The sequence below is a fragment of the Bradyrhizobium sp. WSM1417 genome, from assembly GCF_000515415.1.
In the GTDB taxonomy this organism is placed as follows: domain Bacteria; phylum Pseudomonadota; class Alphaproteobacteria; order Rhizobiales; family Xanthobacteraceae; genus Bradyrhizobium.
Window position 1 is genome coordinate 5,696,116 of record NZ_KI911783.1, and the last position, 53,598, is coordinate 5,749,713.

Genomic DNA, 53,598 nt, shown 5'->3' on the forward strand with positions numbered 1-53,598 from the left:
GCCGCTGGTCGCCGCCGGCGGCAATATCGAGGACGTCGCCTTCATCGGCAACGCGGCCGGCGCGATCAAGGTCGGGATCGTCGGCCACCGCAGCTCGGTCGAAAAAGTGCCGCTGGTCAAGTTCGTCACCGCGTTGCTGAAGTAGCGCGACCGGCAGATACTGGAGAACGACAGTGATTGGTCAAAAATGGAACGTGATGGTCACCGGTGGTGCCGGCTATGTCGGCAGCGTGCTGGTTCCCCAGTTGCTCGCTGCGGGCCACAAGGTCACCGTGCTCGACCTGTTCATGTATGGCGAGGACGTGTTTGATGGCGTCCGCAACAATCCCGATTTGCGCCTGGTCAAGGGCGACATCCGTGACGAAGCCGCGATCAACGAGGCCCTGCGCGGCAACAACGCCGTGATCCATCTCGCCTGCATCTCCAACGACCCGTCGTTCGAGCTGGACCCGGGGCTCGGCAAGTCCATCAATTACGACTGCTTCCGGCCGATGGTGCGCGCCGCCAAGAAGGCAGGCATCAAGCGCTTCATCTATGCCTCCTCGTCCAGCGTCTACGGCATCAAGGACGAAGTCGAGGTGACCGAGGACCTGTGCTGCGAGCCGCTCACGGACTACTCGAAGTTCAAGGCGATGTGCGAGACCGACCTTGCCGACGAGGCCGCGTCCGGTTTCGTCACCTGCACGGTTCGTCCCGCCACCGTCTGCGGCTACGCACCGCGGCAGCGGCTCGACGTCGTCGTCAACATCCTGACAAATCTCGCGGTCAACACCGGCCGCATCCGCGTGTTCGGCGGAACGCAGCGCCGGCCCAATTTGCACATCGAGGACATGTCCGCGGCCTATCTGTTCCTGCTCCAGCAGGATGACGCAAAGATCGACGGCAAGACTTACAATATCGGCTACGAGAACCACTCGCTGATGAAGATCGCCGACATCGTCAAGTCGGTGGTCGGCAGCAATGTCGACGTCGTCGTTGAGCCGACCGACGATCTCCGCTCCTACCACGTCTCTTCGGAGAAGATCCGGCGCGAGCTCGGCTTTGCGCCGTCCCACACGATCGAGCAGGCCGTGTCCGGTCTCGTTGACGCTTTCAAGGCCGGCCACCTGCCGAACTCGCTCAACGACCCCCGGTACTTCAACATCAAGATGATGCAGAACATCAGCCTGAAGTGAGCGGCGTGCGGATCGGCATCGATTTCGACAACACGATCATCTGCTACGACAAGGTCTTTGCGGCCGTCGCACGTGAGCGTGGGCTGATGCCGGAAGGGTGGGAGGGGCTGAAGACCGACCTACGGGATCATCTCCGGTCCCGCGCGGGCGGCGAGCTCGCCTGGCAAGGACTGCAAGGCTTCGTCTACGGCAAGGGAATTGGCAGCGCCGAAATCTATTCGGGGGTGCGGGAATTCCTGGCGGCGTGCAAGCAGGCCGGCTCTAAAGTCTCCATCATCAGCCACAAGACCCGATTCGGTCATCAGGACCCCGATCGCACGGACCTGCGTGACGCCGCGCGCAGCTGGCTGCGGGGAGCCGGCCTGGTCGACGCTGCGGATGCGACGCTGGCCATCGGCGACGTCTATTTCGAGGACACACTGGCCGCCAAGGTCGAGAGGCTCGTGAGCCTGAAGCTCGACGTCTTCATCGACGACCTCGTCGACGTCTTCGAGCAACCACATTTTCCGAAGGCCACGCGATCGATCCTGTTCACGACGTCGCAGCCTCTCCACCCCGAACACTGCAAGCCGATCGCGACATGGGCCGATATCCGCCGCGAGGTGTTTGCGGCATGAGCGAGACCGACATCACCGCGCCGGATGCGATGGCGATCGGCAGCCGCCTGGCCGGTGCGCGTGTCGCATCCGCCCAGCCGGCACGGTCCGGCGGCAACAACAGGGTGTTTCGGCTGGAGATGGCAGAGGGACCGCCCCTCGCCCTCAAACATTATCCGTCCGACGGACGCGATCGCCTAGGACAGGAGTATGATGCACTCTCGTTCCTGGCGCGCCACGGCATCACGTCGACACCGCGGCCAGTCGCGAAGGACGCAGATGCGTTCTGCGCGCTGTACCAGTGGTTCGACGGCGAGGCCGCGGTGCTGCGCCCCCAAGGCGACGATGCCGATCAGCTCGCCGATTTCCTCATCGATCTGCAGAAGCTGCGCGAGGCCGAAGGCGCGCAGACTTTGCGCAACGCCTCAGCGAGCATCTTTTCGCCCGAGGCGGCCATCGCCCAGTACGAGCGGCGCCTGGACGCACTGAGGCGGGCCTCGGATGATCATCCCGACCTGCGCGCGTTCATGGAAGGCAGCTTGGTCCCCAGCATTGACGTCGCGATTCGGCAGCTCCGCCGGCACTACGCGGAACTGGGTCGGCATCCCGCAGCGGACCTTGCACCCACCCATCGCGCGCTGAGTCCGTCCGATTTCGGACTGCACAACGCACTGCGCGCCGAAGACGGGCGCTTGCGATTCATCGACTTCGAATATTTCGGCTGGGACGATCCGGTCAAGCTCGTGTCCGACACTGCCATTCACCCCGGTAGCGATCTGCCCGAGGCGAGCGCGAATCACTTGATTGAACGGTTGTCGCGCGCCTTCGAGGCGAACGATGACGCGTTTGCGATCCGACGTGACGTACTTTATCCTGTGTTAAAGGGAATCTGGTGCCTGATTGTCCTGAACGCCTATTTGCCGGACAGCCGCTCCCGGCGCGCAATGGCTGCGCAAGGTGGCGATGTTAGGATCCGCCTCGCCGGTCAGCTCGACAAAGCCCGCCGGCTTCACCAGACGATTCGCCCAACCGATTTACCGAAGTGACCCAGATCTCACCGCACGCTGAAGCCGCTCTCACCTGCACGCTTGACGAGCGCAGCCTTTATCTGCGCCGCCTGGTGCTCGGTTCTGTCCGCTCCGCGGGACGCGGACATGTCGGTCCGGCATTGTCGCTGATCGAGATGGTCCGCGTGCTCTACGATGACGTGCTGCGGATCGATCCGAACAACCCGCGCGATCCGGCCCGCGACCGCGCGATCCTCAGCAAGGGACACGGGTGTCTTGCACTCTATGCGCTGTTGGCCGATCGCGGCTTCTTTCCGCTGTCGGAGCTGGACGGTTTCTGCGGCCCCGACAGCATTTTGGGCGGACATCCCGAATACGGAATGGTGCCGGGGGTCGAGGCCTCGACCGGCGCGCTCGGACACGGCCTGTCGATCGGTGTCGGCCTCGCGCTCGCCGCGCGCATGCGCGGGCGCAGCTACCGCACCTTCGTCCTGCTCGGCGACGGCGAGATCAACGAGGGATCGGTGTGGGAAGCCGCCATGGGCGCGGCCAAGCACGGGCTCGACAATCTGGTCGCGCTGATCGACTACAACAAGCTGCAGAGCTACGGCCCCACCGATTACGTCCTGCCGCTAGAGCCGCTCGCGGACAAATGGCGCAGCTTCGGCTTTGCCGTCCAGGAGCTCAACGGCCACGACATCGCCGCCCTGCGCAGCGTCCTGAAGCAGGTCCCAGCCGTTCCGGGAAGACCCACCGCGATCATTTGCCATACCGTCAAGGGCAAGGGTCTGCCGGCCGCGGAATCCAACGCCGATTGGCATCACAAGAACAAGCTCACCGACAGTGAGCTCGACGCCGTCCGCGTCGCCGTCGGGGATTTTTGATCGGGTCCTCATGCGCAACACCGCGATGAACATGGTCCACAAGCTCGCCGCGCGCGACGAGCGTGTGCTCTACATCGGCTCCGATCCCGGCGCAGGTACCTTGCGCGCGATGAGCAAGGATTTTCCGAAGCGCCATCTGATCGAAGGCATTTCGGAAGCACACATCATCGGCATGTCGGCCGGTCTCGCGATGGAAGGCTTCGTACCCTATGTCAACACCATCGCCACATTCCTCACCCGCCGCTGCTACGAGCAGGTCGCCGTCGATCTGTGCCTGCACAATCTGCCGGTGCGGCTGATCGCCAATGGCGGCGGGCTGGTCTACGCGCCGCTCGGCCCCACCCACCAGGCGATCGAGGACATCGCCATCATGCGGGCGCTGCCGAACATGACGGTGGTCTGCCCGTGCGACGCCGACGAGGCGGCGCGGCTGATGGAGCAAACGCTCGACTGGACCGGGCCGATCTACATCCGGCTCGGCAAAGGTGGCGACGCCGTGGTCTCGAAGGCCGAGCACGGCTTTGAGATCGGCAAGGCCATCCTGATGCGGCCGCCCGGCGACGTCGTCATGGTCACGACAGGCATCATGCTCCAGCGCGCACTCGCTGCGGCCGACCTGCTGGCAGCGCAAGGCATTCGCGCCGGCATCCTGCACATGCACACCGTCAAGCCGCTCGACACCGAGGCGCTGCTGCAAGCGATCCGGGGCACCAGGCTGGTAGCGACGCTGGAGGAGCACGTGCCCTCCGGCGGCCTTGGCAGCGCGGTCGCGGAGGCGCTGATCGACAAGCTCGGCTCTGGCCTGCCCGCGATGCTGCGGTTGTCGCTGCCGGACCGGTTCATGCACAATTACGGATCGCAGGATTCGCTGCTCAAGAAGCACGGACTTTCCGCCGACGCCATTGCGACCTCGATCGCGCGCGCGCTCCCCGCCTCGCACACCTCCTCTCCGCAACTTCATTCCACCTGACGGCCCCCATGCACGACGTTCGATATTCCTATCTGCTCGAGCAATTCTCCGACCCGGCACCGATCCTGGCCGAGATCGGCCGACTGGTGGCGACCGGTGACTTCACCCTGGGCAAGCCGGTCGCCGAATTCGAACGGCGCTTTGCCGAGCTGATTGGCGTGCGTCACGCCATCGGCGTCGGATCGGGCACCGATGCGCTCAAGCTGCCGCTCAAGGCGCTCGGCATCGGCCATGGCGACGAGGTCATCACGGCCGCCAACACCTTCATCGCCACGGTCGGCGCCATCGCCGAGACCGGCGCGATGCCGGTGCTGGTCGACTGCGACGACTCCTTCTGCATGAACGTCGACTACGTCGAAGCCGCGATCACCGAGAAGACCAAGGCGATCATGCCGGTTCAGTTGACCGGCGAGGTCACCGACATGGGCAAGCTGATGGCGATCGCCCAGCGTCACAACATCCCCGTCGTCGAGGATTCCTGCCAGGGCATCCTGTCGGAGTTCGCGGGAAAACGGTCCGGCACCCACGGTATCGCTGCCGGCTTCTCCCTGCATCCGCTCAAGAACCTCAACGTCTGGGGCGATGCCGGTGTCGTCGTCACCAATGACGACGGGATGAACGAGCGGCTTCGCCTGATCCGCAACCACGGCATGAAGAACCGCGACGAGATCGCGATCCTCGGCTGCAATTCGCGGCTCGATTCCCTCCAGGCGGTCGTCGGCAACTGGCTGATCGGCCAGACCAGCGAGATCACGCGCCGTCGGATCGAAAACGCGGCCTTTTACGATTCGGGCCTTGCCGGCCTGCCCGGCCTGCGCATTCCGCCGCGCCGGCCCAACGTGAAGCACGTCTATCACCTCTACATGGTGTTCGCCGAGCGTCGGGACGAGCTCTACAAATACTGCCTGGACAACGGCATTGAAGCGAAGATCCACTATCCCATCCCGCTGTACCAGCAGGAAGGCCTCAGGCACCTCGGCTACGCGCCGGGCACCTTCCCGGTCACCGACCGCCATGCCCGGGAAGTCATCAGCTTCCCGGTCGACCAGCATCTGACGCGCGCTCAGCAGGACCGCGTCATCGAGATCGTTCGGACGTTCTGCCATGGACGCTGACACCGGCCGCCGGCGCATCGGTTACGTCAATCTTCCCGCGCAATTTGATGAAGAGCGCGTTGAGATCATGCAGGCGGTCGAGGGCGTGTTCCGGCGCGGCGATTTCATCGGCGGCGCGGCCGTTGCGAAGCTCGAAGAGGAGCTCACCACCTATCTCGGCTCGCCGCATGTGGTGACGCTGAATTCCGGCACCGATGCGCTGATCCTGTCCTTGCGGGCACTCAACATCGGTCCGGGGGACGAGGTGATCACCCCGCCGAATTCGTTCGTGGCATCGAGCGCCGCCATCATCGCCGTCGGCGCCGCGCCAGTATTTGCGGACGTGCTGCCGGACCAGAATATCGATCCCGCCGCGGTCGAGGCCGCCGTCACCTCGCGGACCAGGGCGATCATGCCGGTGCACCTGACCGGGCGCATGGCCGACATGAACCCGCTGATGGCGATCGCGGCCAAGCACGCTCTCGCCGTGATCGAGGACAGCGCGCAGGCGGTCGGCTCGACCTATGACGGGCGGATGAGCGGGACCATCGGAACGTTCGGCTGCTTCTCCGCCCACCCGCTGAAGAACCTCAATGCCGCGGGCGACGCCGGCTTCGTCGTCACCGCCGACGCCGAGCTTGCCGCGAGAATTCGCCGCCTGCGCAATCACGGTCTGATCAATCGCAGTGACGTTCAGGAATGGGGCATCGTGTCACGCCTCGACACGGTCCAGGCCGAGGTGCTCCGGATTCGCTTGCGTCACCTGCCCTCTGTCATCGAACGTCGGCGCCGCAACGCCGCGCAATACCGCGCCGAGCTCGCCGGCCTTCCCCTGTTCATCCCGGTTTGCCGCAACATCGAGTTCAACACCTTCCACACCTTCGTCGTGCAGACGGACCGTCGCGACGACTTCCAGAAATATCTTGCCGACAAGGGCATCGAGACCGCGATCCACTATCCGGTACCGATCCACCTCCAGGAGGCGGCGGCGCATCTGGGTCACGGTCGCGGCGCCTTCCCGGTGACCGAGCGGCAGGCGGATCAGATCCTCACGCTCCCCATCAACCAGTTCCTCTCGACCTCGGACATCAGCTATGTTTGCGCCACCGCCCGGGAGTATTTTGCATGACGGACACGGCTTTCCTCGAGGCCGATGAGCAGGCATTGGCGCAACGCTTCATCGACGACGGCTTCGTCACCACGCCGGCCGACGATCGCGCCGGGCTCGACCGGATCCAGCGGCGCGCCGCCGAGCTCGCGGCGAACTATCTGAAGCTGCCACACGGCAACGACCCCTACGCGATGCTCGACACCATCCACACGCGGGTGAGCGTGGATGATCTCAACGGCCTGCGGCTGCACGTCTTCAACGGCCTCAATGACGAGCCCTGGTTCCGTCCGACCTATTTCCGTCTGGCGCGCTCGACGATCGAGACCATCGTCGGCAACGAGCTCTGCATGCAGCGCCGCGTCAATCTCAGCATCCAGCTGCCGGGCGACGATTCGTCACTGCTCGCCACCCATTCCGACGTCTGGTCGGGCGACTCGCCGTTCGAGGTCGTTGTGTGGGTACCGCTGGTCGACGTCCACCGCACCAAATCGATGTATCTGCTGCCGCCGTCCCTGAACGGCGAGATGCAGGACCGGATGGCCAGCCTGCGCAGCGCCGAAGAACTCTACCAGACCATCAAGCCGCACGCGACGTTCATCGAGATTCCCTACGGTCACGTGATGCTGTTCAACCAGACCCTGATGCACGGCAATCGCATCAACGAGGAAGCCGGCTCGCGCTGGAGCATGAACTGCCGCTTCAAGAGCATCATGTCGCCCTATGCGGACAAGCGATTCGGCGAATTCTTCGAACCGATCCTGCTGCGTCCGGCGACACGCGTCGGCATGCAATACAAGCTCCCGGGAGGCTTCCATGGCTGAGCGAGCCGGCCATCGCGGCTATATCGGCGCCCGGCCGCTAAACGGCAGCCGTACCCCGCAGCACGTCCAGAACATCGTGATCCGCGACTACGCGCGACGGAAGAATCTGCATTATCTGCTCAGCGCCGCCGAGCACACCATGCCCGGCAGCTACATGGTGCTCGAGGACATCCTGGACGAGCTGCCGCGATTGCGCGGCCTGATTCTCTACAGCATATTCATGCTGCCGCCCGACGAGCCACGGCGACGGGAGATCTATGACCGCGTGCTGAGCGAGGGCTGCGATCTGCATGCGGCCGTCGAGGAGATCACGCTGTCCTCACGCGACGACATCCAGGCCGTCGAGGACATCCTGCTCGTCAACAAATTCGCGACCATCCTGTGACGATGCCGCGGACCGATTGAGGACAATGACCGAGATCAACCTGCTCCAGCCGATGCACGCATCGACCAAGCGGAACTACGTTCAGCGGGTCGTCGAGCACGACAAGGCGGAAACTGCCACCGTCGCGCGGCAATGGGGCCACGACTACTGGGACGGCGATCGCCGTTATGGCTATGGCGGCTACCGCTACGACGGACGGTGGCGGCCGCTCGCCCAGACCTTGATCGACCGCTATGGCATCAAGCCCGGGATGAGCGTGCTCGATGTCGGCTGCGGCAAGGGCTATCTGCTCTACGAATTCGCGCAGCTCGTCCCCGGCCTCACCATCGCCGGCATCGACATCTCCGACTATGGCATCGCCAACGCCAAGGAGGAGGTGCGGCCGCAATTGAAGGTCGGCAGCGCCGTCGAGCTCCCCTACCCCGACCACAGCTTCGATCTCGTGGTGTCGCTCGGCGTGCTCCACAATCTTCCCCTCGAGGACGTCTTCCGAGCAGTGTCGGAGATCGAGCGCGTGGGGCGCGGCGCCTCGAAATATCTGATGGTGGAATCGTTCCGCGACGAGCGCGAGAAGGCGAACCTGCTCTACTGGCAGCTCACCTGCCTGAGTTTCCATGGTCCGGAGACGTGGGCCTGGATTTACGACAAATGCGGCTACCGGGGCGACCATGGGTTCATCTTCTTCGAATGAAGCAACGGGCCTGCGCCGGCCGTCCTCGCTACGTGCGCAAAATCCCGAAGTGTATTATTCGGACGACGCCATCGTCACGGCGGACGATGCCACGATCGCGGAGCTGAAGCGCATCGCCGCAGGCAATCCGCGTCTGCGCAGCCGGCTGTGCACCCATCCCGATCCCTCGTCCGGCCTGCACGAGATGCTGATCGTGCATCATCGCGAGGCCTATGTGCGGCCTCACAAGCACTTTGGCAAACCTGAATCGTTTCACCTGATCGAGGGCACAGCGCAAGTCGTGATCTTCGAGGACGACGGCCGCATTCGCGACGTGCTCGAGATGGCGCCGTACGGGCAGGGCAAGCGCTGCTATTACCGGATGCCCGAGCAGGTGTTTCACTCGATCCTGATCACCTCGGAGTGGCTGGTGTTTCACGAAACTACCGCCGGTCCGTTCGATCCCTCCCGCACGGTGTTTCCCGACTGGGCGCCGGATGGCGGCGATGCCGCGGAAGTGCAGGTCTATGTCACTAGGACCGGTGCGCTCGCCGCGGAGCATCTGGCCCATCGCCATGCTTCACGAGCCATTCCAGCAGAGGTTCCTATTCGATGACTGATCATTGCCGCCTCTGCCACTCGACCCATTTGCGCACGGTCATCGACCTCGGACAGATGCCGATTGCGCATCGGCTTCGGCACAGCCGCGACGAACAGGAGGAACGGTATCCGTTCGAGGTGCTGGCTTGTGGCGAGTGCGGCCTGCCCCAGATCGTCAAGCCGATCGATCCTGACATTCTGTACCGGCAGTTCAACTACAATTTCAGCAGCTGGAAGCCGGAGCCGCACCAGGTCGACGAACTCGATACCATCGCCAAATTCTCGGCCCACCAATCCGTGTTCGAGATCGGATGCAACGATGGCCTGTTCATGGACAGGCTTCGCGAGCGCGGTGCGAAGGTTTTGGTGGGCGTCGAGCCCAACCCGGTGTCGGGCAAGATCGCCCGCGAACGCGGCATCAAGGTCTATGCCGACATGATCAGCCCGGCGCTGTGTCACGACGCGGTCGCGGAGGCCGGCAAGTTCGACCTCGTCGTCTCGCGACAGGTGCTGGAGCACATCGTCGATTTCGAGAACTTTTTCGACTGCGTGAAAATCGCGCTGCGCGACGACGGTCTGCTGTTCATCGACGTGCCTGATTTCGCACCCGGCTCGACGGCGGGCGACCTCTCGGTCCTGTGGGAGGAGCACGTCAGCTACTTCACTGAGCCGACGCTGCTCGCGTTGCTGGCGCGCCACGGCTTCGAGGCGGTCTCGGTGAAGAAATACAATTTCAGCGGCGGCAGCCTCGCGATCGCAGCGCGACGCGCCGCGAACGACGTGACGGCCCCACCCGCGCCGTCCGGCGTCGGCGAGAGATTCGGCCAGCGCGCAAGGGAGTATGGCGCGCGTCTTCGCCCGATCCTCGCCAAGGCCCGCGCCAACGGCGCCGAGATCGCCATCTACGGCGCGGGCTGCCGCGCCTGCACCTTCACCAATGCCCATGAACTCGCGGATCTCGTCGACCTCTCGGTCGACGACCAGCAGGAGCGCCAGGGCTTGTTCCTGCCCGGCACCGGCATTCCGATCCGTTCCCCGAAGGACCTCGCCGGCAAGTCGGGTCCGCTCGTCTGTCTTCTGGCCGTAAACCAGGAGAACGAAGACAAGGTCAGCAGCCGGCTGCGCCAAAACGTGAAGCGTCCGCTCCACATCGTTTCGATCTTCGCGCCCTCCGACATCTGGAGCGAGCTCGATCGCCTCGAGGCCGCCGCAGGGTCGCGGCATGGCTGAGGACAAGCTCTTCAACTATTACGAACGTCAGGACGTCCTGCCGACGTTCGGTAATTTCAAATCCGCAGCCGAACTCGAAAGCTATGCCGGCCTGCGGCGCGAGTTGTTTTCGGACAAGCTGGTGCTGCCGCCGCGGTTGTTCCGCGACGCAGACGTGCTCGAATTCGGCCCTGATTCCGGCGAGAACGCGCTGGTGTTCGCCGGCTGGGGCGCGAACATGACGCTCGCCGAGCCGAACCGGCATGCGCACGCGAAAATCCAGGCTTACTTCGCGCATTTCAGCCAGGCCCAACGTCTCCGCGAACTCGTATCGTTCGATGTCGAAGGATTTCACAGCGATCGTCGTTTCGACATCATCGATGCAGAAGGATTCATCTACACGGTGCAGCCGACCGAAAATTGGCTCGGCATCTTTCACCGGCTGCTCAATCCGGACAGTTACGCCGTCGTTTCCTACTACGAGCGCTACGGCGGCTTTTTCGAGCTCGCGCTCAAGGCGATTCATGCGGCCGGCAAGGCACTGACGGGCCGTCCCGGACTCGAAACGGCGAAGATGCTGTTCGATGCGAAATGGAACAGCATTCCGCACACGCGCAGCTTCGAATCCTGGCTGATGGACGTGCTCGAAAATCCTTTCGTCCGGCACCGCTACTTCCTCGACGCGGGCGCCTTGTGCACGGCGGCGCACGAGCAGGGATTCGATATCCATTCGGCTTGGCCCGCTTATCGCGACAGCCTGGACGTCTACTGGCACAAGAAGGTCCTGTCCGGCGACGAGAAGCTGCGGCGCGCGACGCGCCACCTCGGCCGCAGCCGTCTGAGCTTTCTCGGCGGACGGAAGCTCTATCTGGCCGGCAAGACCGAAGCGGTCGACGCGATTTCGGCTTCGATCGAGAAACTGGTTCTCGATGTCGATGCGATGATCGACGATCCCTTCGGCGACAGCCTGCCCCGTGCGATCGCGAGCCTCGCGTCACTGCGCGAGACGATTCCGGCGACAGAAATTCTCGCCGACGATGCGTCCGACATCGACGCCATCATGGCGACCCTCGATAGTTTCCATCGCATCTTTGGCGCGATCGGGCGACGGGATGCGTCCACAGTCACCACCCTCACCCAGTCAGACCAGGCGTTCATCAACACCTGGGGACAGCCGGCGCATTTCCTCGTTCTCCGGAAACGCTTCGAGGGGTGCTAGCAAGTGAGGCCAGGCATTGGCATCATCGGGACGGGCATGGTCGGTCAGATGTGCCACCTCGCCAATTTCGTCGCTAACCCCGGCTGCCGCGTTGTCGCGATCGCCGATCTGCGGCTTGATCTCGCCGCCGCAGCGGCGCAAAAATTTGACATCGCGCGGGTCTACCGCACGCACCGGGAACTGCTGGCGGACAGCGAGGTGTCGGCCGTCGTCGTCGTGACGAAGCGTCGCGCCACCGGTCCGATCGTGCTGGATGCGTTGAACAGCGGCCGCCATGTGCTGTCGGAAAAGCCGATGGCCTACACCACGGCTCAGGCCGTTTCACTGGCCGAGGCGGCGCGACGGCAAGACCTCGTCTACAGCATCGGCTACATGAAGCGTCACGACGCCGGAGTGGCGCGCGCGATTGCCGAGTTGGCGTGCCTGCGAGCGGATCAGTCGCTTGGACGCATTGTCGGCGCGCGAGGCTGGTGCTTCGGTGGCAGCACTGGCCGGTCGCAGGACAATTTCGTCATGACCGGCGAAGTGCGACCGGACGGGCTCGAGCTCTGGCAGGACGGCCCCGACTGGATGCCGGGCGCGATGCGACCCGGCTACGACAATTTTCTGAACGTGTTCAGCCATATCATCAATCTCGCGCGCTACGTGCTCGGATCGTCACCGACAGTTGCGGAAAGCGCCGTCGAGACCTCGGGCACGGCGACCGTGACACTCGACTTCGACGGCGTCGCCTGCGCGCTGCAACTCGCGAATGGATCCGAAGGCGTCTGGCGCGAGGGGCTGAGCATCGAATTCGAGCGGGGCACGCTGACCATCGAATTGCCCCCGCCTTTTGCCGAGCAGGAGGCGGAGGTCATCCTCGATCAGCAAGGACAACGCACGCAATTGCGGCGCGACACGAGCTGGGCGTTTCGGCGTCAAGCCGATGCATTCGTCGCCGATATCGTGGAACAGAGAACGCCGCTGGCTTCCGGCGCAGATTCCGTGGCCGATATCGCCCTTGCGGAGGCGATCTGGAAGCGCGGGTCAGTTGCTAGGTTTCACGCCATCCGGCGGCAATATCCGGGCGAGTACTGATCGGCCGCGTCCTGGGTTAAGTGTTTGATTTCGCTGGCAGGAGTGGCAGGGCTCGAACCTGCGACCCCCGGTTTTGGAGACCGGTGCTCTACCAATTGAGCTACACTCCTACGGACCCTGCGTTGCCGCGCGGATCAGGCCGCTTTGAAGCACAGGGGGTGGCCAGATTGCAAGGCCGGATTGCAAGGGTGAAGCGCGCTGGCTTCGCTTGTTTGTGCCGCGCCTTCTGGGCCACAGTCCGCTCCGAACAATAATAAGCACCGGGAGTACCCATGACTGCGTCCGCGACAGCCCCTCGCCCCTCGACCTCGCCGAAAACCCCGCCTCTGCCGGAATCCCGCCCGGAGACGCTGGGGCTGTCGCGCCCTCGCCTCCAGGCCATGTCGGACGCCTTTAAGCGCGAGATCGACAAGGGAACCGTGCCCGGCGTCACCGTGCTGGTGGCACGGCACGGTCAAGTCGGCTGGTTCGAGGCGCTCGGCAGGCAGAGCCCGATGGGCGCAGCGCCGATGGCGCATGATTCGATCTTTCGCATCTTCTCGATGACCAAGCCGATCGTGTCGGTCGGCATCATGACGCTGGTCGAGGACGGCCAACTGATTCTTGCCGACCCCGTCGCGAAATTCATCCCGGAGTTCGCCAACCAAAAGGTCGGCGTGGTCAGCGGCGGCAAGCTGGAACTGGTTCCGCCAAAACGCCCGATGACGGTGCAGGACCTGCTCCGCCACACCTCTGGCCTGACCTACGAGCACCAGGGCGACGGCCCCGTGCACAAGATCTACCAGGACTCCCGGGTGCGCAGCCGCAAGATCACCAATGCCGAGCACGCCGCCTTGGTGGCGAGCTTCCCCCTGGTCTGCCATCCCGGCGACGAGTTCAACTACAGCCGCTCCACCGACATCCTTGGTCGCATCATCGAGGTTGTCAGCGGCAAGTCGCTCGGCGCGTACCTCGCTGAGCGCATTCTTACGCCATTGCAGATGGCCGAGACCGGCTTTGCGACAGCCGAGGCCAATGCCGGCCGGCTCGCCGAGCCGTTCGCGGCCGATCCCTGGACCGGCGACAAGGTCGCGCTGTTCAACATGCTCGAGCAGCCAATCATGGAGTCCGGCGGCGGCGGCCTCGTCTCGACCACCATGGACTATGCCCGTTTCGCGCTGATGCTGCGCAACGGCGGCACGCTCGACGGCAACAGGATCATCGGCCGCAAGACGCTGGAGCTGATGGCCTCCGATCATCTCGGGCCTCACGTCGTGACCAACGGCACGCTGCTGTCGCCCGGCCACGGCTTCGGCCTCGGCTTCGCGGTGCGCCGCGAGGCCGGCATCGCGCCTTTCCCCGGCAGCGTCGGCCAGTATTTCTGGAGCGGCATTGCGGGGACGTTCTTCTGGATCGATCCCAAGGAGGATCTGTTCGTCGTGTTCATGAGCCAGGGCCCGGGACAGCGCGATTTTACGCGAACGCTGGTGCGGGATCTGGTGTACGCGGCGGTGGATTGAGGGCTTCGCCTGGTCGCAGCGTCGCACCTCCACACTTGCTGTCATGCCCCGCGAAGGCGGGGCATCCAGTACTCCGCAGCGGCAATTGGTTTACACGACTACGGCCGCGGAGTACTGGATCGTCCGCCTTCGCGGACGATGACACCGAGTATGGAGAGGCAAACCCCTTCCCGCCTCCGCGTCAACTGATCGTGGCGCCGCCGTCGATCACCATGGTCTGGCCGGTCATGAAGTCGCCGGCCTTCGAGCCCAGGAACACCGCGGCGCCCGCGATCTCGTCGGGGACGCCGATGCGCAGCAGCGGCGAACGCGCGGTCGAGGCTTTCAAATTCTCCGGATTGTCCCACAGCGCTTTCGCGAAGTCGGTCTTGATCAGGCCGGGCGCGATGCAGTTCACGCGGATGTTGTGTGGGCCGTATTCGCAGGCCAAATTGCGCGCGAGCTGCATGTCCGCGGCCTTCGAGATCGCGTAGGCGCCGAGGATGGTCGAGCCTTTCAGGCCGCCGATCGAGGAGACGATGATGATCGAGCCGTCCTTGCGCTCGATCATCTGCGGCACCACCATCGAGATCAGCCAGTTGTTGGCGACGATGTTGTTGTCCAGGATCTTCCTGAACTGATCGTCCGAGATGCCGGCGAGCGGACCGTAATACGGGTTCGACGCGGCGTTGCAGACCAGCACGTCGATCTTGCCGAAGGCGCGGTTGCTCTCGTCGATGAGATTTTGCAGGTTTTCCTTCGACGAGATGTTGGCGGCGATCGCCACCGCCGTGCCCTTGCCAAACTTGTCGTTGATGCCCTTCGCGACCTGGTCGCAAACGTCGGCCTTGCGCGAGGAGATCACCACCTTGGCGCCGTGCTCGGCCATGCGCTCGGCGATCGCAAGCCCGATGCCGCGCGTCGAGCCGGTGATGACGGCGACTTTCCCCTTCATGTCGAACAAGGTCATGTTTCTCTCCCAGAGTACGTTTTGATTGCTTGAAGCTTACGCCGCGTCCGCGCGACCGGGCAATTGCTCAGGCGAGCTTCTTGACTTCCGGTCCCGCGGGTTGATGCATCGCCGCATGCGCGTCATCCGCGATCCACGGCTGCTGATTCACCATCGGCAGCCGCCAGACATTGCGCTCGGGACTTGTGAAATAGTCGAGCCGCGTCACCGAGCAATTGTCGATATCGAACGCGAGCCCCCGCTCCGGCTGACCCTCGAGCGCCAGCCCCAGCGCCGCCTTGATGGTGCCGCCATGTGCGACCGCGATCACGTCCTGCCCGGCGACCTCATTGTTGATCCGCTCGATGGTGCGGCGGGTGCGGTTGTAGAGGTCCATGAAGCTCTCGCCGCCGGGCGCGGGCTCGTTGATGTCGGCAAACCAGCTCGAGCCGACAGGACGGCTGGCGATGAACTCGGCGCGGTTCATGCCCTGCCAGCGGCCAAGGTTTTGTTCGGCGAGGTCCGCCTCCCATTTCATCGATGCAGGCCTCGGGAAGCCCGCCGCCCAGATCGCTTCGGCGGTCTGATGCGTGCGCATCAGATTGCTCGAATACCAGACCGCCTTGCGTGGCAGCACCTTGGCAACAGCATTGAAGACGTAGGTATCGCTGGTGTCGCAAGCGAGATCGGACTGACCGTAGATGTTGCCGCCGTCATTGCGCACGGGGGCGTGACGGACCCACCACCAGCGTGTCGTCACCACTTTGGGCTTGTCTGCACCTGCCATCGAAACCCTTCCATCCCGTTTGATGTCGCTGTACGTCAGTAGCGAACGTGTCTCAAGACACTTTACCGTTTGAAATCTTGTTTGAAATTCCGTCGCGCGGCAAGCGTCGCGTGCGAACCAAAGGGAGAAACCGCATGGGCCGTCTGCAAGGCAAATCCGTCATCATCACCGGTGCCGGCAGCGGCATCGGCCGCGCGGCCGCGCTGCTGTTCACCAGGGAAGGCGCCAAGCTGATCGCGGTCGATCGCACCGAGGCGGTGAAGGAGACCGTCGACGAGGTGAAGAAGGCCGGCGGTGTCGCGGAAGCCATGATGGCGGACGCGGGCTCCGAACAGGACGTCATGGCCGTGATCGACAAGGCGGTGAAGACGCACGGCCGGCTCGACGTGATCTGGGCCAATGCCGGCGTCTCCGGCGGACTCGTTCCGCTCGGCGAGCAGACCGTCGAGCACTGGCAGGAGGTTTTGCGCATCAATCTGATCGGGCCGTTTCTCGCGGTGAAGCATGCGATGCCGCACATGGTGAAGCAGCAGTCCGGTGCGATCGTGCTGACCGCGTCCGTCGCCGGCCTCAAGGCCGGCGCCAGCGGTCACCCCTATGCCGCGAGCAAGGCCGGCGTCATCTCCCTGGTGCAGACCACGGCGTATTCGCTCACCGGCACCGGTGTGCGCATCAACGCAGTGTGCCCGGGCCTGATCGAGACCGGCATGACCAAGCCGATCTTCGACCGTGCCAAGGAGCGCGGCACCGCCGACAAGATCGGCCAGCTCAATCCGCTCAAGCGTCCCGGCCAGCCGCACGAACTCGCCGCGATGGGATTGTTCTTGGCCAGCGACGAGGCCTCGTATGTCAACGGCCAGGCCTTCCCGGTGGACGGCGGACTGACGGCGTCGATGCCGTATACGGGCAAGCCGGTTTAGCGCAACTGCTTCAGCACCGTCATTGCGAGCGCAGCGAAGCAATCCAGAATCCTTCCGCGGCGGCAGACTGAGCCTCCCCTAAATCGGTGGACACCTATAGCTTAGGCAGCGAGAGGTGTCAGATGGCGAAACGGCAGCGACGGTCCTATTCGGACGAGTACAAGCGGCAGGCAGTCGATCTGGTCTTGTCGAGCGGCCGCTCGGCGAAGTCGGTATCGAAGGAGCTCGGGCTTGACGGCTCCGTGCTGAGCCGATGGGTGAAGGATCGGAGCACGGTGGCAGCCGGCGGCAGCGCCGTGGCGCCCACATCGCAAGCGGCGGTGCCGTCGGCGGACCAAGCTGACCTGGTCGCACGGTTGCAGCGGGAAAACGAACAGCTGCGCATGGAGCGCGACATTTTAAAAAAGTCGATAGCGATCTTTGCTGGACCCCGGACATGAGGTTCCGTTTCATCGAAGATCGCCGGGCGGACTATCCGGTTAAGATCATGTGCCGTGTGCTCGGCGTCTCGCCCGCGGGCTACTATGCTTGGAGGTCGCGCCCGGAAAGCCCTCGGGCCGTGGCCAATCGAGATCTGCTGGAAGGCATCAAGCGGGTTCATCGCGAGAGCCATGGCCGCTATGGCAGCCCGCGCATCCATGTCGAGCTCAAAGCCCAGGGACATCATGCAAGCCGTGGCCGGATCGAGCGGCAGATGCGCCGTCATGGCGTTCGAGCCATCTCCGCCGGGCCGCGACGATGCCGCACCACCGATAGCGGGCATGGCTTCCCGATCGCGCCGAACCTGCTCGGCCGGAACTTCTCGGCCGCCATGCGCAATCAGGTTTGGCTCGCCGACATCACCTATGTCTGGACCGGCCAGGGATGGTTGTACCTGGCCGCCGTTATGGATCTGTACAGTCGCCGCATCGTGGGCTGGGCAATGGACGACCATCTACGCGCCGAATTGCCGCTCGCCGCATTACGAATGGCGATCAAGGGACAAAAGCCCGGCGCCGGCCTGATCCATCATTCCGATCGCGGCATCCAATATGCTTCAACCGAGTACCGCCAAGCGCTGCAAGCCGCCGGCTTTCGGCCTTCGATGAGCCGCAGAGCCGACTGCTACGACAACGCCCCGATGGAAAGCTTCTTCCACACGCTCAAGACCGAACTGATCCATCACAGTCAATATGAGACCCGCAATGAAGCCGAGCGCGACATCTTCGCTTACGTCGAAGGCTTCTACAATCAGACCCGAAGGCACTCGGCTATCGGCTATATCAGCCCGGTCGAGATGGAGCTAAAATCGGCTTGAACCCTGTCCACTTTTTTGGGGGAAGATCAAGACTGGATTGCTTCGCTGCGCTCGCAATGACGAAGTCTGTGGGTGGCAGGGTCGCGCTTCCATTCGCATTCCGGATCGCAGATGCACCTTCGCATCCTCGCGGCTTGTTCGCCCTAGCTTTGCTTTGGTCGTCTGACCCTCAAATGAAAGACGGCATACACCGTTTCCGAATTTCGGCAAAGTTTCGCCGCCGCGCGTTGGGCCACGGCTCGCGTGTTTTGCTCGACGGCAACGCAAGGCGTTGCAGGTTCGGATTTGTGCTGGTTTGCCCTACCACCCGCAACGTTGGTATGGTTCGTGCAAGCACTTCAGCTTCCATCCCCTGACAAGAACGTAATAATGCCAAGCTCAAGACCCGACCGTATTCGCAAGCTGCTCGCCGACCTCGTCGGCTTCGACACGATCAGCGATCGCTCCAACCTGCCCCTGATCGTGCATATCGAGAGCTATCTCGCCACGCTCGGTGTCAAGGGTGAGCGCATCGTCGACGAAACCGGACAGAAAGCCTCGCTATGGGTCACCATTGGACCCGAGGACCGCCCCGGCCTGGTGCTGTCGGGCCACACCGACGTGGTCCCCGTGGTCGGCCAGGACTGGAGCCACGATCCGTTCAAGCTGATCGAGCGCGACCGCAAGCTCTATGGCCGCGGCACCACCGACATGAAGGGCTTTGTCGCGGTGTGCCTTGCGATGGTGCCGGAGATGCTGGACGCAAAGCTGACAACGCCGATTCATCTGGCGATCTCCTATGACGAAGAGATCGGCTGCGTCGGCGTGCGGCCGATGCTGCGCGAGGTCGCGAAGAAACAGATCAAACCGCTCGGCGCCTTTATCGGCGAGCCGACCGAGATGAAGGTCATCATCGGCCACAAGGGCAAGCACGGCGTGCGCGCCACATTCCGCGGCCTCGCCCGCCACTCCTCGATCGCGCCCGACGGGGTCAACGCCATCGAATATGCCGCCGAGTTGATCGTCGAAATCCGCCGCCGCGCCGTGGCGCTCGCAGCCGTGCGATCGGCGGACAGCCTCTACGACGTCCCGCACTCGACGCTGCTCACCAGCATCGTGCATGGCGGCGCCGCGCTGAATATCGTGCCTGATACCTGTACGGTGGATTTTGAATGCCGCGGCATCGGCATTACGGAGTCCAGGGAGGTCACGGATGCCATCGTCGCCTGGGCCAAGGCGGAGATCGAGCCCGCGATGAAAGCCAGACATCCGGAGTGCGGAATTGATTTCGAGGAGATCCTCGACTATCCCGCGCTCGACACGGCGGCCGATGCGACAATCGTCACGCTGGCCAAGAGCCTTGCGGGGCGCAACGACCACGCCAAGGTCGCGTTCGGCACCGAAGCAAGCCTGTTCGCCAGCATGGCCGATATCCCGTCGGTGGTGATCGGCCCCGGTTCGATCGCGCAGGCGCATACGCCGGACGAGTTCGTGGAAATGGCGGAGCTGGAGAAATGCGCAGGCTTCGTCGAGAAGCTGATCGCGCATTGCGTGAAGGGGTAAGGCTTCTCCTCGTCATTGCGAGCGAAGCGAAGCAATCCAGAATCGTTCCGCGAGGGCAGTGTGGATTGCTTCGTCGCAAGAGCTCCTCGCAATGACGGGGGCAGCGCGTATCCCACGTGAGCGGTGAGCCTCATCGCTCCTGCAAGGCCAGCCGCACGCCAATCGCGCAGTAGATGGTCCCGACCACCTTGCCCTGCCATTTCACGACGGCCGGATGGCGGCGTAGCAAATTGCCGAGGCGGCCGGCGCCGACGGCGAACACCACCGTGCTGACGAGGCCAAGCAACACGAAGACAGCGCCGAACAGCGCGAGCTGCAGCGTCGTCGAACCATGCTCGGGACGGACGAACTGCGGCAGGAACGCGAGGAAGAATAACGCGGTCTTGGGATTGAGCACCTCGGTCAGCACGGCCTGCCGGAATGCCCGCGCTGCGCTGATCGCGGGCGCGCCGCCATTCACCTCGAGCGGCGTCCTGTCGAGCATGGCGCGAATGCCGAGATAGATCAGGAACGCGGCACCGGTATATTTGACAATGCTGAACAGCAGCGCCGAGGTCGCGATGATCGCCGAAAGACCGACGATCGCCATGCTGGTGTGGATCACGTCACCGGCCGCAATTCCCGCACCCGTCGCGATGCCGACCTTGGTTCCCGAACTCGCGGCGCGCGCCATGGTGAGCAGTGTCGCCGGTCCGGGAATGAAGACGAAGCCGAGAACGATGAGGATGTAGGTGATGAGCGTGGCGTGATCGATCATGCGGGCATCTCTCTCGTCATTCTGTCCCGTGTCCCGGACACGAGAGGAACGCAAGCAAAAGCGCGGCCGTCAGCCGTGCCTTCGGATTCCTTAAACCGCGCCCGCCTTCTGCGCGTACTCCCATGAGGCCTTCGACAGCGGCACGGTGCGCTTGGCTGACTCCAGCGCCTTGGCATTCGCCGCGGTGCCGTCGCGGACGCGGCCGGCGATGCCTTGCGTGATGCCGGCGAGGCGGAACAGGTTGTAGGCAAAATACCAGTTGAGATCAGGCACCGTCATCTTGGTGACGCTGCAATAGATCTGCGCGGCCTCTTCCACGCTCGGAATGTTGAGCGCCTTGAGGTCGGCGCCGTCCAGTCCGGGCATCACCCACTGCATCAGCAGATAGGTGAAGTCGGCCATGGGATCGCCGAGCGTCGACAATTCCCAATCGAGCACGGCCTGCACGCGCGGTTCCGTCGCATGGAAAATCATGTTGTCGAGGCGATAGTCGCCGTGGACGATCGAGACGCGCGCCTGCTCCGGCACGGTCTTCGGCAACCATTCGGCGACCTTCTCGAACTCCGGAATGGTCTGGGTTTCGGACGCGCGGTACTGCTTGGTCCAGCGGTCGATCTGGCGCGCGAAATAATTGCCGGGCTTGCCGAAGTCGCCAAGACCGATCGCGACGGGATCGAACATGTGGAGTTTTGCCAGCGTCTCGATCTTGCTGGTGAAGATCTTGCGGCGGTCTTCCCGCGTCTGGCTCGGCAGCGTCGGATCCCAGAACACCCGGCCGTCTTCCATCGACATGATGTAGAAGGCTGAACCGATGATGCTGTCGTCCTGGCACAGCGCGTAGGCCTTCGCGACCGGAAAGCCCTGCTTTCCCAGCGCCGCGATCACCCGATATTCCCGATCGACCGCGTGCGCCGATGGCAACAATTTGCCGAACGGTTTTCGGCGCATCACGTAGGAGCGGTTCGGCGTGTCCAGCCGATAGGTCGGGTTGGACTGGCCACCCCTAAACTGGAGCACGACCAGCGGACCCTGATAGCCTTCGACGTTTTCGCGCATCCAGGCTTCGAGCCGCATCTCGTCGATGCGATGACGCTCCTCAACCGGTTTGGTGCCCGAGAATTCTTCGTCTTTCCTGACGCCGTCAGCCACGATGACGCTCCCTCTTCAGTCCGAACATGATCCTAATCGGTACCCCCCGGCGCACTTGCGTCAAGCGGTCATCCGATCACGGATCATGCCCTGTCGTTTCTTCAAATCGGGAGCGCCAGCGTGCCCTCCCGCTTAATGACTGGAAGAGTTTGCATACTTCCGAACCTCGAGCCTGGCAATGGCGCGATTGTGCACCTCGTCCGGGCCGTCGGCGAGACGGAGCGTGCGGATGTGGGCGTAGTCCTTGGCCAGTCCGGCTTCGTCCGAGACGCCTGCACCGCCAAATGCCTGGATCGCCTCATCGATGATCTTCAGCGCCATGTTGGGAGCTGCGACCTTGATCATGGCGATCTCGGCCTGCGCGGTCTTGTTGCCGACCTTGTCCATCATGTCGGCGGCCTTGAGGCACAACAGCCGCGTCATCTCGATATTGGTGCGGGCTTCGCCGATGCGCTGCTCCCACACCGAATGTTCGACGATCCGCTTGCCGAAGGCGGTGCGCGAGGTGAGCCGCTTCACCATTTTCTCCAGCGCCTCCTCGGCCTTGCCGATGGTGCGCATGCAGTGATGGATACGGCCGGGACCGAGACGGCCCTGCGCGATCTCGAAGCCGCGGCCTTCGCCGAGCAGGATGTTCTCCTTCGGCACCCGCACGTTCTCGAGCAGCACCTGGGCGTGGCCATGCGGCGCGTCGTCGAAGCCGAACACGGGCAGCATCTTCTCGACCTTGATGCCGGGAGTGTCGAGCGGAACCAGGATCTGCGACTGCTGCTGGTGCTTGGCCGCCTTGAAATCGGTCTTGCCCATCAGGATCGCAATCTTGCAGCGGGGATCGCCGACGCCGGACGACCACCATTTGCGACCGTTGATGACGTAGTGGTCACCGTCCTTCACGATGCTGGTCTCGATGTTGGTGGCATCGGACGAGGCCACCGCCGGCTCCGTCATCAGGAAGGCGGAGCGGATCTCGCCGTCCATCAGCGGACGCAGCCATTTGCGCTTCTGCTCCTTGGAGCCGTAGCGCATGAACACTTCCATGTTGCCGGTGTCGGGCGCGGAACAATTGAAGACTTCCGAAGCCCAGGAGATGTGGCCCATCTGCTCGGAGAGCAGCGCGTATTCGAGATTGGTCAGTCCCGCGCCGCGGAATTCGTCGTCCTCATGCTCGTTGGGCGGCATGAACATGTTCCAGAGGCCTTCGGCCTTCGCTTTCTTCTTGAGATCCTCGAGCACCGGGATCACCTTCCAGCGCTCGCCGCTGCGATCCTGCTCGTCATAAACCGGCACGGCCGGGCGCACGTGCTTGGCCATGAAGGACTGCACGCGGTCGAGCCATTCCTTCTGCTTCGGCGACAGATCGAAATCCATGGGACGCTCCTCGTCTTTGCCAACTCGTTGTGGCGAACTTGTTTTGGCGAACTTGTTTTGCGCCGGACTGTCCACCCGCATTGTGCGACCCGCAAGTGCGAATGCGCGACTTGCGAACTCTCCGGAACCCCTTCGCGCGTTTGCGAACGAGTCCCGATTGCGGATTGACTTTCCCGGCCTTCAAACGATAGTTTCATACAACTGTTTGAATTGCAACTCCCTCCCCGAGGGGCTCCCATGGCCAGCGATCATACCCGGACTGCCATTCTCGCCGCCGCCGAACGGCTCTATGCCGATCGCGGGTTCGGCGACGTGACGCTGCGCGACATCGTCGCGGAGGCCAATGTCAATCTCGCGGCGGTGAACTATCATTTCGGCTCGAAGGACGAGTTGATCGCGGAGCTGTTCGTCACACGTTCGATCGCCACCAACCGCGAGCGTCTGCGCGAGTTGAAGGCGGCGGAAGAACAAGGCGGCGGCCGCGCGCCGATCGAGTTGATCCTGCACGCCCTGGTCGGTCCGACGCTGCGCGGCTGCCTTGGCCCCGAGAACCAACGCTCGAGCGCGGCGCGTTTCATGATCCGCGCCTCGATCGAATCCGTGCCGCCGATCCGCCGCATCAAGAATCGCGAGATCGACCATTTGCGCAAATTCGCCGGCGCGATGCGAAGGTCCCTGCCCGACCGCAGCGACGTCGATATCTATTGGGGCCTGAATTTCGCGCTCGCCATGGCGCACCACACCATCCGCGAGAGCGAGCGGCTGACGAAATTATCGGAAGGCAAATGCGACCTCGACGACGTCGAGGACGTGGTCGCGCGTGTCGTCAGCGTCGCGACGATGGCGCTGACGGCGGGAAAGGTGGAGGCGAAGGCGCCGCCAAAGGTGGCGGCGCGCTAGCGCACTCGTTGCCGCACTGACGGTGCGCTCCCTCGCCCCGTTCTTACGGGGAGAGGGTTGGGGTGAGGGGCCTCTCTCCGCGTATGAGATCGTCGAGGGACCTGTACCCCCTCACCCGGATCGCTGACGCGATCCGACCTCTCCCCGCAAGCGGGGCGAGGTAAGTAAGCGCGCTCACATCATCGCGATGCAGTCGATCTCGACGTCGAAGGGGCCGAACCATTCCGGCGTGCAGACGAAGATCCGCGCCGGCGGATCGTGCGGGAAATAGCACGCATAGACGGCGTTGAACGCAGCGAAATGTTTTGTCGAGGTGCAGTAGACGTTGCACTTCATGACCTTGTCGAGGCTCGCGCCCGCCGTCTGGAGGCACAGCTTCATCTGCTCCATGATCAGTTCGCTCTGCCGTTCGATCGGCACGTCCGCGATCTCGCCCGTGTCGGGGTCGAACGGCGGCAGGCCGGCGACGAAGATCATGTTGCCGGCGCGCGTGACCGGCGAGACCGGGGCTTTCCGGCGGTCAAGGAATGTCGAGATCGGTTCGACGCGGAGCGCTTCGCGCTTCAGTTCGGGTTTCATGGGCGGCCACCTTCGGTGCAAGCGAGATGACGGCTTGCTACATCATCTTGCAGCCGTCATGCTTCGCTTGTGATCGAAGTTTGATCGCCGAAGTTTGCCCGTTGAGCCGCCTAAGCGTGCTGCGGCATCTCCTCGGCCTCTTCCTTGGCGAGCAGCAGCAGCATCTCGATGCCCATGTCGCCTTCCTGCGGCGAGCGGATGAACTTTATTTCGTCTGCGCTTTGCCGCAACGCGGCAACGATCGCGACGGCCTGGTTGGCCGTTGCCGCCTCGGTTGCCAGAATTGCCTTCTGGTTCTTGGCTTGAAACCCGATCGTGTAGGACATGCGTTCCCTCCCGGACTGAGTGGACCGATCGAATCTGAGTCGCGCGCGAAGCGGAAGCCTGTGTGAGTACGGACCGGGATTATCTGGGGATTGCGCGCAAGGCTCGCGCAAGGCCGCACGAGCGTCATGATGACGTCAAGATCTGCGCTCCGCCGAAGCTAGATGATCCCCTGCTGCTTCAGCGCCTCGATCTTGCCGGCATCGTAGCCGAGCTTGCCGGCGAGCACCTCCTGGGTGTGCTCACCGAGCAGCGGCGGGGCGCGGTAGTCCTTGATCGGGGTTTCCGAGAGCGTCAGCGCGTTGCGGATCAGCGAGAGATCGGGCTGGAAGGGATGGTCGACCTTCACCCGCATGCCGCGCGACTGGACGTGGGGATCGGAAAACACCTGCTCGAAATTGTTGATCGGGCCGGAGGGCACGCCGGCCTCCTCCAGCCTGTCCAGCCAATAGGCCACCGGCTGCTTCAGGAACAGGCCGGCGAAGATCGCCATGATCTCCTTGCCGTGCACGACGCGGTCGTTGTTCTTGACGAAGCGCTTGTCGCTCGCGAGCTCGGGCGCGCCGAGCACGGCGCAGGTGCGCTGGAACTGGCCGTCATTGCCGACCACCAGCATCAGTTCGCCGTCGGTGCAGCGGAACACGCCGGCCGGCATGCCGCCATTGCCCCAGGTGCCGCGGCGCGGCGGCGTCTTGCCATTGACGAGGTAGATCTGCAGCCAGTGCGACAACGACGCGATCACGGTGTCGAACAGGCAGACGTCGATATGCTGTCCCACGCCATCATTGGCGTCACGATGATAGAGCGCCGAGAGGATTCCGATCGAGGTGTTCATGCCTGTCATGTAGTCGACGATCGACGGGCCGACCTTCATCGGGCCCTCGCCGGGCTCGCCGTCGATATGGCCGGTGACGCTCATCAGGCCGCCCATCGCCTGCAGGATGGCGTCATAGCCGGCGCGCGGCGCGTAAGGCCCCGTCTGGCCAAAGCCGGTCACCGAGCAATAGATGATGCCGGGATTGATCGCCTTGATGGTCTCGTAGTCGAGGCCGTAGCGCTTGAGATCGCCGACCTTGTAGTTCTCCATGAAGACGTCGACGTCCTTGGCGAGCTCGCGGATGATCGCCTGCCCCTCGGGCTTGGCGATGTTGACCGTGACCGACTTCTTGTTGCGGTTGGCGCAGAGGTAAAACGAGTTGTTGTTGTTGGCCTTGCCATCGGGGTCGGTCAGATAGGGCGGGCCGAAGGCGCGCGCGTCGTCACCGGTGCCCGGCCGCTCGATCTTGATCACCTCCGCGCCCAGATCGCCCAGCATCTGGGCCGACAGAGGCCCGGCAAGTACGCGGGTGAGGTCAAGGATCTTGATGCCTGAGAGCGGCAGGGCCGACATGTAGGTGTCCTCCGGGGAACTGGATCTTGGCGCGGCGGCGAGATCGCAGGACGCGCTCCCTGCGGATACACCATTTTGGCAGTCCGAGCACTGCACTGTGGGCATACGGCTATCCGCCCGCCCGCCCGGCGCAGGGTCACCCGCGCGGTAATTTCCGCAGCGCGAATATTCTCAGGTCACGGCCGCTGCAGCCACCTGCGGCCGCCGGCGGCCGAGCAGGACCAGGATCAGCACCGTGGCGCAGGAGCAGACGAAGGTGAGACCGAGCGCGCCGCGGCTGCCGAACTGGGTGAGCAGGCCGACAAGGAGGGGCGGCGAGACCGCGGAGGCGAGATTGAGCGGCAGTGCGATCATCGACATCGCCTTGGCGAACTCGGTCTGATCGTAAAACACGAGCGGGATCGTCGCCCGCGCCACCGCCATTGCGCCGCTGCCGGCGCCATAGAGCAGGATGAAGGCCGCAACCGCCCAGGTCGCGCCATCGCTCGTCATCAGCAGCAGCATGGCGACCGGGAGCGCCGTGCCGGCGACGAGCCCGGTCGTGATTCCGTCCCACCGCCCTCCGCCGAGAAAATCGAGCCCGCGGGCGCTGACCTGGATCACGCCCAGCATCGAGCCGAACGCAAGCGCCTGCGCCGGGGGAAGCCCCTCCGCTCTCAACAATTCGATCATGATGGCGCCGATGCCGAAATTGACGAAGGCATTCAGCGTGATCGCGGCGACGACGAGGCTGAAGGTGCTCCTGGGAATCGCCGGCGGCGGTGACAACTTCACCGGCTCACCGCCATGACCCGCGGCTATTTTCCGGCGCGGGGCGAGGAACGCGTAGAGTGGAAGGTTGATGACGACCATCATCGCCGCATAGACCAGGCACGTCCCGCGCCAGCCGAGCAGACCGCTGAGGAACGACGTCGTCGGCCAGAAGATGCTGCTCGACAACCCGGTCACCAGCATCAGCGCGCCGATTGCGTTCTTGGCCTGCCGCCCGGCGACCTCGTTCAGCATGATATAGGCGCCGGTCGACAGCGTGGCGCTGCCGGCAGTGCCGAGGACGATCCAGGCAGCGAAATACAGTATCGGCTCGCGCGCGAGGGACAGCAGGATGAAGCCAGGCACGGTGAGGACCGTGCCTGATATCATCACCTTTCGTGCGCCGTGCCGCGCAAACGACTTGGCGAGCCAGGGCGCACACAGGCCCATCGAGACATAGAGAACGGACGTCCCGGCGAACACAGCCGGCAGGCTCATGCCGAGATCGGCCGCGAGATCGCGTCCGACGATGGCGGGAAGACCTATCGTACCCCACCCGACAAGCTGGGAGACCGCAAGCACCAGCAGGACCCCGATGAGCCTGCTGTCAGATTTCAAGAACCGCATTCCAACCGTCGCCTGCCCGGCAGGCGCCGATCACGCCTGTGACACCTGTCTTACCCGCAGACTCGGCGCACGGAAACGCCGGCCATCGAATGGCAGCAAGCGGCCGGGAGCATGTCAGGAGGCGGCAGGAGCTCCCTGCCCCGCGAGCCCGAGCAGGGATCGCGCCTCGGCCGCAGTCGCCACGCGCCGGCCGTGGCGCACGACAGCCTCACCGGCGACGGCCACGAGCTCGGCGTTGCTGGCGGCGAGGCGCGCCTTGTCGATCCTGATATTGTCCTCGAGCCCGGTGCGGACCGCATCGGCGCCCCGCGCGAGCGCCCAGTCCATGACCTCGGCCTGGTGGCGTCCGATCCCGGCGGCCGTCCACGTCGCCTTCGGGATCAGCCGCCTGAGCTCTCCCAGCAGAATGTCGAGGACATGCTCGTCCGCGGGCATGGCGTTCTTGACGCCCATGACGAACTGCACGTGCGGACGCGCGTCGATCAGCCCAGCCTCGATCAAGCGGCGGGCCCCGTGCAGATGCGACAGATCGAAGATCTCAATTTCCGGCCGGATGCCATTCGCCTTCATGCCGGTGGCGAGAGTCTCCACCAGCGCGGCGCTGTTCTCGTAGACGATGGTCGGAAAGTTCACCGATCCCGTGGACAGCGAGGCCATGTCCGGCTTCAGGTAGAGCGACGATCCGCGCGCCGAGGGATCGCGACCCCGCCCGCCGGTCGAGAACTGAACGATCATGCCAGGACAATGCTTCTTGATCCCCTCCTGCACTACGGCGAAACGCTCGGGATCGGAGGACGGCGTCTCGTCGTCGTTGCGGACATGGATGTGGGCGAGCGTGGCACCGGCTTCGAAGGCCTGGTGCGTCGACTCGATCTGTTCGGACGGCAGAATCGGGACCGCGGGATTGTCCTTCTTGCGCGGAACGGAGCCGGTGATGGCGACAGCGACGACGACGGGGTTCATCTTGCAACCTCATATTGACTGCGCTCACGCGCACCAAATTCGAATCGGCAGCCTGACTATGCAGTGAGGCCCTGCCGCCGCGAACATCGTCGATCGCGGCGGCAGTTGCCTCTATCATACCCGTCAGGTCCGAACCGTGGCAGCCCCGCTCACTGCATCGCCGGCACGCTGGCGGTCATAATCTGCCCGCGGCATCGGAACGGCATTGGGGTTGCCGAGATCGTCGATCCTGATCCGATAGGTTTCCCGCGCGGTCAGGGCCGCCAGCGCGGCGATGACCGTGATAGCGAAGGCAATCGCCCCCACCGTTAACGGAATGTTGGTCGAGCCGGGAGGCGCGACGGTCGCAAACAGGGCAGGAAGCAATGCGGTGATGGTGGTTCCGATGTTCTGCGAGATCGCCATCGCCGAGACGCGGGTGCGGGTCGGAAACAGCTCCGGGTAAAAGCTCGGGAAGATCGCGTTGTAGCCCTGATAAACGACGCCCCACATCAGCAGCGACACCAATATTGCCAGCGGCACATTCCTGATGCTGATGGCATAGAGATAGCAAAAGGCGAGCAAGCCGGAGAGAAGCGCGCCTACGATGATCGGAGGCCTGCGGCCGACCTTATCGGAGAGATTGCCGACGAAGGGAATGACGAACACCGCCAGCATATTTCCGAGCACGGGGATCCAGAGATAGACGTCCTTGGCAAAACCGATCCCGTAGGCCGGCTGCACCGCATAGGCCGCGCCGAAGATGGTCGCAACGACAGGAATGACGTTCATCAGGGCCATGCAGATGACCCTGAGCATGTCGCGCCAGCTCAGCTTGATGGCCTGGACGATGGGCGCGCGCGGCGTTTCTCCCCGTTCGCCCTCGCGGGCAAAAGCAGGGGTCTCGTCGACTTCGCGACGGATGATGTAGCCCGCGACGATGACGAAGAAGCTGAGCAGGAACGGAATCCGCCAGCCCCAGCTGTTGAAGGCCTCGGTTGGCATATAGGCCGCCAGCGGCAGGAACACCGCGGCCGCGAGAATTTGTCCGGCCTGCACCCCCTGAAGGGCGAAGCTGGCATAGAAGCCCCGCCGACCGAACGGCGCGTGCTCCAGGATCATCGAGCTTGCGCCTGAGATTTCGCCGGCAACGGCAAATCCCTGCACGAGGCGCAGAATGACGAGCAGAATTGGCGCCAGGATGCCAACCTGCTGGTAGGTCGGCAGGATACCCACGGCCATCGTCGAGATGCCCATCAGGAACATGCAGACGATGAGAACCGTCTTGCGGCCATGAGTGTCGCCCCAGTGGCCGAGGACGAAGGCACCGATGGGACGAGCCACATAGCCAACCCCATAGGTTGCCAGCGACGCAACGATCGCGACGGTGGGATTCTCCGACGGGAAGAAGATTTGCGGGAAGATCAGCGACGCAGCGGTCGCGTAGATGAAGAAGTCATAATATTCGAGAGCCGACCCGATCCAGCCGCTCGCAGCGGCCTTCCTGGACTGACTCATCTGATGGGTCGCGGTCATCTCAAGATTCCTCCCTTGGGTTTTTACTGACGTCCCGTTGACGGGCTTCGCTCAAAATTGGGCAGCACTCTCCGGCCGCTCTGCGGAGTTTCGCGAGCGCTTGTCATTGCCGGTGGGTGTCTGCTTGGTGGCGACGATAGGCTATCGCCGGGCTAACACAATTACCCAGTTATGCGACAAACCTAACCTGATGTTATCTAGGCGCGAGACCCACGTCCCGGCGACACCGCCGGCAGGCACATGCCGAGATCGGCCTTCCGAAGGGTGTGGAGTGCCCCTTCGCAGAACGGCGAAGTGGGAGGCGGTTGACATTGGACCATTACATGGTCCATTTTACGAAATTGAGGAAGGACAATGAGATGCGGGTCTCCGTCACCGATGCAAAAGGACAATTGACCGATCTTGTCCGCCGCGCAGAGGCCGGCGACGAGGTGATCCTGACGCGGCATGGACATCCCGCGGTACGGCTCGTCCCGGTCAAGCTTGCGCTGGACCGCGCCGCCCGCCGGACCGTGCTCGAGGCGGCGCGAAGGACCGGCGGGGCCAAAGCCATTCCCGGACCGAGCGCCGCGCGCAGTCAGGACTTTCTTTTCGGCGATGACGGACTGCCGGAATGATCGCAGTCGATACCTCCGCACTGATGGCGATCGTGCTCGACGAACCGCAAGCCGATGCTTGCATCACCGCGCTGGACACCGCCGACGAAATCCTGATCTCGGCGGCCTCCGTTGCAGAAAGCCTGATCGTCGCGGCACGGCGGGGCGTCGACGAAGAGATGAACAAGCTGATCAACGATCTCGGTTTGAACGTGATCTCGGTGACCCAAGCTTCGGCCGAGCGCGTGGCGCAAATCTACGCGCGTTGGGGCGAAGGCATTCGTCCTGCCGGTCTCAACTTTGGTGATTGCTTCGCCTACGATGTCGCCAAGGAGCATGGCTGCGCACTGCTTTACGTCGGCGACGACTTTGCCAAGACGGATATCGTTGCGGCGGCGTAAGTCGACGACTGCCGAGCGGCGACTTACCGGCCCAACAGAAAAGCCGCGGGGCAGCCGTCAGGCTGTATGGCCGGGATCGACCTGCTTCGGCGTTTTCTTGTCGCGTTGAGGTGTCATCTTGGCCGGATCCGGTGCATTCGGCACGCCGCGCGGCCCGAGCTGGTCGCGCTGGATGTCGTCTTCGGAGCGGGAGGGCTCAATGCCGTTCGGCTCACGGGGCTTGGTCATCGCAGGCTCCTGAAGTGTGTCGCTCGGAGTGTCCATCAAATTCCCAGCGCGTTCTCGCCGGCTTCGCGGCCGGGCACGCTGACATGAACTTCGTGTCCCTCGCGAAGCGCCAGCGAGGCGGCAGCCACCGCCGATTCGAACGCAGCTTCCTTGGTGGAGTATCTGTTCTTGACGTCGCCGTCGTGCAGCACGCCCCATTCGTCCTGCACCGGCACGATCGTGTATTGAGCAAGGCCCATCATTTAACTCCTCGAGATCTATCGCTGCGTGAGCTGCGGGTGCGCCGCCGTCACGCGCCACACCGTGTTGCCGCTGTCATCGGCGACGAGCAGCGCGCCGGTCTTGTCGATGGCGACGCCGACGGGCCGCCCGCGCGCGTGATTGTCGCTGTTGAGGAAGCCAGTGACGACGTCCTGCGGCGGGCCGCTCGGCTTGCCGTCCGTAAACGGCACGAACACCACCTTGTAGCCGTTCAAGACCTGCCTGTTCCAACTGCCGTGCTCACCGACGAATGCGCCGCTGCGATAGGCCGCCGGCAAACTCGCCCTTGTGTTGAAAGCCATTCCAAGCGGCGCGACATGCGAGCTCAGCGCGTAGTCAGGCACGATCGCCTTGGCGACGAGATCAGGACGCTCCGGCTTGACGCGCGGATCGACATGCTGACCGTAATAGCTGTAGGGCCAGCCATAGAAGCCGCCGTCCTTCACCGACGTCATGTAGTCCGGCACGAGATCGGGACCGAGTTCGTCGCGTTCGTTCACCACCGCCCACAGCGCCCCGGTCTGCGGCTCGAAGCTGAGGCCGTTGGGATTGCGCAAGCCGCTCGCGAAGATGCGCCAGCGGCCGCTGGCACGGTCGATCTCGAGGATGGCGGCGCGATTGTGCTCGGCCTCCATGCCGTTCTCGGTGATGTTGCTGTTGGAGCCGACGCCGGCATAGAGCTTGGAACCGTCGGGGCTCGCGACCAGACTCTTGGTCCAGTGATGGTCGATCGGTCCGCCCGGCAGCGGCGTCAGCACCGTGCCCGGCGCGGTGATCTTGGTATCGCCTTCGGTGTACGGATATCTGACGATCGCATCGGTGTTGGCGACATAGAGATCGTTGCCGACCAGCGCGACGCCGAACGGCGAGTTGAGGTGGTCGAGGAACACGCTTTGCGTGTCCGGGACGCCGTCGCCGTTGCTGTCGCGCAGCAGCGTGATGCGGTTGCTCGGACCGGTATCGCCGCCACCTGATGTCGCCCAGGACTCGATATATCCCATCACGATTTCCTTGGGCCGCTTGATCGGAGCGCCCTTCGGCGCCTTGGATTCCACCACCAGCACGTCGCCGTTGGGCAGCACGTAGAGGAATCGCGGGTGCTGCAGGCCCGTCGCGAAGGCCTTGGCCTGCAAGCCCTGCGCAACGGCCGGCGTCTCGTCCTTTTTCCAGCCGACGATGCGGGCGATGTGCATCGGCGGCAGCAGGTATTGCTGGATGTCGGGAAGCGTCGGGTTGGCGCCGGTTTGCGCCTTGGGATCACCACTGCCGTCATTGCAGCCGGCCAGACACAGCAGCGAAGCGCACAACAGCGCCCGAGCGATTGCGGAGTTCATCGGGCAACTCCCACGCCGTGGCGATACACCATGGCCCAGCCGAGCCAGCCGGTGACCGGCAGGATCAATACGGTGATGGCTGAAAGAACGAGCCCGGTTGGCCACACCGAGGTCCAGGCATCGCGCGTGTGGATCAAGGCATTGACGATCGCCAAGACCAGCGCCAGCGCGTTGCCGATCAGATGCGGCCAGGCCGGCAACTGCGCCCGCACCAGGCGGTTGCCGAGAAAATCGGTCAAGCCGGCGATGGCGGCCAGCACGCCGAAGATGACGCCGACGACCAGAAGCCAGGCGGAAAAATCCGCCCACATGATCTCGGCACTGACGACATAGGCGATGTCAGTCAGCAGCGCCCCGATGAAGCACGTGATCGGGATCGGCACCAGCATCGGATGAATCGGATGGCCCGCGATTTGCGCGGTCGAGCGCACACGCAAATTGTCTTGCACGGTTGGCCTCTTGTCAGATCGCCACCCCTCCCCCGTGGAAAACACCCGCTTCCAGCGAAGGTTCCTGATGGTCGACCACAGCGTCGCCGGGCCTCAACAGCGCTGCGGCGTCGAAGCACTCACGAGGAACCCCTTGCCGCTCCGGGCCTTGATCCGGGCCTTGAGATGAACCGGCCTTTCAGGAGACCGCGGAGTGGACCAGCCTGGCGACGGCGCCTCCTTCAATCCAGCCTCGAAGCTCGACGGCGTTTCGCGGCGCCAGACCGAGCAGATCGAATCCCAAAGCCGACCGAACGCCGCACTCATTCACGAGACGATCCGCGCCGAGGGTGAGCAGGAACTGGAGCGGCGATGGTGGGCTATCGTGCTGTCCGGCCTCGCCGCCGGCCTTTCGATGGGCCTGTCCCTGATCGTCCAGGGCGAGTTTCACGCGCTCATTTCCGACGAGGCCATCCGGCGCCTGGTGGCCCCGCTCGGCTACACGGTCGGTTTCCTGGTCGTGGTGCTGGGACGGCAGCAGCTCTTCACCGAGAACACGCTGACACCGATCCTGCCGCTGTTGCACAACAGGGATCTCGCCACGCTGTGGAGCGTGATCAAGCTGTGGAGCCTGGTCCTCGCCTCCAACATCGCGGGAACCTGGGCGGTCGGATCCGTGCTCGCGCACACCAGCATCTTCGAACCACGCATCGTGGACGCCTTCGTGGATCTCAGCCGCCACACCATCGAGGGCACGTTCACGACGACGTTTGTCCGGGCGATCTTTGCCGGCTGGCTGATCGCCTTGATGGCGTGGCTGCTGCCCGCCGTGAAGGGATCGCGCCCGCACCTCGTCGTCGTGATGACCTATGTGGTCGCGCTCGGCCAGTTCGCGCACATCATCGCGGGCTCGGTCGAGTGCGCCTTCCTGGTGCAGAGCGGCCGGGCGTCGCTCTCACAATATGCCTCGGACTTCTTCGTACCGACACTCCTCGGCAATATTCTGGGCGGAACGACCCTCGTGGCCTTGCTGAACTACGGACAGGTTGCCCCCGAAATCGACGACCACAGGGAATAAAGAGCCTGCACAAAAGCTGCCGGCTCGGCAGGAACGATGGGCGCGACCCGAGCTTGCCTCGACAAATCAACGTACGGCGACGAGCAGGATCAATCATGAGCACCAATACCAAGAGCCCATTCGACAAGGAACCGGCAGAAGGATCACGCGACATCATCGATCGTGAATTGCAGCGTGCCGAAGATGCCGCCAACAACAAGGTCGATCATCTCCCCGGTGTGAAGGTCAGCGGCCAGCCCCAGGGCGGCGCAGTCGATCGTGCCCGGAAGCAGCGCGAGGAAAAGGATAGCGAACAGGAATAGAGTCGTTCTGCCGAACCGAAACGCAGTTCGGTCAAGCGAGATGCATTAATTTGTTCGAGACTGGCAATGACTGGCAAGCCCATCGTTCCGGGCAACGTGGAACTTCCCAGCCGCGCGTATGTTGTGGGCGATGAGTGATGCGGCGGCCAGCACAAGGCGGGCGGCGATTTCTTGCGCACGATTGCCCATCATCGAACCCAGGAGCCGGAAATGAGCCGCGGAATGCCATCGATGACCGCCCTCTTGGGTATGCTCGCAATCGCCGGTTATCAAAATCGGGACAAGCTCGCCGACATGTTTCGCAATGCGACCTCCGGTCAGCCGTCGGGTGCCAAGGATTCCCTGAGCGGCATGCTCGGCAATCTTGGCGGCCTTGTGGGAGGCGGCGGCGTCGGTTCCCTGCTGAACGGCGGGATCGGCGAGTTGCTCGAGCACTTCAGGCAGAACGGGCAAGGCGATGCGGCTCAATCCTGGATCAATCAGGGGCCAAACCGCGAAGTCAGCCCGCCCGAACTCCAGCAGGCTATCGGCCCCGACGTTCTTCAAAAACTGGAGCAGCAGACCGGCCTGTCTCAGCAGGAGATCCTCGACCGATTGTCGCGCGAGCTTCCGGCAGCGGTGGACAAATACACGCCGGAAGGACGTCTTCCGGCGCAATCCGCAGGATAACACTCCTCAAGACTCGAGAAAAGCTATGAGCATCATCTGGACGATCATCATCGGTTTCATCGCAGGCGTCATCGCGAAGTTCATCATGCCCGGTGACAACGAGCCCTCGGGTTTCATCCTGACCACGATCCTGGGAATAGTGGGCGCGTTCGTTGCGACCTATCTTGGCCAATCTCTCGGCTGGTACCGGCCAGGAGAAGGCGCAGGACTAGTGGGGGCAGTTGTAGGCGCCATCATCGTGCTTTTCGTCTACGGTTTTGTAGCCGGTCGCAGCCGTCGGGCCATCTAACCGCAGTGAACGGAATTCCGCGCGTCAGCGGAGAATTCACCCGGCGCGAAAGGCGATCAGCAAGATGAAATGGATGCTCGTTGTCCTGGTAGGAGGCATGACCCCGGTCAACACCGACCTGGTTTTCGACAAGTTTGCCGATTGCCTTGCCGCCGAGGAGCAGATGCGAAAGCACTATACGGACGCTTTCGAGGCCTGGGACCGATGGGCCGCGGCCAATATCGAGCGACGACGCGAATACTCAAAGGTGCGCGACCTCCAGGCCAAACGGCTGCTCAGCAACATCGGTACGTGCGTTCCTCACGCAGGGGGAGAGGCCGCAGCGCCTCAGCAACTGAGCAATCCGACACCTTCTCCGCAAGCCACACCTACGCCGCAGCCAAGTCCGAAAACGTGACGTTTGAGCCCTAAGAGCCCCTTGGCACCGCCGCTAACCCCGCACTTTTTGAGGAGATCAGCATTGAGCGACAGGACGGGCAATGAACCTGCACCCTTGGTGCTTGTGGGCGTGGCAATCATCCCGATCATTGCAGTATTGGCGTGGTTCGCTTTTTAGCTTTGAACCTTCTTCGCGATCGCGCGTCATACAGTCGAAGCGTCCCTAAGCTTCACCCCGACCAGAAAGCCCCGCTTCCCCCAGGCGGGGTTTTCGCTGTCAGCGCTGCATCAATGAATCGATCTTTTCAAGCGCCCTTTTGGCTTGACCACTTTTTCCCGATGCAGCAGCCTAGATATGGGCAGGGTTTTGAGGAGGCACAATTGCCGAAAACCCTAGTGGAATTCAGAGCGCAGAACCTTCGTTTACTTGAGCAGCTTTGTCCGGACGATCCGGGCTACATTCAAACCTGGATCAGGAAGTTCGACCAGCAGAATGGGATCGAACCTGAAGCTCCTGCGAAGTCCCGCCGGGAGCGAGGTGTTGCTTCACCCAGGAAGGCCAGGTCCGGCGACCGAACCAATTGAGCGCGTGGTTTCCCTCGCTCGGCGCCGGGACGCTACGGCCAAGAGGCGTTGGGCTAGGCAGTTCGCCGCTTTTTTCCGGGGAGCGCTCGCCTTGGCCTTCAACTTACCGCTCCCGGTATTCGACACACGAGCCACACCTCCGAGTGCAGCTGCAAGAACCTCGCGCTGAGCGAGGGCATTTGGCCCGTCAGCTTCATGCATTACGATCTGAGATACTTCGACCTCGAGCAGAAAACCCTGCAACCTCTCGACAACCCGTTCGGCACGAGGCTGTCACCCACGTCTTAGGTACGTTCCGTGACCCATGTCTTCGGGCTAGCATCGAAAGCCTTGGAGCGGGTGAAGGGAATCGAACCCTCGTATTCAGCTTGGAAGGCTGCTGCTCTACCATTGAGCTACACCCGCGACAGGGGCTCCCTAACACGGCCGGGCGGCGGTCTCAACTGCCCAGGATCAACTGCCCAAGGCAAGACAACTGCCCAACAGACGACTTTCCAGCGTCTTCCTGGCCTTGCGAACAGCTGCCGGTTCCTCCCGACCCGCCTCCCCTTAACAACACCGGAATTGCCGCCTATATTGATGTCTTCCGCAACCAACGAAAGGAGGTGATCCAGTGTCTCTTACCAAGCGCTGTCACCTCGCTGGGATCGCCCGCTAAGCTTTGAATAAAGGCTTGGCATCGGGGCGCTCTCAGCCCTGGACCAGCGAGCAAGAAATCGGGCGCGACGGGGTCTCCCCCGCCGCGCCTTTTTCGTAGGTCACGCGCCGGCTGCTCAGGCGGGCGGCTCGCCGGCGAGCACCTCGCGGATCCTCAATGACAGGTCCGCTTTCCGGTACGGCTTCCTCAGCAACGCAACGCCGGGACCGAGATGGCCCTCGTGGTCGAGGGCATTGTCGGTATAGCCGGACGTGTAGAGCACCCTCATCCCCGGGCGGAGGCGCCGCACGGCGTCGGCCAATTCCTGCCCGTTCATGCCGCCGGGCATGATGATGTCGGTGAACAGCAGATCGAATTGGGCACCCTGCTGCACCAGCGCAAGGGCGGTTGCGCCGTCGCCGGCTGCGAGGGTGCGATAGCCGAGGCTGCCGAGCTGGGCGATGACATAGCCCTGCACCAGCGGATCGTCCTCGACGACGAGAATCGTCTCGTGCCCGCGTGCCGCCGCGGGCGCCTGCAGTGGCCCGGTCCTGGCCTGCGCTCCGCCCGCAGATCGCGGCAGAAACAGCCGAATCACGGTGCCGCGGCCTTCCTCACTCTCGATCGCAACGCTGCCGCCGCTCTGCTTGGCGAAGCCGTAGACCATGCTGAGGCCGAGCCCGGTGCCGCGACCGACTCCTTTGGTGGTAAAGAACGGCTCGAACACGCGGTCGCGGAGGTCGGCGGGGATGCCATGGCCGGTGTCGGTCACCGCGACCATGATGAAGGCGCCGCGCGTGGCGTCGCCGTCACCGGCACCATCCGCGCCATCGAATTCGCGGTTTGCGGTCTCGAGCGTCAGTGTGCCGCCGCCAGGCATCGCATCGCGCGCATTGACGGCGAGGTTGATGATCGCCGACGACAGCTGCGACGGATCGGCCATCGCCGGCCAGGCGTCGTCCGCGAGGTGAGTGACGATTTCGACGTTTCCGCCCAGGGTCGGCTTCAACAGCTTCGCCGTCTCGAGCACGAGGCCGTTGACGTCGATCTCGCGCGGCTCCAGCGGCTGGCGACGCGCAAAGGTCAACAGCTGCGAGGTGATCTCCGCGCCTCGTGCCGACGCATCGTCGATGAGCTGGGCGATGGCGGCGAGGTCGGGCTTGTCCGCCAGGCCCTCCCGGATGATCTCGATGGTGCCGGTGATGACGGTGAGCACGTTGTTGAAGTCATGCGCGACGCCACCGGTGAGCTGACCGATCGCATCCATCTTCTGCGACTGGCGAAGCCGCTCCTCCGTCTCGTGCTGCTCGGTCAGATCGGTGGCCGAACCACGATACCCCATGAAGCGTCCGTCGGCGCCGAACACCGGCTGGCCGTTGACGCTGAAATGGCGCGCGCGCCCAGCCGCATCGCGGCCGCGATACTCGAACTTCCGGAACGGCTCGTGGCGATCCAGCGTCGCCAGGTGACCGCGCCATTTCTGCGGCTCGGCATCGCGGTCGAAGGCGGCATCCGAACGGCGCCTCCCGATCAGCGCCGAGTGGTCCATGCCGAAAGCATCGGCCCGATCTGAAATATAGGTGAACACGTGATCCGGACCGGTCTCCCAGAACCAGTCGGATGCGGTCTCGGCATAGTCACGGAAGCGCTGCTCGCTCGCGCGGGCGTTCTCCTCGGCGCGCTGCCGGATCTTCAGGTCACGCTCGAGATTCCCATTGGCCTCGCGCAGCTCGCCATAGGCATGTTCGAGGTTGGCGCACATCGCGTTGAAAGCAACGACCACCTTGTCAAGCTCGTCGGCCTCGTAAGGCGGCCGGCGCTCCAGGCGCAGCGGCGGCGGCGGCCGTCCGAGGCTGTATTTGCCGACGTACTCGGCGATGGCGACGAGATGCCGGGTCACCAGCAGATGAAACATGTAGATGATGAAGAACGAGACGAGGAACGTCTTTGCCGCCTGGCTTGCCAGAATGACGAGGGCCCTGTTCAGCAATTGCTGGTAGACGTCGGTCAGCGTCGCCTCGACCCGCAGCGTGCCGATGGCGCGCGAGGTCCCCTGCACCATCGTGGTCAGTGGAAATTCCCTTGTCATGACCGAACGGGTGTTTCGCTCGCCGACTTCGACACGGATCGGATTGGGGCGGTCGGCGATCTCGCGGACCTCCGCCGCGCGGATGTCAGGCAGCCGCAGAATGCCATCAAGCTGGAGCTTGAGCTGGTTCTGGTCGAGATTCCACAGGCTCTCTCCGAGGCTGCCCGTGGTGCTGCGGCCGATCTCGTCCAGCCGCGTCTCGATCAGTCCGACCTCACGATTGTAATCCAGATAGAGCTGGAGCGCGGTCAGGGTCAGCGTCACGACCGACGAGAACAGCAGCACGGCGGCAAGAAGCCGGGGCCCCACGCCGCTGCGCGACCAGTTGAAGATGCGCGACAGGAGTGCCGCGAACATCGCAGGCGCGAGCGCGGCGCCGATGCCGGTCAAATCCTGCTTCGCAGCCGCCGGTGCAATGGCGCGGCCGCGCTTGGTCTCATCGTCACCTGCGTTGCCCATGCACCACGTCCCCGAAATGGCGGCACCTGCTCAGCCTACCGGCCACAGCCGCGCGCAAAGTGAACGGTGAGGCTTTGCCGCATCACGCGATACACTGGCGATCCTGTTGGCCTTGATCCTGTCGGCCCATGGGCGGCCTGAGTTCGACGGGGTCATATCTTGCGCCCAGCAACAGGATTCCCGGGCAAACTACCACCTCGCGTGCTAGAATGACATCGGTGAAAGTCCGGAGCCACCCGCACAGCGGGAACGCGATCTCAACGTTGCGGACCGGTGCAGCTGCCATCTCCGGTAGATCGCGCGGCACCGGAATCCGGTGGTAGCAGAGCACGCCCAAAAGGCATGACCAGGGAGATGCGTCATGAGGCGGATAGTCGTGGTCTGCCTGTTGCTGCTCGCGGCAGGCCCGTCGCAGGGGCAAGAGGTCATCCGGCTGGCACGCATCGCCGACATCCCCGATCAATATGTCGGCGGCGAGATGCTGCGTGCGGTCTATGCCCGGCTGAACATCAAGCTCGAATTCGAGGATGTCCCCGGCAAGCGCGCGCTCACGCTGTCGAGTACCGGCGAGGTCGACGGCGAGGTCCAGCGGATCGGAACGCTCTCTCGCGACTATCCGACGCTGATCCAGGTGACACCTGCGATCAATTACATCGAGCCCACTGTCTTCACCACCAAACTGCAATTCGACGTCGCCGGCTGGAATTCAATCAGGGACTACAGCATCGGCATCGTACGTGGCGTCGGCTCGTCGGAAGCCGGTACGCGCGGCATGACCCGGGTCACGGCGACCACAAGCCTCGACAACATGGTCAAGATGCTCGATGCCGACCGCTTCGACGTGATGGTCACCGACCTCTTCAGCGGGTTGGCTGCGGTGAGGAAGCTCAATCTCCAGGCCAGGATCCATCCGCTCTCACCGCCACTCGAGCGGATCAGCATCTACCACCATCTGCATGAACGGCATCGCGATCTCGTGCCGAAGGTCGGAAGGATGATCGCGCAGATGGAGGCGAGCGGCGACCTCGCCCGGTTGCGGGAAACGCTGATCAAGCAGGTGCTGAGCGGGATGTGACACGTCGTCAGTTCGTGCGAGGCCGCTCCCGCACCGCTACCGCGGCGATCAACAGCCCGACGCACCAGGCCATGGCCGCCCGCGGCGGCTCGCTGCCGAGCAGCACGGTGAAGATGCCCGCAAGCAGGCATGGCGCGATCGCCTTGCCGGACCTGCTCGCGAGCGAGAGCAGGAACGGCATTGCGGCGATCGATAACTGCACGACGTTCATTGTCGCAGGCTATTTTTGCAGGAGTCGGGCTTAGAAGCCGCAAACGCTCATTGCGGGCGGGCGCTTGCCGCGCCGGCTTTCGACGATGCGCTCGCCGCCGCTCTCGGCCGAGCTGCCGTAATAGCGGTGGTGGCCGCTCTGGTCGTGCAGATCCGCAAGCTCCGACTTTCCCGCCCGACGCGCGTCGCAGATGATCTTGCAGATGATCTTGATGGTCGACATGGCCGCCTCCGAAGTGTTCTTGGTGGCAATCAGTCGCGCCGATATCGAGCGGCGTTCACACTTTTCGGCCGCAATCGGGTTTCGGGAAGGTTTCGTCGCCGCACCCCGCGACGCAATATTTTCCCCAGCCCCATTGTCGGCCGCGGCGGTGGTGATACGTCCTTCGGACGCGCGCAGCGAAAATCAACGAGGTGACGATGCTTTACGCTATCCTGGCCTATCACGTGGAAGGCGAGATCTTGTCCTGGACGCCCGAAAAGGATGCCGCGGTCGTAGCCAAAGTCATCGAGGTTCAGGCGCCCCTCCGGGCAAGCGGGCATTTCGGCCCGGCCGCCCGCCTGGATGAGACCCGAAAGGCCCGCACCTTGCGCGGCCCCGGCGCGGGCGTGGTGCTGGACGGCCCGTTTGCCGAGACCAAGGAGCAGCTTCTGGGCTTCCACCTCGTCGAATACGACACGGATGAGGAGGCGATCGCGGCCGCGCGGACGCTGCGCCAGGTCAATCCGTCAGCGGTCTACGAAATCCGCCCGGTCAAGCTTTACGTGCCGGCCGACGGGTTCGGCGCGACGCGTTCCGGCGAATGAGCGGCAGGCCTATTTGTCCGTCCCGGTCGGCCCGACATAGAAGCGCTGGATCAGCAGGCCGCCGAAGGCGATGAACCACACGAACGGCGCGACTTGCGGCGCGAACGCCGCAACGACCGTGCCCGGGATGAACACCAGCAGCGGAAACAGCGAGGCCATGATCTCGTGGCGCCAGCCGCCCAGGATCCTCCACCACAGCCAGGCATTGAGGCCGGCGATCGCGGTCAGGTGCAGGCCGTAGAGCACGGCGACCGCACTGCTCGTGGGATAGTTGGTGTAGAGGCCATTGGTCACCGGCAGCAGCACGATCGAGAGCAGGAAGAACAGATTGAGGATCACTGCACCGCGGCTGCCGACGGGCTGGCGCGCCAGCCGGCGGTGATGGCTGATCCAGAACACGCCGGCGATGATGAAGCTGAGCGCTAGACCCGCGAGCTTGCCGGAATAGACCCGGGCGAGATCGTTCCAGTCGGGCGCGCTGGTGAACACCGCCGCCCTGGGCAGGTCGTAGGCGAGCAGCGTCATGGCGACGCCAAAGATGGTGTTGCTGAGCGATTCCAGCCGTCGCATGTCGAACTGGTCGGATTTGAGCTCGGTCATACCGGTTGGCGCTTTTTCGGAACGGAACCTTGGGCCGTCTTGTCCCTAGGTCTTAACATCGGTCTCGTCCAGACGCATTGCGATTCGCAGCGGGATCGCCGACTCTGGCTGTTTCACCGGGGCGATTCGTGGCGACATATCTGGACACGCTCAATGCGGAGCAGCGCCGCGCCGTGGAGCATGGCGTGGCCGATGGTGCGACCGTGGGCGCGCCCCTGCTCGTCATCGCCGGTGCGGGCTCCGGCAAAACCAACACGCTGGCCCACCGCGTCGCGCATTTGATCGTCGCGGGCAGCGATCCGCGCCGTATCCTCTTGATGACGTTTTCACGCCGCGCCGCGGCCGAGATGGCCAGCCGGGTCGAGCGCATCGCCCGAAAAGTGCTTGGCGAGAACAACGCCGCGATCATGCGCGACGCGCTCAGCTGGGCCGGCACGTTCCACGGCATCGGCGCACGGTTGCTGCGCGAATATGCCGAGCGGATCGGCGTCGATCCTGCGTTCACCATCCACGACCGCGAGGATTCCGCCGACCTGATGAACCTGGTCCGGCACGAGCGCGGATTGTCGAAGACGGAGAGCCGCTTTCCCGCCAAAGGCACCTGCCTGTCGATCTACTCGCGCTGCGTCAATGCCGAGATGGAGATCGAGAAGGTTTTGGGAGCGCACTATCCCTGGTGCGCAGGCTGGGCGGCCGAGCTGAAGGGCTTGTTCGCGGCCTATGTCGAGGCCAAGCAGGCCCAGCACGTGCTCGATTACGACGACCTGCTGCTCTACTGGTCGCAGATGATGAGCGATGCGCTGATCGCGGAAGAAATCGGCAGCCGCTTCGATCACATATTGGTCGACGAATATCAGGACACCAACCGCCTGCAATCCTCGATCCTGCTGGCGCTGAAGCCGGACGGGCGCGGTCTCACCGTGGTCGGCGACGACGCGCAGTCGATCTATTCGTTCCGCGCCGCCACTGTCCGCAACATCCTGGATTTTCCGCAGAGCTTCTCGCCCCGCGCCGAGATGATCACGCTCGACCGCAATTACCGCTCGACGCAACCCGTGCTGGCGGCGGCCAACGGCGTCATCGGCCTGGCGCGCGAGCGCTTCACAAAAAACCTCTGGACCGACCGCAGCTCCGCGCAAAAACCACAGCTCGTCACCGTGCATGACGAGGCCGACCAGGCCCGTTACATCGTCGAGGAAGTGCTGGCCAACCGCGAGCAAGGCGCGCTCCTGAAGCACCAGGCGGTGCTGTTCCGGACGTCCTCGCATTCGGGCCCGCTCGAGATCGAGCTGACCCGCCGCAACATTCCCTTCGTCAAGTTCGGCGGGCTCAAGTTTCTCGACGCCGCGCATGTCAAGGACGTGCTGGCGCTGCTGCGCTTCACCGAAAATCCGCGCGACCGCGTCGCTGGCTTCCGCATCCTGCATCTGCTGCCGGGCATTGGACCCGCGACGGCGCAGCGTGTGCTCGACCAGATGGCGGAGAGCACCGATCCGCTCGCCGCGCTCGGCCAGCTCCCGGTGCCGGCGCGCACCGGCGCGGACTGGACCGACTTCGTCCGCACGATCGAAAATCTGCGCTATTCGGAATGGCCGGCCGATCTCGAACGCGTGCGGCTGTGGTACGAACCGCATCTCGATCGCCTCCACGAGGATTCGGAGACGCGCCGCGCCGATCTGATGCAGCTCGAGCAGATCGCGAGCGGCTATGCCTCGCGGGAGAAATTCCTGACCGAGCTCACGCTCGACCCGCCGGATGCGACCAGCGACAAATCCGGGCCACCCTTGCGCGACGAGGACTATCTGATCCTCTCCACCATCCACTCCGCCAAGGGCCAGGAGTGGAAATCGGTCTTCGTGCTCAACGTCGTCGACGGCTGCATGCCGTCGGATCTCGGCGCCGGCACCAGCGCCGAGCTCGAGGAGGAACGCCGCCTGCTCTATGTCGCGATGACTCGCGCCAAGGACGATCTGCACCTCGTGGTGCCTCAGCGCTTCTTCACCCACGGCCAGGCCGCCAAAGGCGACCGCCACGTCTACGCCTCGCGCACCCGCTTCATCCCGGAGCCGCTGGTCTATCTGTTCGAGCGCACCGCCTGGCCGAAAGCCGGCGCAAGCTCAGCGCGCACTGCCGCGCAAGGGCCAAAGGTCGACATCGGCGCGCGGATGCGCGGGATGTGGCGTTAGGCGCCCAGCCGATCGAACTGGACCTTGCCTGCCTTCATGACCATCGGGATGTGCTCGCCCTGGCCGAGCAGGCAGGCCACATCGCGGAGCGGATTGCCGTCGACGACCAGCAGGTCCGCAATGGCTTCGGGCACGATCCGGCCGAGCTTACCCTCCATGCCGAGCACCTCGGCGCCGACCAATGTCGCGCTGGCGATGACGGCGCGCGGACCGAGAATCTCGGCGCGAATGCGGAATTCGTCGCTCTGCAGACGCTGCGACGGTCCGAGCAGGTCGCTGCCAAACCCCATTTTTACGCCGGCGTCCCGGTAGATCGTGAGCGAACGCAGGCCCGCGTCGCGGACATCGGCAATCTTGGCAACGCTTTCGGGCGGCAGGCCGTATTGGGCGCCCTCGTTGGCCAGCGCTTCGTAGGTGACGAGCGTCGGCACCACATAGGCGCCCTTCTCGGCCATCAGCTGCGCGGTCGGAGCATCGACCAGATTGCCGTGCTCGATGGTACGCACCCCGCAGCGCACCGCGCGTTCGATCGCGGCAGCGGTGTAGGCGTGGGCGAGCACATAGGTCTGACGCCCGCGCGCCTCCTCGACGATGGCGCGGATCTCGTCCTCGGAGTAGCCGAAGGCACCGACCGGATCGGTCGGTGAGGCGACGCCGCCGGAGGCCATAATCTTGATCTGGTCCGCCCCCATCTGGAGCTCCTCGCGCGCCGCCCTGCGCACGCTGTCGACACCATCGGCAACGCGCGCCAGCGCGCCAACACGGACGCAGCAGGGGCACGGTGCGTCGCTGGCGAGGTAGTCCGAGCGCGCCCGCATGTCGCCGTGGCCGCCGGTCTGGCTCAGCGCACGTCCCGAGACGAACAGCCGCGGACCGTCGGTGAGACCGGTCTCGATCGCCTGCTTCAGCGCATGGCCGGCGCCGCCGGCGTCGCGCACGGTGGTGAAGCCCCGCCGCAGCATGCCGCGCAGCAGCAGCGTCGAGCGCAGCGTCACCAGCACGTTCGGCATGTGCACCTGCTGCGCCAGATTGAGCTCCACGGCAATCGCATGCACATGCAGGTCGATCAGGCCGGGCATCAGCGTCTTGCCCTTCAGATCGACGGTGCGGTCGGCTTCCACCTGGAGCGGCCGATCGGAGACCTCCTTGATCAGACTGTCCTCGACCAGCACGTGATGTCCCTCCAGGACGTCGGGCTGAAGCGGATCGAGCAGAGCGACGTTCTTGAAGAGCACACGGGACATGACGACTTCCTGTCTGATCAGGACTGGATGAGCAGCGCGGGCAGAGCGAGCTGGGCGAATGGGAGACACGCAGCGATATCGTCCTCGCCGTACCAGCCTGCCTCATGGAGCAGATTGAGCGAGCCGAGCGTGCGCCCGCACCAGCGCACGGGCATGTTGAGCACGCTCTCGCAGCCGAGCGAAGCGATCAGCTCGTGATCGGAAAACACCTCGCGCAGATCGTCCCGGGTGCGGCCGATATAGGCCTCGCCGCGGTCGAGCACGGCCCCGGTCCATGGCCCCGGCGCCAGGCGTTTGCGTCCGCCCGCGGGGTAAGGTCCGGGCAGATTGGAATACACCCGCGCTGCGTCCCGCGTGTCGTCGTCATAGGTCAGGATCGTGAACAGCTTGTGCCCGATCGCCGATTTCAAGGCGTCGTCCAGTGCCGAATACAGGGCATCCGGCTGATCCGGCCTGCCCTGCGCGGCCGCCACGGCGCAGAGCAGCGGATCGGATCGGTGTTTCGTCCCCCTCATGCGACTTCGCCCGCCGCGATCTCTTCCAGCGAACGGCCGCGCGTCGGCACCCCCATCAGCACCACGGTGAGCGCGCCTAGCAGCAGCACGCTCGTGGTGAGGCCGAACACGCCGGCGAAGCCGAAATTGGGATAGAGGTAGCCGACCAGGATCGGCGAGACGATCGCACCGATGCGGCCGATCGCGGAGGCGAGCCCGGCGCCGGTGGTTCTCACCGCCGTCGGAAATACCTCGGCGGTATAGGCATAGACGCCCGCATAGGTGCCGTTCATGAAGAAGGACAGCAAGATTCCGGCGACCATGATGTGCTGGTCGCTCTGCGCGAATGCAAGTCCGAGCGCGCTGGCGCCGCCGAGCACCATGTAGGAGGCAATCGTCGCCTGCCGGCCGATGCGCTCGTTGAAGTACGCAGCGCTGAAATAGCCGGGAATTTGCGCGCAATAGATCGCGATCGAATAGGCGAAGCTCTTGGTGATGCTCATGCCGTTCTGGACCAGAAGGCCGGGGATCCAGACGAAGAAGGAATAGTAGCTGAACGTGATCGTCAGCCACATGATCCAGGTCATGATGGTGATGCGCGCCTGGCGGCCGGCGAGCAGCGCTGCGAAATTGGCAAGCAGCGTCCCACCAGTCACGGCAGGCGCCGTGGCTTCGACGACCGGTTGCGGCAGGACATGGCCTTGGCTCGCAAAGCCGGCCTCGATTCTGTCCAGCACGGTTGCGGCTTCCTTCTCCCGGCCCCGGCTTTCCAGCCAGCGCGGCGATTCCGGTAGCGCCCTGCGCCACCACAGCAGCATGACGACCGGCACTGCGGTGATGACCAGAACGATGCGCCAGCCGTTCTCATGAGCGGGCACGATGAAATAGCCGAGCAAGGCCGCCGCGACGAAACCGAAGGAGAAGAAGCCGGCCAGCGCGCCGGTAAAGCTGCCGCGGTAACGCCGCGCGACGAATTCCGCCAGATAGGGCGCAATGATTGCGCTCTCCGCGCCGGTGCCCATGCCCGCGACCACGCGGGCGGCGAAGAAGGACGACCAGTCGTTCACCGCCGCGCTGACGATGGATGCGACGCAATAGAGCGCCAGCGCCGACATCATCACCGCACGACGGCCGATCAGGTCACCCAGCGTGCCCGCCAGCAGCGCGCCGAACAGGAAGCCGATATAAGTGCTGCTGCCGAGCACGCCGATCTGGACGCTCGACAGATTCCAGGTCGTGCGCAGCACCGGCAGGATGAACGCCAGCACGGCTGCGTCCATCGCGTCGAACATGTAGCCGAGCCCGCCCATCACCAGCAGATGCCCGTGGAAGCGCGCAAATGGAAGGCGCTCGATGCGCGCCGAGATCATCGACATGAAAGTCCCCTCTGTCTGGCGGCCCGGCACTCCGCTCATTCCCTGGGGGAACCATAGACAAGGCGATATTATCGTCATAATTTATAATCATGATCTAGCGCATCACTGTGGTGAATGTTCTGTCGTTCCGAAAGCTCGACCTCAACCTGCTGAAAGTGTTCGAGGCGCTGATGACCGAGGGCAGCGTCACGCGCGCCGCCAACGCGCTTCTGATGACGCAGCCGGCGGTCAGCAACGCGCTCGCACGCCTGCGGGACGCGCTCGGCGATCCCCTGTTCGTCAGGTCCGGCACCGGCATCCGTCCGACCCAACGCGCCGTGGTGCTGTGGGAGCCGATCGGCGAAGCGCTCGAAACCGTCCGCGGCGCGCTCGACGAGCAGGTGTTCGATCCGCGCCGTGCACAGACCGAGTTCAGCCTGTCGATGTCGGATTACGTCGCCTCGCTGGTGATGCCGAACCTGCTGAATCATTTCGGCAAGGTCGCGCCGAAGGCGCGCATCCACACCGTCCCCAACACCGTCGTGGAGATCGCCGACCAGCTCGAGGACAATCGCGTTGATTGCGTGCTCAGCGTCTATGTCAATGAGGCACAGCAGCCGGCCGCCATCCGCTCGCGCTCGCTGTGGACCGTCGACTATGCCTGCTTCATGCGGCGCGGCCATCCGCTCGCGGCGATGAAGCGGCTGAGCACGCGCAGCTTCCTCAATGCGGGGCATGTCGATGTGAGCCTCGCCGGCAAGACCTTGCCGTCCTACGACCTCTTCCTCGCCTCGCGCGGGCTGTCGCGCAACCTGGTCGCGACCGTCAATCACTACAGCGCCGCCTATGAGGTCGTGCGCCAGTCCGACCTGATCGCGGTGCTGCCGAGCGATTTGCGCTCGCAATCCCGGCACGCGCCGTTCATGCACGCCATGCCGATTCCGCTCAAGGCGCCGCCGCGCATCGTCAGCCTGTTCTGGCACCAGCGCAACGACACCGTACCGGCGCAGCGCTGGCTGCGCGACACCCTGGTCGAGATGTTCGCCAGGTCCGACTGAAGCCGCGGGTAGCGGGCCCCCGACACCATGAAAAAGAGAAACAATGGGTTTCTCGAAGCAGCATTGTGCACCAGTCCCCGCTGCTTAGCTCAAATCAAAGCAATCCCTCCCCCAGTGACAGGCGCGCAAGCCGCGCCCGCAGAGATCTCATCAATGACCGCACCGCTCGAATTCGGACTGGACACCTTTGGCGACGTCACCAAGGACGCCGCCGGCGCGATGGTTCCGCACGCGCAAGCGATCCGCAACGTCGTCGACGAGGCGGTGCTCGCCGACGAGCTCGGCCTCGACTTCATCGGCCTCGGCGAACATCACCGCGCCGACTTCGCGATCTCCTCCCCTGAGACCGTGCTGGCCGCCATCGCGTCGCGGACCAGCCGCATCCATCTCGGTTCGGCCGTGACGGTGCTGAGTTCGGACGATCCGATCCGCGTCTTCCAGCGCTTTGCCACGCTCGATGCGCTCTCGAACGGGCGCGCCGAGGTGATCCTCGGCCGCGGCTCGTTCACCGAATCCTTCCCGCTGTTCGGCTTTGATTTGCGCAAGTACGAAGAGCTGTTCGAGGAGAAGCTCGATCTGTTCGCGGCACTGCTGTCGCAGAAGCCGGTGACCTGGGAAGGCAAGCTGCGTCCGCCGCTGAGGGATCAACTGGTCTATCCCCCGGTCGAGAACGGCACGCTGAAGACCTGGATCGGCGTCGGCGGCAGTCCGCAATCGGTGGTGCGCGCGGCGCATTACGACCTGCCCTTGATTCTCGCGATCATCGGCGGCGATCCCGGGCGCTTCGCGCCCTTCGTCGATCTCTATCATCGCGCGTTCAGGGAGTTCGGCCGCCCGGCCCAGCCGATCGGCGTGCACTCGCCGGGCTATGTCGCCGAGACCGATGAGCAGGCACGCGGGGAGCTGTGGCCCGACTACAAGGCTATGCGCGACCGCATCGGCAAGGAACGCGGCTGGCCGCCGATGGGCCGCGACGAGTTCGTCAAGGAGGCCGAGCACGGCTCGCTCTATGTCGGCTCGCCGGAGACGGTCGCGCGCAAGATCGCCAAGACGGCGAAAGCGCTCGGCATTTCGCGGTTTCAATTGAAGTATTCGGCGGGCCCGCTGCCGCACGAGAAACTGATGAAGAGCATCGAGCTCTACGGGCGGAAGGTGGTGCCGATGGTGCGAGAGATGATGGGGTAAGGCGATCGGATCCGCTTCAGTCCGTCTTCGCCCTACGGGCTTCGCCGGACACCACGCTCCGTCCTTCGCGCATCACGTTGGCTGCGCCACGCGAAGCCCGAAGGGCGAAGCGTGGTGGGGGAGGCAGGACTCGAACCTGCGAAGCCATAAGGCGGCTGATTTACAGTCAGCTCCCTTTGCCACTCGGGACACTCCCCCGCTCGACGGCAGCACAATCGGGCCGGACCTTGCCGGCGACCGAAGACGGCCATGGAACGTGAAGGCCGCGACAGCCCGGATGGGGGCGCGACCGGGCGCGGTTATCGGCGAAGCGGTGGGGTAAAGTCAACCGAGGCGAACAGCTAAAATCGCCCCCGAAGCCACCCAAATTGCCATATTCCGGGACCCGTGACACAAGCGAGCCCATGAAGGATCGAAAATTCAACCCGAGGGGCCCCCGCGGCGGGTCTAAGCCCTTCAACAGGCCCGGAAAATCGGCCGGGCGTCCGGCCCGGCGCGATCGCGATTCGGACACCGACGGTCCCGTCATCCTTTATGGCTGGCACACCGTCACCATGGCGCTTGCCAACCCCCAGCGGCAGATCCGCAAGCTGACGCTGACCGAGAACGCCGCAAGGCGCCTGGCGGACGAGAACATCGCGATCCCGGTCACGCCCGAGATCGTCCGGCCCCAGGAGATCGACCGGCTGCTGTCGCCCGACGCGGTGCACCAGGGCCTGCTCGCGGAGGCCGATCCCCTGCCCTCGCCCGACATCGAGGATTTGGAGCAGGACGGCATCGTGCTGGTGCTCGACCAGATCACCGACCCGCACAATGTCGGCGCCATCCTGCGCTCGGCGGCGGCGTTTGCGGTGAAGGCGATCGTCACCACCGCGCGCCACAGTCCGGAAGCGACCGGCGTGCTGGCCAAGGCCGCCTCCGGCGCGCTGGAGCTCGTCCCGATGGTGACGGTGCAAAACCTCGCCCGCGCACTGACCACGATGAACGAGCTCGGCTTCCAGACCGTCGGGCTAGACAGTGAAGGCAGCGCCGATCTTTCCGAGGTCACCCTGCGCGAGCCGCTCGCGCTGGTGCTGGGCGCGGAAGGCAAGGGCCTGCGGCAATTGACACGCGAGACCTGCAGCGTCGTGGCGCGGCTCGACATGCCCGGCGAGATCAAGAGCCTCAACGTCTCGAATGCCGCCGTGCTCTCGCTCTATGTCGGCGCCAGCCGGCTCGGGCTGATGAAGCGGTAACAAAACAAAACGCCCGTCCGCATCGCGGACGGGCGTCTCGTTGGCTCAACCGATCAAGCGATCAGTAATAGCGACGCAGCACGCGGTGGCCGCCATAATACGGCGCATGGCGCGGGGCGTAGCCGTAGCGCGGACCGTAGCCGTAGTGCGTGCGCGGCAGATAGCCGGCGCGCGGGCCGTAGCCGTAGCGATACGGACGGTAATATGGGCGGCGGTAGGGATAGGCGGCCGGCGCTTCGACCGCGGCAGCGCGATAGCCATAGCCGTGCCCATAGCCATAGCCACGGCCGTAGCCGTAATTGGCGGGCGCAACCACCGCGTCCTCACGATAGGTCGGATACGGCGCGAAGGCGCCCGGGCCGGTGTAGGTCGGGCCCTGGTTGACGTGATAATATTGCGTGGCGGGCTCGGCGAGACGCTCATAGGCGCCATAGCCGTAGCCGTAGCCGGCCCCGTAACCGCCGCAACCGGTGTTGCAGCCGGAATAGACCGGCGCGACCGGCTGGCACGGATCGAACCCGCAGGCCGCGGCGGGCGCGGTGGCGGCGAACATCACGGCAGCCGCCGCGACCAGTCCCGAAATCATCTGACGCATTACTCTCTCCTGTTGATTGTCGTTTGTTGTTTTCGTTTCTTAACCCGGCGGCCTGCCGGGTATCTCTGCACGCGGCCGCGGCCGAGGACGCCGCGGCTGGTCGTTGATCTCAGGCGCGAGGATCACCGGCGGCGGATTGACGGGCACGTCCATCTGCGGCGGCAGCGGCGCCGATTGCGCGCCCCAGCTTTGGTAATAACCCTCGGCGGGCTTGGGCAATTTGCGGTTCGCGGGCGGCTCGACCTCGAGCCGACCATAGCCGGGCCGCAGGCCCAGCGTCGGGTAGTAGTGGCCGACGTCGGCGGGCTGGCGCTCGGCGACATAGCGCCCGCCATAGATCGTGGGCTGCACCTGGACGTTTTTCCCCAAGCCCCAGGTCCCCTCGACCACGGCATAGGACGCGTCGATGTTGTTGATGATGATGGGTACGCCCGGCCGGCCGGGAACGACGATATCGAAGCCGCCGCCGGCAAACGCCGTCGCAGGCAGTCCGATCAGAAACGCAGCGAGCGCGGATGCGCGCATGAGGGGATCCCATTTATCCGGCGACGAACCTACCCGATAGCGACGCAGAGAGGGTTAAGGCCCCCTCACCAATTGCCGGTAAGCCTAATGTGTAAGGATTGCGCGCCGCTCAAATCCTCTAAAGCGAACTAGTGAAGCATTAACGCCGCCGGACCCGGCAGTCCGGAACATGGCGCGTGCTCACTTCCGTTTGACTGTTGCTGACAAAAATCCGCCGGTTTCAGCGGAACGTCCGGCGTCTTCGGCGTTTAGCCCCCGTCAACAAAATGGGAGCCAACAATCATGAATATCAGACTTCTCGGGGCCACGGCGATTGCGGCGACCCTGGTGACGGGCTCTGCCATGGCGCAGGCCGTGATCACCAATCCCGGCCGCTGCGCGGCGCAATTCCCCAACGCCAACTGCCAGAACGTCGGACCGGGAAATCCGTACACCGACAGCGGCTATCGGCATCGTCGCGTGTCCTATCGCCAGACCACCAACGGCGATTGGAATAACGACTGGAACAGGAGCCGCACCGGCTTCTGGCCGACCGACGTCGCCGCCGGCGCAGTCGGAGCAGCCGCTGGCGTGGCCGGCGCGGCCATCGGGACTGCGGGCGCGATCGCAACCGCCCCGTTCCGCGCCACGAACGACGCCTATGCCTACGACAATAGTTGGGACAACCGCGGTTGGGATAATCGTGGCTGGGACACCCGCACCTACGCCCAGCGCAACGGCTTCGTCTGCACGCCCGGCACCTGGTTCAAGGGCCAAGACGGCCGTCGCCACATCTGCCAGTAAGGCGATCTGAACCGACGCGACAGATCAGGCGGCCCTCGGGCCGCCTGATTCATGTCTGTGTCGGGATCGCGGCTTCTGGCACTTTCCAATCAAGTCTGGTATTGCGGCGCGCATGGGCGGACAGCCCCGGCATACGCCGGCCCTGTCCCGCTTCTCCAGGCGTCGCCGGCTTAGCTCAGCGGTAGAGCAGCGGTTTTGTAAACCGAAGGTCGGGGGTTCAATCCCCTCAGCCGGCACCAGTTTACAATGACTTACCCGGAAATGTAGCCTTGGTTTTTCTGGTCGGCGTACACACCGACATGGCCGCATTCCCGCTCGATCAGGCTAATGAAGTCGAACCGAGCACGGCTACCCGTCTGTCCAACCGCTGAAGACGCGGCGTTCGGACCCGCACCCTTC

Annotated in this window: 58 protein-coding genes and 4 tRNA genes (1 of these 62 only partly in view); 35 read left to right on the top strand and 27 right to left on the bottom strand. The window is 64.1% G+C overall.

Annotated features, from left to right (window positions below; genetic code table 11):
• The 15 genes in view from BRA1417_RS0127900 to BRA1417_RS40935 are tightly spaced (at most 28 nt apart) and all read left to right on the top strand, a layout consistent with a single transcriptional unit that may run on beyond the window.
• Positions 1–145: the end of a PfkB family carbohydrate kinase gene (locus tag BRA1417_RS0127900; RefSeq protein ID WP_027518603.1), read on the top strand. Its footprint begins 1,427 nt before the window's first position; the window shows 145 of its 1,572 coding nt (coding positions 1,428–1,572); its start codon lies beyond the left edge, outside the window; the stop codon is at positions 143–145.
• Between the two features lie 28 nt (positions 146–173).
• Positions 174–1,175, top strand: coding sequence for an NAD(P)-dependent oxidoreductase (locus tag BRA1417_RS0127905; protein ID WP_027518604.1), 1,002 nt, complete (start codon positions 174–176; stop codon positions 1,173–1,175).
• A 5-nt stretch (positions 1,176–1,180) separates the two neighbouring features.
• Entirely contained in the window at positions 1,181–1,792 is a 612-nt protein-coding gene (locus BRA1417_RS0127910) for a hypothetical protein (protein WP_245286278.1), read from the top strand.
• The gene (locus BRA1417_RS0127915; protein ID WP_035968824.1) at positions 1,789–2,817 is read left to right on the top strand and encodes an aminoglycoside phosphotransferase family protein; all 1,029 of its coding nucleotides are present in this window, start codon (positions 1,789–1,791) and stop codon (positions 2,815–2,817) included. The genes BRA1417_RS0127910 and BRA1417_RS0127915 overlap by 4 nt, the downstream gene beginning before the upstream one ends.
• The gene (locus tag BRA1417_RS0127920) at positions 2,814–3,662 is read left to right on the top strand and encodes a transketolase (RefSeq protein WP_035968827.1); all 849 of its coding nucleotides are present in this window, start codon (positions 2,814–2,816) and stop codon (positions 3,660–3,662) included. The genes BRA1417_RS0127915 and BRA1417_RS0127920 overlap by 4 nt, the downstream gene beginning before the upstream one ends.
• A gap of 10 nt (positions 3,663–3,672) precedes the next feature.
• The gene (locus BRA1417_RS0127925) at positions 3,673–4,632 is read left to right on the top strand and encodes a transketolase family protein (RefSeq protein ID WP_027518608.1); all 960 of its coding nucleotides are present in this window, start codon (positions 3,673–3,675) and stop codon (positions 4,630–4,632) included.
• A gap of 8 nt (positions 4,633–4,640) precedes the next feature.
• Positions 4,641–5,747 (top strand): DegT/DnrJ/EryC1/StrS aminotransferase family protein, encoded by a 1,107-nt coding sequence (locus tag BRA1417_RS0127930; RefSeq protein WP_027518609.1) that lies wholly within the window; start codon positions 4,641–4,643, stop codon positions 5,745–5,747.
• Complete coding sequence (locus BRA1417_RS0127935; protein ID WP_027518610.1) at positions 5,737–6,855, top strand: DegT/DnrJ/EryC1/StrS aminotransferase family protein; 1,119 nt, start codon at positions 5,737–5,739, stop codon at positions 6,853–6,855. Before BRA1417_RS0127930 ends, BRA1417_RS0127935 begins: the two co-directional genes overlap by 11 nt.
• Positions 6,852–7,658 (top strand): sporadic carbohydrate cluster 2OG-Fe(II) oxygenase, encoded by an 807-nt coding sequence (locus BRA1417_RS0127940; protein ID WP_027518611.1) that lies wholly within the window; start codon positions 6,852–6,854, stop codon positions 7,656–7,658. Before BRA1417_RS0127935 ends, BRA1417_RS0127940 begins: the two co-directional genes overlap by 4 nt.
• Positions 7,651–8,043: an LIC12192 family sporadic carbohydrate cluster protein gene (locus tag BRA1417_RS0127945; RefSeq protein ID WP_027518612.1), complete on the top strand. Its 393-nt coding sequence runs from the start codon at positions 7,651–7,653 to the stop codon at positions 8,041–8,043. The genes BRA1417_RS0127940 and BRA1417_RS0127945 overlap by 8 nt, the downstream gene beginning before the upstream one ends.
• A gap of 25 nt (positions 8,044–8,068) precedes the next feature.
• Complete coding sequence (locus BRA1417_RS0127950) at positions 8,069–8,734, top strand: class I SAM-dependent methyltransferase (protein ID WP_027518613.1); 666 nt, start codon at positions 8,069–8,071, stop codon at positions 8,732–8,734.
• On the top strand, positions 8,712–9,329 hold the full coding sequence (locus tag BRA1417_RS0127955; protein WP_027518614.1) for a WbuC family cupin fold metalloprotein: 618 nt from the start codon (positions 8,712–8,714) through the stop codon (positions 9,327–9,329). The genes BRA1417_RS0127950 and BRA1417_RS0127955 overlap by 23 nt, the downstream gene beginning before the upstream one ends.
• On the top strand, positions 9,326–10,543 hold the full coding sequence (locus BRA1417_RS0127960; RefSeq protein ID WP_027518615.1) for a class I SAM-dependent methyltransferase: 1,218 nt from the start codon (positions 9,326–9,328) through the stop codon (positions 10,541–10,543). The genes BRA1417_RS0127955 and BRA1417_RS0127960 overlap by 4 nt, the downstream gene beginning before the upstream one ends.
• Positions 10,536–11,741, top strand: coding sequence for a class I SAM-dependent methyltransferase (locus BRA1417_RS0127965; RefSeq protein WP_027518616.1), 1,206 nt, complete (start codon positions 10,536–10,538; stop codon positions 11,739–11,741). Before BRA1417_RS0127960 ends, BRA1417_RS0127965 begins: the two co-directional genes overlap by 8 nt.
• Positions 11,742–11,744: 3 nt before the next feature.
• Positions 11,745–12,818, top strand: a complete 1,074-nt coding sequence (locus BRA1417_RS40935) for a Gfo/Idh/MocA family protein (protein ID WP_051448392.1) — start codon at positions 11,745–11,747, stop codon at positions 12,816–12,818.
• Between the two features lie 34 nt (positions 12,819–12,852).
• Here the strand turns inward: BRA1417_RS40935 and BRA1417_RS0127975 are convergent.
• Positions 12,853–12,928: transfer RNA gene (locus BRA1417_RS0127975), tRNA-Trp, on the bottom strand.
• Between the two features lie 162 nt (positions 12,929–13,090).
• Here BRA1417_RS0127975 and BRA1417_RS0127980 point away from each other — a divergent pair.
• Positions 13,091–14,317 (top strand): serine hydrolase, encoded by a 1,227-nt coding sequence (locus BRA1417_RS0127980; RefSeq protein ID WP_027518617.1) that lies wholly within the window; start codon positions 13,091–13,093, stop codon positions 14,315–14,317.
• Positions 14,318–14,498: 181 nt separating this feature from the next.
• Here BRA1417_RS0127980 and BRA1417_RS0127985 read toward each other — a convergent pair whose 3' ends face one another.
• On the bottom strand, positions 14,499–15,266 hold the full coding sequence (locus BRA1417_RS0127985) for an SDR family NAD(P)-dependent oxidoreductase (protein WP_027518618.1): 768 nt from the start codon (positions 15,264–15,266) through the stop codon (positions 14,499–14,501).
• 67 nt (positions 15,267–15,333) lie between these two features.
• Positions 15,334–16,032, bottom strand: coding sequence for a histidine phosphatase family protein (locus BRA1417_RS0127990; protein ID WP_027518619.1), 699 nt, complete (start codon positions 16,030–16,032; stop codon positions 15,334–15,336).
• Between the two features lie 134 nt (positions 16,033–16,166).
• Between BRA1417_RS0127990 and BRA1417_RS0127995 the strand changes: the two genes are divergently transcribed.
• From BRA1417_RS0127995 to argE, 3 genes are all read left to right on the top strand, one after another.
• Positions 16,167–16,952, top strand: a complete 786-nt coding sequence (locus BRA1417_RS0127995) for an SDR family NAD(P)-dependent oxidoreductase (RefSeq protein WP_027518620.1) — start codon at positions 16,167–16,169, stop codon at positions 16,950–16,952.
• 122 nt (positions 16,953–17,074) lie between these two features.
• Positions 17,075–18,249 (top strand): IS3 family transposase gene (locus tag BRA1417_RS0128005; protein ID WP_156948563.1). Its coding sequence is split into 2 segments (ribosomal slippage): positions 17,075–17,384 and positions 17,384–18,249, totalling 1,176 coding nucleotides; the frame shifts between segments, so codons are not numbered across the junction.
• Between the two features lie 369 nt (positions 18,250–18,618).
• Positions 18,619–19,791, top strand: coding sequence for an acetylornithine deacetylase (gene argE / locus BRA1417_RS0128010; RefSeq protein ID WP_027518621.1), 1,173 nt, complete (start codon positions 18,619–18,621; stop codon positions 19,789–19,791).
• Positions 19,792–19,921: 130 nt separating this feature from the next.
• Here the strand turns inward: argE and BRA1417_RS0128015 are convergent, their stop codons facing one another.
• From BRA1417_RS0128015 to BRA1417_RS0128025, 3 genes are all read right to left on the bottom strand, one after another.
• On the bottom strand, positions 19,922–20,548 hold the full coding sequence (locus BRA1417_RS0128015) for a LysE family translocator (protein ID WP_027518622.1): 627 nt from the start codon (positions 20,546–20,548) through the stop codon (positions 19,922–19,924).
• 90 nt (positions 20,549–20,638) lie between these two features.
• Positions 20,639–21,697, bottom strand: a complete 1,059-nt coding sequence (locus BRA1417_RS0128020) for a phosphotransferase family protein (protein WP_027518623.1) — start codon at positions 21,695–21,697, stop codon at positions 20,639–20,641.
• Between the two features lie 132 nt (positions 21,698–21,829).
• Positions 21,830–23,065 (bottom strand): acyl-CoA dehydrogenase family protein, encoded by a 1,236-nt coding sequence (locus BRA1417_RS0128025; RefSeq protein ID WP_018460217.1) that lies wholly within the window; start codon positions 23,063–23,065, stop codon positions 21,830–21,832.
• Between the two features lie 237 nt (positions 23,066–23,302).
• Here BRA1417_RS0128025 and BRA1417_RS0128030 point away from each other — a divergent pair, with 237 nt between their 5' ends.
• Positions 23,303–23,965: a TetR/AcrR family transcriptional regulator gene (locus tag BRA1417_RS0128030; protein ID WP_027518624.1), complete on the top strand. Its 663-nt coding sequence runs from the start codon at positions 23,303–23,305 to the stop codon at positions 23,963–23,965.
• Positions 23,966–24,139: 174 nt separating this feature from the next.
• On the opposite strand, the gene BRA1417_RS0128035 is transcribed toward BRA1417_RS0128030, so the two are convergent.
• The 6 genes from BRA1417_RS0128035 to BRA1417_RS0128060 all read right to left on the bottom strand — a co-directional run bounded on the left by BRA1417_RS0128035 (position 24,140) and on the right by BRA1417_RS0128060 (position 30,113).
• The gene (locus BRA1417_RS0128035; RefSeq protein ID WP_035968831.1) at positions 24,140–24,544 is read right to left on the bottom strand and encodes a RidA family protein; all 405 of its coding nucleotides are present in this window, start codon (positions 24,542–24,544) and stop codon (positions 24,140–24,142) included.
• 110 nt (positions 24,545–24,654) lie between these two features.
• A complete protein-coding gene (locus BRA1417_RS0128040; RefSeq protein WP_007602925.1) occupies positions 24,655–24,870 on the bottom strand; it encodes a hypothetical protein in 216 nt (71 codons plus the stop codon).
• 158 nt (positions 24,871–25,028) lie between these two features.
• The gene (locus BRA1417_RS0128045; protein WP_027518626.1) at positions 25,029–26,258 is read right to left on the bottom strand and encodes a CaiB/BaiF CoA-transferase family protein; all 1,230 of its coding nucleotides are present in this window, start codon (positions 26,256–26,258) and stop codon (positions 25,029–25,031) included.
• Positions 26,259–26,429: 171 nt separating this feature from the next.
• On the bottom strand, positions 26,430–27,635 hold the full coding sequence (locus BRA1417_RS0128050) for an MFS transporter (protein ID WP_027518627.1): 1,206 nt from the start codon (positions 27,633–27,635) through the stop codon (positions 26,430–26,432).
• Between the two features lie 114 nt (positions 27,636–27,749).
• The gene (locus BRA1417_RS0128055) at positions 27,750–28,598 is read right to left on the bottom strand and encodes a 3-keto-5-aminohexanoate cleavage protein (RefSeq protein WP_027518628.1); all 849 of its coding nucleotides are present in this window, start codon (positions 28,596–28,598) and stop codon (positions 27,750–27,752) included.
• A 123-nt stretch (positions 28,599–28,721) separates the two neighbouring features.
• Positions 28,722–30,113 (bottom strand): MFS transporter, encoded by a 1,392-nt coding sequence (locus tag BRA1417_RS0128060; protein WP_027518629.1) that lies wholly within the window; start codon positions 30,111–30,113, stop codon positions 28,722–28,724.
• 359 nt (positions 30,114–30,472) lie between these two features.
• Here BRA1417_RS0128060 and BRA1417_RS0128065 point away from each other — a divergent pair, with 359 nt between their 5' ends.
• Positions 30,473–30,730, top strand: coding sequence for a type II toxin-antitoxin system Phd/YefM family antitoxin (locus BRA1417_RS0128065; RefSeq protein ID WP_027518630.1), 258 nt, complete (start codon positions 30,473–30,475; stop codon positions 30,728–30,730).
• A complete protein-coding gene (locus BRA1417_RS0128070) occupies positions 30,727–31,110 on the top strand; it encodes a type II toxin-antitoxin system VapC family toxin (protein WP_027518631.1) in 384 nt (127 codons plus the stop codon). The genes BRA1417_RS0128065 and BRA1417_RS0128070 overlap by 4 nt, the downstream gene beginning before the upstream one ends.
• A 57-nt stretch (positions 31,111–31,167) precedes the next feature.
• Here the strand turns inward: BRA1417_RS0128070 and BRA1417_RS44995 are convergent, their stop codons facing one another.
• The 4 genes from BRA1417_RS44995 to BRA1417_RS0128090 are packed head-to-tail and all read right to left on the bottom strand — an operon-like array spanning position 31,168 to position 33,382.
• On the bottom strand, positions 31,168–31,338 hold the full coding sequence (locus BRA1417_RS44995) for a hypothetical protein (RefSeq protein ID WP_007611679.1): 171 nt from the start codon (positions 31,336–31,338) through the stop codon (positions 31,168–31,170).
• Positions 31,339–31,373: 35 nt separating this feature from the next.
• Complete coding sequence (locus tag BRA1417_RS0128080; protein ID WP_007611681.1) at positions 31,374–31,577, bottom strand: hypothetical protein; 204 nt, start codon at positions 31,575–31,577, stop codon at positions 31,374–31,376.
• Positions 31,578–31,595: 18 nt separating this feature from the next.
• On the bottom strand, positions 31,596–32,933 hold the full coding sequence (locus BRA1417_RS0128085; RefSeq protein ID WP_027518632.1) for a sorbosone dehydrogenase family protein: 1,338 nt from the start codon (positions 32,931–32,933) through the stop codon (positions 31,596–31,598).
• Positions 32,930–33,382: a DUF2231 domain-containing protein gene (locus tag BRA1417_RS0128090; RefSeq protein WP_027518633.1), complete on the bottom strand. Its 453-nt coding sequence runs from the start codon at positions 33,380–33,382 to the stop codon at positions 32,930–32,932. Before BRA1417_RS0128090 ends, BRA1417_RS0128085 begins: the two co-directional genes overlap by 4 nt.
• A 193-nt stretch (positions 33,383–33,575) precedes the next feature.
• On the opposite strand from BRA1417_RS0128090, the gene BRA1417_RS0128095 reads away from it, so the two are divergent.
• The 5 genes from BRA1417_RS0128095 (at position 33,576) to BRA1417_RS0128115 (ending at position 36,096) form a co-directional block, all read left to right on the top strand.
• On the top strand, positions 33,576–34,439 hold the full coding sequence (locus tag BRA1417_RS0128095; protein ID WP_027518634.1) for a formate/nitrite transporter family protein: 864 nt from the start codon (positions 33,576–33,578) through the stop codon (positions 34,437–34,439).
• A gap of 95 nt (positions 34,440–34,534) precedes the next feature.
• Complete coding sequence (locus tag BRA1417_RS0128100) at positions 34,535–34,741, top strand: hypothetical protein (protein ID WP_027518635.1); 207 nt, start codon at positions 34,535–34,537, stop codon at positions 34,739–34,741.
• A 210-nt stretch (positions 34,742–34,951) separates the two neighbouring features.
• A complete protein-coding gene (locus tag BRA1417_RS0128105) occupies positions 34,952–35,410 on the top strand; it encodes a YidB family protein (RefSeq protein WP_027518636.1) in 459 nt (152 codons plus the stop codon).
• A gap of 25 nt (positions 35,411–35,435) precedes the next feature.
• On the top strand, positions 35,436–35,699 hold the full coding sequence (locus tag BRA1417_RS0128110; protein WP_018459399.1) for a GlsB/YeaQ/YmgE family stress response membrane protein: 264 nt from the start codon (positions 35,436–35,438) through the stop codon (positions 35,697–35,699).
• A gap of 64 nt (positions 35,700–35,763) precedes the next feature.
• The gene (locus BRA1417_RS0128115; protein ID WP_027518637.1) at positions 35,764–36,096 is read left to right on the top strand and encodes a hypothetical protein; all 333 of its coding nucleotides are present in this window, start codon (positions 35,764–35,766) and stop codon (positions 36,094–36,096) included.
• A gap of 897 nt (positions 36,097–36,993) precedes the next feature.
• On the opposite strand, the gene BRA1417_RS0128125 is transcribed toward BRA1417_RS0128115, so the two are convergent.
• Both BRA1417_RS0128125 and BRA1417_RS0128130 read right to left on the bottom strand, forming a co-directional pair.
• A tRNA-Gly gene (locus BRA1417_RS0128125) sits at positions 36,994–37,067 on the bottom strand.
• Between the two features lie 368 nt (positions 37,068–37,435).
• Complete coding sequence (locus BRA1417_RS0128130; protein ID WP_027518639.1) at positions 37,436–39,847, bottom strand: ATP-binding protein; 2,412 nt, start codon at positions 39,845–39,847, stop codon at positions 37,436–37,438.
• A gap of 361 nt (positions 39,848–40,208) precedes the next feature.
• On the opposite strand from BRA1417_RS0128130, the gene BRA1417_RS0128140 reads away from it, so the two are divergent.
• Positions 40,209–40,922, top strand: coding sequence for an ABC transporter substrate-binding protein (locus BRA1417_RS0128140; RefSeq protein ID WP_027518641.1), 714 nt, complete (start codon positions 40,209–40,211; stop codon positions 40,920–40,922).
• 7 nt (positions 40,923–40,929) lie between these two features.
• Here BRA1417_RS0128140 and BRA1417_RS0128145 read toward each other — a convergent pair whose 3' ends face one another.
• Both BRA1417_RS0128145 and BRA1417_RS0128150 read right to left on the bottom strand, forming a co-directional pair.
• Entirely contained in the window at positions 40,930–41,133 is a 204-nt protein-coding gene (locus BRA1417_RS0128145; RefSeq protein ID WP_027518642.1) for a hypothetical protein, read from the bottom strand.
• 30 nt (positions 41,134–41,163) lie between these two features.
• Positions 41,164–41,355, bottom strand: coding sequence for a hypothetical protein (locus tag BRA1417_RS0128150; protein WP_027518643.1), 192 nt, complete (start codon positions 41,353–41,355; stop codon positions 41,164–41,166).
• Positions 41,356–41,552: 197 nt separating this feature from the next.
• On the opposite strand from BRA1417_RS0128150, the gene BRA1417_RS0128155 reads away from it, so the two are divergent.
• Positions 41,553–41,939, top strand: a complete 387-nt coding sequence (locus BRA1417_RS0128155) for a YciI family protein (RefSeq protein ID WP_027518644.1) — start codon at positions 41,553–41,555, stop codon at positions 41,937–41,939.
• Between the two features lie 9 nt (positions 41,940–41,948).
• On the opposite strand, the gene BRA1417_RS0128160 is transcribed toward BRA1417_RS0128155, so the two are convergent.
• Positions 41,949–42,539, bottom strand: coding sequence for a TMEM175 family protein (locus tag BRA1417_RS0128160; protein ID WP_027518645.1), 591 nt, complete (start codon positions 42,537–42,539; stop codon positions 41,949–41,951).
• 128 nt (positions 42,540–42,667) lie between these two features.
• Between BRA1417_RS0128160 and BRA1417_RS0128165 the strand changes: the two genes are divergently transcribed.
• On the top strand, positions 42,668–44,725 hold the full coding sequence (locus tag BRA1417_RS0128165) for an ATP-dependent helicase (RefSeq protein ID WP_027518646.1): 2,058 nt from the start codon (positions 42,668–42,670) through the stop codon (positions 44,723–44,725).
• Here the strand turns inward: BRA1417_RS0128165 and BRA1417_RS0128170 are convergent.
• From BRA1417_RS0128170 to BRA1417_RS0128180, 3 genes are read right to left on the bottom strand one after another with little or no spacing between them, the layout of a single operon-like run.
• Positions 44,722–45,969, bottom strand: coding sequence for an amidohydrolase family protein (locus BRA1417_RS0128170; RefSeq protein WP_027518647.1), 1,248 nt, complete (start codon positions 45,967–45,969; stop codon positions 44,722–44,724). The genes BRA1417_RS0128165 and BRA1417_RS0128170 overlap by 4 nt on opposite strands.
• A 17-nt stretch (positions 45,970–45,986) precedes the next feature.
• Positions 45,987–46,484, bottom strand: coding sequence for a GAF domain-containing protein (locus BRA1417_RS0128175; RefSeq protein WP_027518648.1), 498 nt, complete (start codon positions 46,482–46,484; stop codon positions 45,987–45,989).
• Positions 46,481–47,839, bottom strand: a complete 1,359-nt coding sequence (locus BRA1417_RS0128180; protein WP_027518649.1) for an MFS transporter — start codon at positions 47,837–47,839, stop codon at positions 46,481–46,483. The genes BRA1417_RS0128175 and BRA1417_RS0128180 overlap by 4 nt, the downstream gene beginning before the upstream one ends.
• 107 nt (positions 47,840–47,946) lie before the next feature.
• On the opposite strand from BRA1417_RS0128180, the gene BRA1417_RS0128185 reads away from it, so the two are divergent.
• The gene (locus tag BRA1417_RS0128185) at positions 47,947–48,876 is read left to right on the top strand and encodes a LysR substrate-binding domain-containing protein (RefSeq protein ID WP_371260005.1); all 930 of its coding nucleotides are present in this window, start codon (positions 47,947–47,949) and stop codon (positions 48,874–48,876) included.
• 153 nt (positions 48,877–49,029) lie between these two features.
• Positions 49,030–50,061: an LLM class flavin-dependent oxidoreductase gene (locus BRA1417_RS0128190; RefSeq protein ID WP_027518651.1), complete on the top strand. Its 1,032-nt coding sequence runs from the start codon at positions 49,030–49,032 to the stop codon at positions 50,059–50,061.
• A 112-nt stretch (positions 50,062–50,173) separates the two neighbouring features.
• On the opposite strand, the gene BRA1417_RS0128195 is transcribed toward BRA1417_RS0128190, so the two are convergent.
• A tRNA-Tyr gene (locus BRA1417_RS0128195) sits at positions 50,174–50,259 on the bottom strand.
• 206 nt (positions 50,260–50,465) lie between these two features.
• On the opposite strand from BRA1417_RS0128195, the gene rlmB reads away from it, so the two are divergent.
• Entirely contained in the window at positions 50,466–51,296 is an 831-nt protein-coding gene (gene rlmB, locus BRA1417_RS0128200) for a 23S rRNA (guanosine(2251)-2'-O)-methyltransferase RlmB (RefSeq protein ID WP_027518652.1), read from the top strand.
• A gap of 61 nt (positions 51,297–51,357) precedes the next feature.
• Here rlmB and BRA1417_RS0128205 read toward each other — a convergent pair whose 3' ends face one another.
• Complete coding sequence (locus BRA1417_RS0128205) at positions 51,358–51,891, bottom strand: hypothetical protein (RefSeq protein ID WP_027518653.1); 534 nt, start codon at positions 51,889–51,891, stop codon at positions 51,358–51,360.
• A gap of 39 nt (positions 51,892–51,930) precedes the next feature.
• Complete coding sequence (locus BRA1417_RS0128210; RefSeq protein WP_027518654.1) at positions 51,931–52,416, bottom strand: hypothetical protein; 486 nt, start codon at positions 52,414–52,416, stop codon at positions 51,931–51,933.
• A gap of 282 nt (positions 52,417–52,698) precedes the next feature.
• Between BRA1417_RS0128210 and BRA1417_RS0128215 the strand changes: the two genes are divergently transcribed.
• Complete coding sequence (locus tag BRA1417_RS0128215) at positions 52,699–53,199, top strand: hypothetical protein (RefSeq protein WP_035968836.1); 501 nt, start codon at positions 52,699–52,701, stop codon at positions 53,197–53,199.
• Between the two features lie 164 nt (positions 53,200–53,363).
• A tRNA-Thr gene (locus BRA1417_RS0128220) sits at positions 53,364–53,438 on the top strand.
• Positions 53,439–53,598 lie beyond the last annotated feature (160 nt).

Excerpts from the sequence above, each read along its gene's own strand:
- BRA1417_RS0128110 (WP_018459399.1), top strand. The coding sequence starts at position 35,436 with ATGAGCATCATCTGGACGATCATCATCGGTTTCATCGCAGGCGTCATC.
- BRA1417_RS0127925 (WP_027518608.1), top strand. The coding sequence starts at position 3,673 with ATGCGCAACACCGCGATGAACATGGTCCACAAGCTCGCCGCGCGCGAC.
- BRA1417_RS0128035 (WP_035968831.1), bottom strand. The coding sequence starts at position 24,544 with ATGAAACCCGAACTGAAGCGCGAAGCGCTCCGCGTCGAACCGATCTCG.
- BRA1417_RS0127955 (WP_027518614.1), top strand. The coding sequence starts at position 8,712 with ATGGGTTCATCTTCTTCGAATGAAGCAACGGGCCTGCGCCGGCCGTCC.
- BRA1417_RS0127940 (WP_027518611.1), top strand. The coding sequence starts at position 6,852 with ATGACGGACACGGCTTTCCTCGAGGCCGATGAGCAGGCATTGGCGCAA.
- BRA1417_RS0128100 (WP_027518635.1), top strand. The coding sequence starts at position 34,535 with ATGAGCACCAATACCAAGAGCCCATTCGACAAGGAACCGGCAGAAGGA.
- argE (WP_027518621.1), top strand. The coding sequence starts at position 18,619 with ATGCCAAGCTCAAGACCCGACCGTATTCGCAAGCTGCTCGCCGACCTC.
- BRA1417_RS0128170 (WP_027518647.1), bottom strand. The coding sequence starts at position 45,969 with ATGTCCCGTGTGCTCTTCAAGAACGTCGCTCTGCTCGATCCGCTTCAG.
- BRA1417_RS0128030 (WP_027518624.1), top strand. The coding sequence starts at position 23,303 with ATGGCCAGCGATCATACCCGGACTGCCATTCTCGCCGCCGCCGAACGG.
- BRA1417_RS0128105 (WP_027518636.1), top strand. The coding sequence starts at position 34,952 with ATGAGCCGCGGAATGCCATCGATGACCGCCCTCTTGGGTATGCTCGCA.
- BRA1417_RS0127935 (WP_027518610.1), top strand. The coding sequence starts at position 5,737 with ATGGACGCTGACACCGGCCGCCGGCGCATCGGTTACGTCAATCTTCCC.
- BRA1417_RS0128050 (WP_027518627.1), bottom strand. The coding sequence starts at position 27,635 with ATGCGGTTCTTGAAATCTGACAGCAGGCTCATCGGGGTCCTGCTGGTG.
- BRA1417_RS0127915 (WP_035968824.1), top strand. The coding sequence starts at position 1,789 with ATGAGCGAGACCGACATCACCGCGCCGGATGCGATGGCGATCGGCAGC.
- BRA1417_RS0127980 (WP_027518617.1), top strand. The coding sequence starts at position 13,091 with ATGACTGCGTCCGCGACAGCCCCTCGCCCCTCGACCTCGCCGAAAACC.
- BRA1417_RS0128070 (WP_027518631.1), top strand. The coding sequence starts at position 30,727 with ATGATCGCAGTCGATACCTCCGCACTGATGGCGATCGTGCTCGACGAA.
- BRA1417_RS0127950 (WP_027518613.1), top strand. The coding sequence starts at position 8,069 with ATGACCGAGATCAACCTGCTCCAGCCGATGCACGCATCGACCAAGCGG.
- BRA1417_RS0128055 (WP_027518628.1), bottom strand. The coding sequence starts at position 28,598 with ATGAACCCCGTCGTCGTCGCTGTCGCCATCACCGGCTCCGTTCCGCGC.
- BRA1417_RS0128060 (WP_027518629.1), bottom strand. The coding sequence starts at position 30,113 with ATGACCGCGACCCATCAGATGAGTCAGTCCAGGAAGGCCGCTGCGAGC.
- BRA1417_RS0128025 (WP_018460217.1), bottom strand. The coding sequence starts at position 23,065 with ATGGATTTCGATCTGTCGCCGAAGCAGAAGGAATGGCTCGACCGCGTG.
- BRA1417_RS0128205 (WP_027518653.1), bottom strand. The coding sequence starts at position 51,891 with ATGCGTCAGATGATTTCGGGACTGGTCGCGGCGGCTGCCGTGATGTTC.
- BRA1417_RS0127995 (WP_027518620.1), top strand. The coding sequence starts at position 16,167 with ATGGGCCGTCTGCAAGGCAAATCCGTCATCATCACCGGTGCCGGCAGC.
- BRA1417_RS0128130 (WP_027518639.1), bottom strand. The coding sequence starts at position 39,847 with ATGGGCAACGCAGGTGACGATGAGACCAAGCGCGGCCGCGCCATTGCA.
- BRA1417_RS0128160 (WP_027518645.1), bottom strand. The coding sequence starts at position 42,539 with ATGACCGAGCTCAAATCCGACCAGTTCGACATGCGACGGCTGGAATCG.
- BRA1417_RS0127990 (WP_027518619.1), bottom strand. The coding sequence starts at position 16,032 with ATGGCAGGTGCAGACAAGCCCAAAGTGGTGACGACACGCTGGTGGTGG.
- BRA1417_RS0128150 (WP_027518643.1), bottom strand. The coding sequence starts at position 41,355 with ATGTCGACCATCAAGATCATCTGCAAGATCATCTGCGACGCGCGTCGG.
- BRA1417_RS0127960 (WP_027518615.1), top strand. The coding sequence starts at position 9,326 with ATGACTGATCATTGCCGCCTCTGCCACTCGACCCATTTGCGCACGGTC.
- rlmB (WP_027518652.1), top strand. The coding sequence starts at position 50,466 with ATGAAGGATCGAAAATTCAACCCGAGGGGCCCCCGCGGCGGGTCTAAG.
- BRA1417_RS0128085 (WP_027518632.1), bottom strand. The coding sequence starts at position 32,933 with ATGAACTCCGCAATCGCTCGGGCGCTGTTGTGCGCTTCGCTGCTGTGT.
- BRA1417_RS0128175 (WP_027518648.1), bottom strand. The coding sequence starts at position 46,484 with ATGAGGGGGACGAAACACCGATCCGATCCGCTGCTCTGCGCCGTGGCG.
- BRA1417_RS0128180 (WP_027518649.1), bottom strand. The coding sequence starts at position 47,839 with ATGTCGATGATCTCGGCGCGCATCGAGCGCCTTCCATTTGCGCGCTTC.
- BRA1417_RS0127985 (WP_027518618.1), bottom strand. The coding sequence starts at position 15,266 with ATGACCTTGTTCGACATGAAGGGGAAAGTCGCCGTCATCACCGGCTCG.
- BRA1417_RS0128155 (WP_027518644.1), top strand. The coding sequence starts at position 41,553 with ATGCTTTACGCTATCCTGGCCTATCACGTGGAAGGCGAGATCTTGTCC.
- BRA1417_RS0128140 (WP_027518641.1), top strand. The coding sequence starts at position 40,209 with ATGAGGCGGATAGTCGTGGTCTGCCTGTTGCTGCTCGCGGCAGGCCCG.
- BRA1417_RS0127930 (WP_027518609.1), top strand. The coding sequence starts at position 4,641 with ATGCACGACGTTCGATATTCCTATCTGCTCGAGCAATTCTCCGACCCG.
- BRA1417_RS0128045 (WP_027518626.1), bottom strand. The coding sequence starts at position 26,258 with ATGTCGGCCCTGCCGCTCTCAGGCATCAAGATCCTTGACCTCACCCGC.
- BRA1417_RS0128080 (WP_007611681.1), bottom strand. The coding sequence starts at position 31,577 with ATGGGCCTTGCTCAATACACGATCGTGCCGGTGCAGGACGAATGGGGC.
- BRA1417_RS0128215 (WP_035968836.1), top strand. The coding sequence starts at position 52,699 with ATGAATATCAGACTTCTCGGGGCCACGGCGATTGCGGCGACCCTGGTG.
- BRA1417_RS0128115 (WP_027518637.1), top strand. The coding sequence starts at position 35,764 with ATGAAATGGATGCTCGTTGTCCTGGTAGGAGGCATGACCCCGGTCAAC.
- BRA1417_RS0128015 (WP_027518622.1), bottom strand. The coding sequence starts at position 20,548 with ATGATCGATCACGCCACGCTCATCACCTACATCCTCATCGTTCTCGGC.
- BRA1417_RS0127965 (WP_027518616.1), top strand. The coding sequence starts at position 10,536 with ATGGCTGAGGACAAGCTCTTCAACTATTACGAACGTCAGGACGTCCTG.
- BRA1417_RS0128040 (WP_007602925.1), bottom strand. The coding sequence starts at position 24,870 with ATGTCCTACACGATCGGGTTTCAAGCCAAGAACCAGAAGGCAATTCTG.
- BRA1417_RS44995 (WP_007611679.1), bottom strand. The coding sequence starts at position 31,338 with ATGACCAAGCCCCGTGAGCCGAACGGCATTGAGCCCTCCCGCTCCGAA.
- BRA1417_RS0128065 (WP_027518630.1), top strand. The coding sequence starts at position 30,473 with ATGCGGGTCTCCGTCACCGATGCAAAAGGACAATTGACCGATCTTGTC.
- BRA1417_RS0128190 (WP_027518651.1), top strand. The coding sequence starts at position 49,030 with ATGACCGCACCGCTCGAATTCGGACTGGACACCTTTGGCGACGTCACC.
- BRA1417_RS0128210 (WP_027518654.1), bottom strand. The coding sequence starts at position 52,416 with ATGCGCGCATCCGCGCTCGCTGCGTTTCTGATCGGACTGCCTGCGACG.
- BRA1417_RS0127945 (WP_027518612.1), top strand. The coding sequence starts at position 7,651 with ATGGCTGAGCGAGCCGGCCATCGCGGCTATATCGGCGCCCGGCCGCTA.
- BRA1417_RS0128145 (WP_027518642.1), bottom strand. The coding sequence starts at position 41,133 with ATGAACGTCGTGCAGTTATCGATCGCCGCAATGCCGTTCCTGCTCTCG.